We start from the raw sequence: 47,676 nt of genomic DNA on the forward strand, positions 1-47,676 counted from the left end.
AGTAGATGGCATAAGCGTTCTTAATTTAAAGGTTAATGTTGAATTTCTCCCTTTAATATATGAAATCTAGCTTATGCCTATTTTTCAAACATAATACCTTAGTGGTAAAAATTATAACCACAAAGGAGATCACAAAGTAAAAACACCAAGTTCACAAAGAAAAAAAAACACTAAAGGCGAGGGATTTTCCCCCAGAGTGTAACATTAAAAAAAACCATGGCAGAACTACTATTCAGCAAAGAAGAAAAGGAAATCATCGTAGCGGCAATCCAAGCCGCTGAGAAGGAAACTTCCGGGGAAATCCAAGTGCACATCGAAAACCACTGCAAAAATGATGTACTCGATCGTGCTGCTGAAGTGTTTGAAATGCTCAAAATGCATAAAACCCAACATCGCAATGCCGTACTCTTCTACTTGGCTGTAGCAGATCACAAATTTGCGATTTTGGGTGATGCTGGAATCAACCAAGTAGTCCCTGATGATTTCTGGGAAAACATCAAAGAGGAGATGACTGCACATTTCCGTCAGGGAAAATATACCGAAGGTCTTCGAAAAGGTGTAGAAATGTCTGGAATCCAGCTTCAAACCCATTTTCCTTTTGATCAAAAAGGAGACAAAAATGAACTGCCTGACGAAATCTCCTTTGGCTAAAAGGGGAAAATCCAAGACTCCCAACAATCAAAACCATATAAGGAATGAATTGCGAAAGTACCAGTCCTTATGAAAATAGAATACTCCAAAAACACCATGAATAAAAAACAGCTATTTCCCTTCATTTTTATGTTTTTCGTGGGATGCTTTGCTTGGGCACAGAATGACTTTCCAGAAATACCCAATCCTCCAAAACTGGTCAATGACTTTAGCAAGACGCTTTCTGATTCCCAAGTACAAACCCTAGAAAGTAAACTTGTCGCTTACAATGACAGTACCTCTTCCCAAGTCACGATCGTTTTGGTCAATTCCATTGGTCCTTATGACATCAGTGATTACGCTTTTCAGCTGGGGGATCAGTGGGGAATAGGCAGAAAAGACAAAGACAATGGCGTCCTTATCTTGGCTGCGATGAAAGACAGAAAAGTTTTTATCGCTACTGGATATGGTATGGAAGGTGTGATTCCCGATGCTTTAGCCAAGAGAATAGTGGACCAACTGATCGTCCCAAACTTCAGGACGGAAAATTACTATGCAGGCTTGGACAAAGCCACAGATATGATCTTCAAGCTCGCCTCAGGTGAATATGATGCCGACAAGGTTACGTCCTCAGGAAACGGAGGAGGGGCAGTTGTGATGCTGTTGTTCTTCATCTTTGTTTTTGTCATCATTCCATTGATCCGAAACAGGAAAGACAACAACAACCATATGGGGGGCAAAGGCGGTGGCGTCGACATATTCACCAGTATCTTGCTTGCCAATATGCTCAGAGGCAGTGGTAGGGGTAAGTTTGGAGACTTCTCTTCCGGAAGAGGCGGATTTGGAGGCGGTGGTGGCTTCGGTGGATTTGGAGGCGGATCCTTCGGTGGTGGCGGTGCCGGTGGTAGTTGGTAACCTGAGTTCGACTATTCTCTCTTTGTCAACCTGCCTGCCGGCAGGCAGGAACGGTTTTAAATGGTGAGAACTACGAAAAGAAGGTGCGAACTTTTTTATGAAGTAATATTGGGATATTGCGGATTGAAAAAGTGAAGTAGGTTGCCGTTTAAAACCGAATAGTCGGCTCAGTCAATAAAAACACCCATTTACTGCGTTAATTTTTTTTACGGAAAACATATAGAGCACAAATAGTCCGTACACGGTCGTTTTTGTTCGAAAATGACAATCCCATGGTCTAAGAAATAGGTTTTCAAGACTATATTGACCATATTTTTTAGGCATGGAACTGGTATTTGAATTGGCACAGATATCCAGCTATGTCGAAAAGATATTTTACACCCGTGCACAGAAATCCCATAAAAAAGAAAATTGCCCCATATGTCAGAATTTTGGGACAGGGAATAATTATGCACTACTTCACCCTTGTTTTTCCAATTTTCGAAGGTTTCTCCGCCGACAGTTATTCACACAAATCAACATGCCATGTTTAAGAATTATTTCAAGATAGCCATTCGCAACCTTTCCAAGAACAAGCTGCATACCGGCATCAACCTGATAGGCTTATCTCTCGGACTAGGGATCAGTATTCTCATATTCTTTTTTATACAGTTTGAGCAGGGTTTTGATAAATTCCATTCTCAAGCTGAGCGCATTTTTCGACTTGAAAGACATGAGAAAGATCAGAATGGCATGAATGTGAGCTATTCTACTCCCGTTATTACTGCGCCTACGTTCCTGGATGAATTCCCTCAGGTAAACCAGGTAACCAGGATGATAGGCGGAGGTGCCCAGACTTACCTTGATGAATCCACTATCCAATTCCAGCCATTTTTGATAGTAAGTCCTGATTTTCTGGAAATCTTTGATTTCAAACTAATTCAGGGCGATGCCAAGCAAGTATTGCAAGATAAGTTTGGTGCTGTGATTACTGAGAAGACCGCTAAAAAATACTTTGGCGACACCAATCCCATGGGACAATCTATCCGAATGCGTATGGGAGATGATTTTGAGGAATATCAGATAGTAGGCCTATTGGAAGATATACCTGCCAATTCAAGCATCCAGTTTGAAGTTTTGCTCAATGATCAAAATATGGATTATTCTATTGGGAAGAATAGTCAAGAATCTTGGTACAATGTCTATGGTGAGACCTATGTAGTGCTGAATGATCCGCAGTCTAAACATGAGGTCGAAGCAGGGGTAGATGCCATGATGAAAAAAGTGTTGGGGGAGAATTATATTCCTGGGGAATACTATTTTACCTTAGAGCCTATTTCAGAGATGCATTTACTGGACACCCAGAATCCAGGCATGATAGAAAATACCAGGCCTCGGCTTCTTTGGATTTTGGCAGGTATTGCTTTCTTGATTCTGATGATTGCCTGTATCAACTTTACTACCATGGCAATAGGGCGTTCGACTACCAGGGCAAAAGAGGTGGGGGTTAGGAAAACCATGGGAGCGGAGTTTGGCCAGTTGGTATTCCAGTTTCTGACAGAGGCATTATTGACTACCCTGACAGCCTTGGTCCTTGGGTTGATTCTTGCGGAACTCCTCCTTCCAACCTTCAACTCCCTCTTTGAAAAAGAACTTCAATTGGTATATGGGTTTTGGCAATTCCTGATTTTGTTAGGACTGGTCATAGGCATTACCTCGATGGCTGGAGCCTATCCGGCATTTTTTATGTCCAGCCTGAGACCTATCAAGGTATTGAAAGGCAACCTTTCATTCAAGTTTGGAAAACAGGGATTAAGAAAAGGGCTCGTGGCTTTCCAGTTTTTCATTTCTTTCCTATTGGTAGCTTCCACATTGATCATGGTGAACCAGATGAATGCTATCAGAAATTATGATCTTGGATTTGATCAGGATATGGTCATACTGGTAGAAGTCCCAGATGCTCCTTCCACGAGTTTTATAAAATCAATCACCGAGAGCTTTGCCAAAGCAGAGACCTATCGTCTGGCTTTAGCTGGCAGGTCTGAGGTAAGCTCTGCAGGTATCACCATTTCTACCTATGGAGATGAGGCATTTTGGGATGGTGGATTCTCTCTCGAGGACGGGAAGCAGTTCAGTTTTCGGTTGAATTTTGTCGGGGGTGATTATTTGAAAACAATGGGTATGGAGATCCTGGAAGGAAGGGATTTCAACCCAGATGCCAATGCCGATAGCAGTGCATTTATCATCAATGAGACATTTGCCAAAGCAATGAATTGGGATGATCCTTTACGTGAAACCATCCCAAATAACCGATTCAACCCCCATCAAATTGTAGGTGTCGCCAAAGATTTTCACCACAACTCCCTTTATGGCCAAATAGAGCCGGTGATTCTGGCCAAAAGCCCAGCTATCTTGCTAAGTGGGATAAACATGCTTATGATCAGTTCCGGTACCAATCCAAAAATTGTAGTGAAAGGAAATGGGAATGATATCCAGCGGCTTCAGTCGATACTGAAAGAGGAATGGGAGCGGGTTTATCCAATGGATGCTTTTAGTTTCAGCTTTTTGGATGAGACAGTAGCAGAGCAGTACAAAGCAGATGAGCGGCTTGGAAAAATGATATCCCTGGCTGCTGGCATCGCCATCATGATCGCCGCAATGGGGTTATTCGCCATGGCAGCATTGACCATAACCGGGCGTACCAAAGAAATCGGGATCAGAAAAGTGCTTGGCGCTTCAAGTTGGAGTATCTCCTGGATGATCAACAGAGAGTTTTTACTGATAACATTGATGGGGGTTTTTGTCGCTTTGCCACTAAGCTTATACCTCATGCAAGGCTGGATTGATCAATTTGCAGTAAAAAATTGGCCCTCTTGGATCAATTTCTGTCTTTTGGCAATTGGAGGAATCTCTTTCACATCACTGGTCGTATCCAGCCAATCGTATCTGGCAACCCAAATGAACCCAGTCAAAACACTGAAAGATGAGTAAAAACCAATTGCAGGGAAAAAATAAACCCTGAGGAGATTTTCTCAGGGTTTATTCAAAGCTGTTTCAAATTGGCATTTTATCCTTTCTGAAATTACTTGAATCCTATTTCTATCTTTCAAACAAGCGTTTTTGACATGATTTAGGATTGGCACATAAGCTAATTATGTAGGTTTAATCCTTTTTCTCCTCTTCATCAAGGTCTGTCTGGGTTTCGGCTTCGTCCGCCCCTTTCAAGTAAGTAGGTAAGTTAAGTCCTGCCATATTGAACAAGTCATTGAGTGGGGGGACGGTTTTCATCATGCCGGACACAAAATTCGCAGTAGAGGAATTTCCGTTATCCCCTTGGCCATTTCCTGAATCCCAAACAGTTATTTTATCGATTTTGATGTTTTTGACCGCCTCAACCTGTGTTTTTACAAGCTCTGGAAGTTTCTCGATCAACAACAACTGGAAGGCTTTGGTTGGATCTCCACCGGCTGCAGCTACCACTTGCTTATAGCCATCTGCCTGCTTGGTAAGGATTTCATGTAGACCGTTTGCCTCAGCTTCCATTTTTGCGAATATCGCATCAGCCTCCCCTTTTGCATTTTCCCGGATTGTCTCTGCCGCTGCCTGTGCTTCGATGATCGCCCTTTGTTTGGCAATCTCAGCGGGGATCACAATGTTGGCAATTTGCGTGGAGCGTTCTCTTTCCGATCTTGCCAATTCAGCCCTTTGCTCTGCCACATAGGATTCTTCCAAAGCCTTTGCCTCTTGGACCTTTTCGGATGCCAAGGCAATCCTCAGGGCCTCTGCTTCTTTCTCCCTTCTATTTGCTTCCGATTGGGCAATGGAGATTTTTGCTTCATTCTCTCCCTTGATCGCAACGGCATTTGCTTCGGAGGTTTTTACCCTTGTATCTCTTTCTGCTTCAGCCTTACCGATAGTTTCATCCCTCTGTGCGGTAGCTATACTAATTTCCTTGTCTTTTTGGGTGATGGCGATCTTTACATCCCTATCCCTATGTGTTTCCGCTATTTGGGTATCTTTCTCCCTGTCAGCCAAAGCTTTCCCCGTTTCACCGATTTTCTCCTGCTCCGCAACACTTATTTTGGCTTCGTTGATGGCTTTTGCTGCAGCCTCTTTACCCAGAGCCTCAATGTACCCAGACTCATCCTTGATATCTGTTACGTTTACGTTGATCAGTTTCAAGCCGATTTTCTTCAATTCGCTATCCACGTTTTTGGAGATATTGTCGAGGAATTTATCCCTGTCCGAGTTGATCTCCTCAATGGTCATCGTAGCAATCACCAATCTCAGCTGTCCAAAAAGGATATCCTTTGCAAGCTCTTGGATCTGCTCTGATGACAAGCCCAAAAGTCTCTCTGCCGCCGTATTCATGCTATCGGATTCAGTCGATATGGCAATCGTAAATCGACAGGGCACATCGACACGAATATTCTGACGGCTAAGTGCATTTGTCAAATTGGCCTCAATCGATAATGGCTTCAAATCCAAGTATGCAAAGTCTTGGATCACCGGCCAAATAAAAGCGCCGCCACCATGGACACACCTTGCGGAGGTGCCGCCTGTACGGCCGTATATGACCAGGATTTTATCTGAAGGGCATCGCTTGTATCTTGATACTAAAGCCAAAATCGTCACGAACAGGACTACTGCCGCAACCACTACTATTAACAATGGTGAAATCATAAAGGATTTGATTAAAGTGTTTCTACTATTAGGATATTGTTGCTATCTATTTTTACTACTTTGACTACTGCGCCTGTGGGGATACTTTCATTTTCGGTCATTGCATCCAATTCGTGAAATGCCCCATTGACACTGATCAAAATTCTCCCCTTCCCTTTTTTGCTTCCGGGAATCGTCAGGTAAACATCCGCGGTTCTATTCAAGGTATTGGAGAGCTTAAACGAGTTGTTCTCGGCTAATTTCCGTACTTGGTTGATGATCAAAAAGAATAGATAGACAAATAAAGCACCTACGACTATTGCCAATAGGAAAAGGGCGGTTTTGTTGGATATGCTCTCGTAAAATGAGATTCCGGTCCAACTAAATCCCAGCAGAAAATTGATCAGGTTTCTCAGCGAAAAAAGCTGGAACGGCGCACTGGTTTCACCCAAATCCCCATCAAAATCTGCTTCCAAACCATCAGCAGCATCTGCCCCTACAAAAGTCATTACTGTCTGAATGACAAAAATCAAACTTGTGGGTATGGCTACATACCAAAAAGCCCTTAGCAAAGGCTCTAAATTTTCTAATAATTCCATTGAATAATTTTTACAGGTTGTTGGATAGCATAGCTATGCTTTTGGCAATAGGAGATTGTGTAGCTCCACGAAACAGGTAATTCATTTTGCACAAGTTTTTAAACAATTTCTAAAGTCCTTTAGCTGGTTTGGCTAAAATCAATGCCATAAAAATCCTTTTATCCCATCGGTAGAACTGCGGATAATCAGATTAATCTACCTAAATTCTGTATATTTTTAGTTATATCAAAATTTATTCTAATGGAAATTCAAAAAATAATCTTTAATGATTAAAAAAACACGTCAACTATTTCGTTTAAGTTGTTCTAATTCCCAAATCAAAATTCAAATATCATTATCTGGGAAACGATTTTTGACCTTGAATAAAGTTTGTCAAGTTCCTAATAAATAGAAACTTGACAAATATCAACAGTTAATTTTCAGGAATCGTGTAAGTGACGATATCGATTCCAATTCCGTTGGGATCGATAACAGCAAAATGCCTGTCGCCCCAAGGCTCATCCCGGATTTCGACCTCAATAGCAACGCCTTTGTTTTTGATTTGCTCATAAACCTTATCTACATTGTCAACTTCAATGGTCAGGTATACCCCCTTGCCATTAAATGAGGTTTGGAAAACAGGTTTTTGGCTTGGATGATTTGGCAGCAAAAAGCTGATTTCAGCAGATTCGTCTGGTGTATGCATCAGCAAGTAAAACTCATTCTCGAAGCTTACGCCAAAGCCAAGAATACTTGTATAAAACTCCTTGGTTTCTTGTAATTTTTCAGTGATAATTCCAGCATTCATTTTCATTTTGTTCGGTGTTTGTGCATTTGCCAATCCAATCATTAGCGAAAATGCGATTATACTTATCGTTTTCATATTTGATGACTTTTAATAAATCAAAATTAGAAATAAGCGAAAAGGGAAAATTGTAAAAATCGGACAAAATCTACTGAAATGCCTTGGATGGGGTTACTCCGTAAAAGGTCTTGAAATTTTTTATGAAATGGGCTTGGTCAAAAAATCCAACATCAAGATAGAGTTTATTTTCTTTTAGGCTTTGGGTGGAAGGTTTCGCATTCAAAATGTATTGAAAGCGAACGACATTGCTGAATGCTTTGGGTGTAGTGCCGATGTAAAAATCAAAAACCCTACGCAGTTGCCTCGGACTTAAACCCATCATCAAGTCCTTCTCAGTATCCAATAAACCCTTGTTTTGAAAAATCAGCTTTAATGAATTGAAAAATCTTCCGTCAATCTCAAAATCTTTGTTTTGGATGATTTCAGCCAACATATTATCTATTTGGAATGTTACATTATCTAGGGAGTCATCTGTGGATAGATTGGTTTCAATCCATTTTGAAAATTTTGGTAAAACAGCTTTCAGCTCCTGTGATTGATTGCTTAATCTTTTGGCATCGAGCCCAAACAAAAGTGGAAAAGCTGCTGGTAAAAACCGGATCCCGACATAATTAAACTCTTTTCCAATCTGGAATTCGGTATATTTTCGACAAAATCCCATAATATAGTTTTCGTCAAGTTGATGATGGTTGAAAAAAATATCAATGCAACCATCTGACACCACCCGATAAATAAAAGGTTTTTCCAGTGGTTTGACAGCTGTAAGTTGCCAATAACAATATATAAGGTTTTCAACGTCCTTTCCCGGCCGAACTTCTCGATAAACAATATCGCCGTTATCGACTTTAACTGTAGGTTGAATTGGTCTATAATAACCTTTTATGGCTTTTAATTCTTCCATTTTTTGTCAATTATCAGTTCCACTACAATTTCATACGCTTTTCAAAGTGTGCAGAAATCACCAAATTCTCGATTCCAAACACACACAATTTATCCCGATCTTTTCCTGGGAAAATATTGGGCTCTGATTTTTGAAAATTGTCTTTTCTTGGTTTTGTAGATGGTAAACGTGGCTATGATACACCAAATAATATTGGATGCAAATGATGGAAGGGCGTTGTAATAATAACAATTGACGGCAATCATTATACCACCAAACAAATTCAGGTATTTGGCATAGCGGATATATTTTTGGCCTTGAAGAGAAGAAATTGCAAAAGCAATAATCAGTAGCCCCGATCCGAGCCAACCTGATATATCAACCAACAGTTTCATTGGGTAATATTTTTTGAGTAGTTATCCATTCTATCCTTGAAGCCAAGTTCTTTTAAGTTTTCTTCCAATTTTACAAGCTGAATCATCAGCTCCTGGTTATGTTCCAATAGGTCATTTAGTGATTTTTCTCCGGCATCCCAATACTTTTTGAGTTGGGGTAATGTCTCATGCGCTTTTTTGGTAAGTTCCAATTGTTGCTTTCTTAGATCATCGGGATTCCTAATGGATTTTACGTAACCGTTTTTCTTCATTTTATGGGTTAGCTTTATCACTGCAGGATGGGATATTTGGATCGCATCGGCTATTTCCGTTACCGTAAGGCTTCCGTGCTTCTCAAGCAACAGGAAAATCATATGCCAATTGGGCTCAATGTCAACACCCTGTTCCTCATAAAACTGTCTGGTCTGATAGACAAATAGGTCATTCAACCTCTTCAACCTACCTGTCAATCCTGTTACACCCATTTCAATCAAGAAATCATTCATAAGATACGTAATTGGTTACGCAAATATATCAAAAATATGTAACAGGTTACATATTAATCTTTGGATATTTTTTTAAGCTAGATCACATAGCTCTTTTGTTCTTCAAAAGACCGATTTTCATCTTCCGGGTTTAAGGTTTCTTCATCGTGCTTTTCCTCTTTCTTATCGACCAGAAAATGTTTGATACTGCAAGGGCCAAAAAGAAAAGTGGAATATATGGAGGTTTGATTTTAAGTGGCAAAACTGCTGCTGGTACATCTGGATGTAAGTGAACATACACACCTGTCAACATCATCATGATGATTGTAAAAAAGGATATGTTCGTCAGCAAAAAACATGCTTTAACTGGGATTTTTTGTTTGAATATCAGGCACAATAAAAGCGTCAAACCAACAGCAACCTCTCCCAATATGCCCATAGCATAGGATATCTGACCCAGCCCGCTATTAGTAATCTGAACCTCGTACCAACCCTTAAATGGGTCTACGAATTTGAGAACACCGAACATAAACATTGATGTGGCCAAAAACCAATAAATTACATTGTACTTTTTCATTTGTTCAATTGTTTAAAATTTATAGAAAGGGCAAATGATCTTCTAATTTGATTGCATCAGTATCAAGCAGGAAGAAGTCTTCCAAGGGTCGATCCACCCAAAATGTATGGGACTGATTTTATTATATCACATTTAATGTCGTTTAGTTAAGCTGAGGAGACCTGCCAAGTTTGGCCTGGGTATTATTCGCACGTGCGCTATTTGATGGAAAACCTGGCAGTTCTAAACTAAACGACATTGATATCAGATTACTTATGGCTTAAGTCTTTGAAGGGCTTTTAGGCTAACAGCTATTTCCCTGGGCAGACTCCTGTTTTTTTATACTGATATCCTGTCCTTTACATTCTTGATACAAAATTGGACCAAAACAAGAAAAGTGAATTGGCTAAAAAGTCCAAATAATGAAAAATGAGGCTCACAGTTCATTTGAATACCAAGATTTTCGGTATTCGGATGGTGTTAGACAATGCTTCTGTTTGAACAATTTTGTGAAATGGGAAGTATCCCTGAATCCAACTTCATAGCATATTTCACTGATAGTAAAATCCGTTGAGGACAATAGATCTTTTGCCTTCAAGAGTTTTTGCTCTTTCATATAATTCGCCGGAGTGGTGCTGAATTGATTTTCAAAATCCCTTTTAAACGATGATAGGCTACGCCCTGCAAGTATTGCCAACTCACTTATTGTGACTTCCGAAAATAGATGGGCCTGAACGATTTCCCTAAAACTTGCTTGTCTTGGCGTAAAAAGATGGGAAAATAGACCAATAATGCTTTCGGCGCTTTTGGTCTGAAGTAACAATAGTATAAGTTCTTTTAATTTAAGCCTGAGCAATTCATCGCTAACCAATGTTGGGTTATGAAAGTAGAAGTCAAGACTTTCTATGAAATGGACCAAGATGTCTTGCCTTTCAATTTTTTGGGCAAAGTGAGTTTTGCTATTTTGCTTTATAAAATTCGGTACTTCATCTTTATAGAGATCTTTCAATATGTCCTTATGAAGATGAATCGCAAAAATCTCACATGTTTGGTTTTCTGAATTTTGGATAAGATCGGCAAAATAATTGCCGCATTTCAACAATACGCTTTCCGAGATCTCTAGATCCAATTTTTCTGTTGGAGATTTAATAATACTTTTACCGTCTTTGATATATAAAAAACAAGCTTCATTCTGAAAAACTGCGGCATATTTAAAAGGTGTCTTGATGTGCAATTTTTCAATTACGCATTTGTCATTCAGGTCAAAATACTTTCTCTCAAGCAACATTTATTTCTATGTAAGCCAATCCAGATATGATAACGATTTCAAGTAAGAAATAGCTTAGCCCCAAGAGGGTCAATTGCGGATAAAAATAAACAATAAGGGCCAAGGTCAAGCAACAATATGCCAAATTGGCAATTCCAATTGCTTTGAGATAAGGTTTTTTGTTGCCATTTACGAAAAAGAAACAGCTTATTGAAAATATGCAAAACACTGAGGCTATCACCGCAAGAATCATCAGAACACTTTCCGGCATCCCAAAGTATTCGCTCATTGTCCCCATAATTACAAATAAGAGAAATGCAGTGATAAAAGCACCAAGCCCGTCAACAAGAAACAATCTCTTGGAATTTGATGTCAATGCATAGAATACTTTAGAAGTTTTTGATTTCATGTTCAATTAACCATTTTTTTCTTTCAATTCCTCCTCCATAACCTGTCATTTTTCCATCTTTGCCAATAACCCTATGGCATGGAATGATGATCGCAATCCGGTTGCGGCCATTTGCAGAAGCCACAGCCCTAACTGCTTTTGGGTTACTTATCTTTTCTGCTTGATGCAGATAGGTAGTTGTGGTACCGTAGCCGATTTCCTGCAAACTAAACCAAACTGTTTTTTGAAAGTCCGTGCCGGGAGTATCAAGAGACAAGTCAAAGGTTTTTCTTTCTCCATCAAAGTACTCTGTGATTTGCTTTTTTACTTGCTTGATATGTTCATTTTCCCCTGTGATGATTACTGCTTTCAAAAGCCGCTGCAAGTCTTTGAATTCTGTTTCCAACATTCTCCTATCTGTGAATTCCAGTAAACAAACGCCCTTTTCCGTAGCACAAACAAACATGGGACCCAGGGGAGTTGTCAATCGGCTTATCAATATAATGTTACTTCCACTGCTTTTTTGAGGGGAATTTCCCATTACTTTTTTGAATGCATACCCAAAACCACTTAGCGATTCATATCCACTGTCAAATCCCGTATGGGATGCACTTTTGCCAGTCTTCAACTCTAGAAATGCATTATTTATTCTGTACATTCTTTGATAGGTCTGAAAAGTCATACCATAGTTTTTCTTGAACCATCTTCTTACCAATTCCGGGCTTATGTTTTGTCGACGAAGTTGATAATCCATGATTTTTTCCGTGGGATTTTCCTTCACCAACCGAATAGCACGTTCCACTTGTTCAGGAGCTTGGTTGGCATTTTCGGTAGGTTTGCAGATTTTGCAGGGTCTATAGCCATTGTCCAATGCGTCCTTGAATGAAGTATAAAACTCCACATTCTCCTTTTTCGGTTTTCTCGCCCTACATGTTGAGATGCAAAAAACAGAGGTCGTTTTGACCCCAACAAAAAAGATCCCGACAAAGCTCTCTTTCCTTTGTACCAAGGCATCGTAATAGGTCTCTATTTTCTTATCGTCTGTAATTTGCATTTAGAATACCGGTTCAAAAGATTTTTGGGAAAGCACAGTTGCAGTCAATTTCTCAAATTGAGTATACATTTTATTGTATAGAAAATTACCCATACTGATCCTTTTGACACCCAGGGTAAACAATGTTTCAAAATCAGGTAGCAAGGGCATGCACATCACATTGATTGGTAAGTTGGTACAACTCACAATATCCGTTATATCTGATTCATTTTCAATACAAGGTGTAAAAATCCCATTGGCGCCGGCATTTTCATACAATCGAATCCTTCTTATCGTTTCTTCAGTCGCATTAGCTTGTCCCAATAAAAAAGTATCGGTTCTCACATTGATGAAAATGTCGATATGGTCTTTCTGAAGTATTTCGTTGACTGTAGAAAGTGATTCTGCAAACGATTCAGCGGTCAATAATGCCCTTTCTGTTTCTACGATACTATCTTCTATATTGATTCCTACTACGCCAATATCAACCAATCTCTTGATGTTGTCTGCTATTCTACCTGGATTCCGACTGTAACCGGCTTCCAAATCGACAGAAAGTGGAAGGTCTGTGTGCCGAAGAATTCGTGCAACAATAGCTGCCAATTCCAAGAAATCCAATTTTTCCCCATCTTCATATCCTAATTGGCTTGCGATAGCAGAACTGGATGTCCCAATGGCTTGTATGTTTAGTTTTTCTGCGATTTTGGCACTTGGCACATCCCATACATTTGCCATCAACAATGGTTTGTCCTGATTGTGTAAGTCTTTAAATTTCATCTTTGATATACTTTGCTTTGAAATACTTTATGCAAAGTACCAGTGATCAAATCTATCCGGCAACCGAAAAATGGACAAGTATTTTTTTTGTCTACATGCAACCCTAATATGTGATTGTGTTATTTGGCAAGTATCTGTTTCAAAGGATTTACAATTTGGATAACCGCATTTTACAATTTGTATTTTCCTATATATGGAATCACATCACCTCCTATATACAAGAATCCCTCATGTTCCTTTACAGCGCCAGCTTCGGGAAAATCCCCGCCCTTAGGGTCAAACAATGCATCTATAATAGTCCCATCAGTAGAAATATTCAAAACCATCCCAAATTCATCCGCTTTGGGTTGTAGAAAATCAGGGAGTCCATACACCAACTTTTTCATCCCCGGCTTGGGATGGATCTTGTCCAATGCGTCGTTGCGTTTTGTAGTGAATCCCAACCAAAACGTGCCGTTTTCCCTTATTGAAATTCCATTTGGAAAGCCAGGTAGGTTATCCATAAATGTCTCTACACTTCCTTGTTTGTCACCCTTTAGCCAATATTTCAGAATCCGGTATTTTGTCGTTTCCACCATCAGTAGATAGCTTTCGTCTTTGGATAGCACTACACCGTTGCCGAAATATGTGCCATTGATCAATGTTTCTATCGATTCGCTACCTGGATCATAACAATACAAAGCCCCACGGGGAACCATTTCCAAGATTAATTTTCTGCCATATTTTATAGTATAGGCAGAGATCTCGGATGTATTCGAAAAGTATATTTTGCCATCAGAAGCAATATCCAGTCCATTGGGAATATAAAACCGATTCCCATTTTCGTCTTGATCGGTCAAAATACTGACTGTTTTTTCTGGGGAAATGCTTATCAAACCTTCCTTATGGCTGAGGGCAATCAGGTTGTTGTTTTTGTCAAAATGCAAACCAGACACCCAAGATCCAGAGTGATAAAACTCCTCTATGTTACCAGCTTCATCAATTTTTAAAATCCTACCATCAGTGAAATCATCGTTGTGGACACCGCAATAGAGATTTCCCTCGTGATCAAAAACAATATCTTCCGGTCCCAGCCATCCATTCAGGTCAATTTTTGAGGCAATGGCCAGTTTTTCGTTCAGCTTGGTTTTGCCTTCAAAAGCCTGAACTTTTTCAGGTTGCCAAGCTTCCGGATGAATTGCACAGGATTCCAACAATACGATGCTGCCCAATAACGCAACCACAAATTTCATCTTTCTCTTCATAAAATACCTTAGTAAACAGTGCAAAAGAGCAAAGTAAAAACCACCAAAGCATTTACCTATGTAAAGAAATATCCAAGATTACTTTTTTGTGGCAAATTGATGCCGTATCCGGCTTAATTGCGTAGCTGAAATCCCCAAATAAGATGCTATGTGATACTGGGCGACAAGCTGTTCCAAGCCGGGAAATTCATCTTTGAAGATGATGTATCTTTGCTTAGCATCCAGAAGCACGATTTCGATTTCCTTTTTCTCCTTCTCAATGAAATAGAATTCTGCAATTTTTCTTGCCAACCTTTCGAGATCCGGATATGCATCAAAACGTGAAACCAAATCAGCATGGTCACAGGTATAGACGATGCAGTCCGTCAAAGCCTGTTGTGCCACTAAATTTGGCTCACCAGTCAACAAAGACGAATATGCGCCAACTATGCTTTGGTTTACAAAAAACTGCTTGTTGTATTCTTTTCCCTGGCTATTCAGAAAAAATGCCCTTACGACCCCTGTTTCCAAAAAACCTATTTTACGGGCAACTTCATTTTGCTTTATGAAATACTCGTTTTTAGCTATTCTTTCCTGCCTAAAAAGTGGTAAAATCTCATCCCAAGTCTGCCCTGACAGTGGTGAAATTTCATTGAAATATAATTGGAGTTGATCCATTTGAATATTTTGGTTCGGTTAATTTGAGGGCTATCCACTTAAGCCCGTATTATGCCAGCGGTCAGAACGACTAGTGCGCTGCGGTATAGAAAGTCTAATCCATATCTTAGGTTTTTGTTCTTTCTATCTGCTTATTGTTCCTACTCCATTCACTCCATGAGCCAATATAGAGTTTTGGAACTTCCAAATCAGCATATGCCATTGCCAATAAGGTGTGGCAAGCTGTGACACCTGAACCACAGTGGACTATTATACTCCCAGGGTTTGTTCCACCAAATTCCTTTTTGTATTTCTCTCTTAATTCATTCGGTTTCAAGTACAATCCTTCCCCATCCAAATTCTCAGTATATGGGATATTTATAGCACCCGGTATGTGTCCTGCAATCAAATCTATCGGTTCAATTTTTCCATCATAGCGGTCTTTTTCCCTGACGTCAACTATGGTATAGCGCTTGTCAAATGAAGCATTTTCCACATCCTTGATCTCTGCCATGGGTAATGTCCACTTGTCAACCCGATAGGATTCTGATGATCTCACCGGCATTTCTACCTTAGAACCCAATGGGAAATTTCTCTTTTTTGCTTCAATGAATCCACCATTAAGCACTTGTACGTTTTGGTGCCCGACAGATTTCAACATCCACCAAAATCTGGCAGCGGCATTTGAAGCACTTTTATCATCATACACCACAACATGGCTGTCGTTAGAAATCCCCAAATTGGTTAATGTTTTCGCAAAAGCTTCGATCTCAGGCAGTGGATGCCTCCCGCCATTCGCCAGATCATCTTTAATGTCGGATAGTTGGGAATTCAAGTCAACAAAAATTGCCCCTTCCAAATGTTCCCTTTCATAATTTGTTTTTGCATGTTTATGATTGCTTACGTCACATATCAAAACACCATCGTTTTTATACAGCTTCAAAAGCTCTGCTGTTTCTATAATTGGTGAAATTTTCATTTTACTATTTCTATCACAACATTACCGGTTTTTTGTCCGGATTCAACATACCTATAAGCTTCTACTATTTGATCCAATTTGTATATTCTGTCAATTACAGGCTTGAATTCCCCTTTTTCTGCAAGCTCTTTTAAAAATACCACGTCATTCTGTGTGATTGAGGGAATGGGAAACAGAAGTCTCTTGCCACCCCAAATCGGCGTAGTAAGCGCCAAGAGAATGTTTTCCCCATTTTTTCCCAATTCGGTGGAAATGTAAACCCCTTTATTGGTGAGCAAAGGCTTGCATTGTCCAAAGGAGCTTTTGCCTACTGCGTCAAATATAAATTCAAATTTCTGCGCTGTCTTTGTAAAATCCTGTGTTTGGTAATCAATGATCCTATCGGCACTAAGTGATTTGATCAGCTCGATATTTTTGGTATTGCAAACCGCTGTTACTATTGCCCCAAAATGTTTTAACAATTGAACAGCGGCAGAGCCAATCGCACCTGTTGCTCCGTAGACAAGAACGTTTTGTCCGGATTTCACTTTCGCTGCCTTGATATCCACCAAGGCATAGTGCGCCCCTTCTGTCATGGCTGCTGCTTCGGTAAAGCTAAATCCATGGGGAATAATTGTAATGGCATCAGACTCTGAAATAGTCAAATACTCACCATGCCCCCCAAAAGATATGTCATTGTACCCAAAAACTTTGTCTCCTTTCTTGAAAACCGTGACACGCTGTCCTACATCTTCAATTGTACCTGCAAATTCAGAACCCAATATTTGGTATTTGGGGCGTAACAGTCCAGACCAAAACCGTGAAATAAAATATTCGGCACTCCGGAATCCCGCATCCGTCCGATTTACGGTAGTTGCATGGACTTTGACCAATACTTCATTGTCTTTTGGCAATGGCTTAGGAACTTCCGTTAATTTGGCTACCTCGGGAGGTCCATAATTTGTATGTACTATTGCTCTCATTTCTATCTATTCTATTGACAACAAACAACCCCCAAATGATTGGCAAGTTACCTAAATTTGTTTTTCCCCCAAGCCATGACTTTTACTCCCTTGGAGTAATGTGTTCTGTCTGGTTTGCCTTTGATCAGTTTGTCAAACTTTGGATAGTCAATATCCAGTTTATTTAGCTTCATTTCATTTATAGGCCATTCCAAATGGTGTATTTCGAATTGATTGACCGAATTTTTGGTATCTTGAAAAAGGGCATATCTTTCCGTCAACCATTTGTCCAAAGCTGATTTATCAGTCAGCTCTTTTTCAATTGAAAATCCAATTTCCAAACTATCATTCCGTGCGGTGTTTTGGGATTTATACTGGTTTTCAGCCCGTTCAATTTTGGAATATCGGTAGGGAAGTTCTGATATCGCCTTGGCAATTTTGCAGGATAAATATGCCCCTCCCTCTATGCTCAGAAAGTACACTCCGGTTTTGTCCTTTGATTTTACATAAGTCCGAACATTGATTTCGTCAAAATCCGAAATTGGCGGAAAAGATGGGAGGTGTCTTGGTCTTATTTTCTCCATCGTAAAAGCCACAACCGAAACCCAAGGCTTTCCTCCATATAGATCGATTTCCAGTTCTTTGGGAACGAATTTTTTTAGTTCCTCCAATTCCACTTGCCAATGAAGGAATATCGCTTTGTTCCATTCCTGATAAAAACTCCAGCTTCCAGTTGGCATTTCCCAAGGTCTATGCTTGTTGGTATTTAGTATTTCTTGGATTGTCATTCGTGAAGTTGGGATTTTTTCTTGAACTTTTTATTCCAAATTATAATCAATGGAATGTATAAATTGTAGATGACGCCACCAATTACCGAAGCCCAAATGAAAGAAAATTCATTGATAATCAGGGTGATAATTATTGAAAGCAGTGGCATCGAAAGCATGATCAAAAGCCTGCTTTTTTGCTGCTTTGTATAGAACTCTTCAAATGTATTCAAATTTAGTTCCTGTTTGGTTTTGTCAGCTCTCTGGTAGAAAAGATATAAGACGAAATAGAGGGCAAAAGCGACAAATCCAAAGTAAACCATTAAATAGGGAACTTGATCTCCATTGATACTGACATCTATGTCGGTATTGAAGAAATTGTTGGTTAGAAACAAGGTCAAAAATCTAAGAGGGTAAACAAAGAAGATCACCAATGCGATAAAAATGGTATTGAGGATTGTTAACCAGGTGTCATTCATGCTGTATATTTCCGAGAAAGCCAAATGCTCATTCCATATCAATACAAGGAATGAAATACTGATCAAAAATGCAGGCAGTGTTTTGGTAAAAGTCAATAAATCGGCAAAAGAATTAGGGTTGGTCAAATTGAAAATAAGCAAAGTGATAGCTATTCCAAAAACTGCATCCGTCAGGTTGTCAAGTCTTGTCGCATTTTCTCCCCGATATGTGATTCGAGGATCATGATTTCTGTTTTTTAGTAATTCATTTCTCATTCGTTGTCTATCTCAAATTATACTTACTAAGATAAGAAAATCCCTCAAGTTTAAGTGATGCCAAGGGTTTGTAAGAACCTTGTTGTTGATCACATTGTAATTTTAACTTTGAAGGTTTTCCGCGAAAGCATTCCCTACTTATGGTGTCAGGAATTTCATGAAATGAAATTTTCCGAACCAGGTTGGATTTTGGCATTTTGCTGATATTTAGTGAAGTTTAACTCAGGAAGGACTATCTTGACTTCAATCTTCTTTTCATCATCTGTCCAATATACTATAAAATTAACTTTGGCCCCATTTGGCACAAATCCCTTTTGCTTCATCTCGGTTATTCTCTCAAGAAATCGCCTTGAGAATTTCAATACCAATTCACCTTTTTCATTTTTGCATCCTTCATCCGAAATGCTCAATGCATCCCCACTTGTCAATCCACTTACTCGCCTCTGAACATATTCAAAATATCCCAAGTTCAGATCCTTGTGCGAAAGGTGTAAAACCAGGCCACTTGGAGGCAAAAATGTATTGCTGTTTTCGATCCTCTCCAAACCTGCTGTCATAAGATTGTCGAGATAATTGCCGTTCAGGTGAATGGTGAGATTCTGTTTTGCCCTTGTCATGGCTACATACAGCTGCCGCTTCTTCTTTAGTAAGTTTGTTTTCCATGCTGAAATTTAAAACTCTTCCAACTATTACATCATTTTCAACTTTTGGACAGTGTCAATCATCGAAAGGGATATTCCATTTTTCAATGGATTCTGAGTTGATCCAATGCTGTCATACTACATCTACCGGTTTCATTACTAAAATCGTTGAAATTAACATATTGATCATGTTTGTGGTGACAAAATTAGGAAAATCCAGTGTTCACTTAATGCACTAAGTTAATGATTCTTCGCAGCAGAGGAAATAAAGGTAGAACAGGAGGGCAAGTCTGTACACGGATTGGTATGTTTATCATGTATACTATTCTTATAAAGTAGTTGATCTTCGAAAGAATGCCAAAGAATTTATCCGTTAACATATGCATCCATTTTGTTTTTCTTAATTTTATGACAAATCCGGACTAGGCAAAATCAACCCGTTAGTCGAAATCTTTGATTATTATGAAACAGGTACTCTTGGACCACATAGCAAGGTTTATAACTATTGACGAACAGGAAAAAGGGCTTATAGACTTATTATTCCAATTCAAAAATTGGAGCCGGGGAGAATATTTTTTGGCGCAGGGAGATGTGTGTAAAGAAATTGGATTTTTAACTAAAGGGCTAGTGGTGTACTTTATACAGGAAGACGAGTCTCATGCATATAATTTTGGTAAGGAAAGTGACTTCGTCTGCAATTATGAAAGTTTTCTAACGAAAACACCTTCCTCTAAATCCATTAAATGTATTGAAAATGTAGAAATGTTATGTATTAACTATGACAAGCTGCAGCAGTTGTATAGCAAAATTGAGCAAGGCGAAAAAATGGGAAGATTGATATCGGAGCAATTGTTTCTAGAGTCAATAGCGAATATAACTTCATTCTACGTTGATACGCCCGAACAAAGATATTTGAAATTTTTAGAACACTATCCCGATTTAAATCAACGGATTCCCCAATATCTAATCGCTTCTTACATTCAAGTAAAACCCCAGTCATTAAGCCGGATACGTAAAAGAATGCTAAAAAAGTGATTTGTTAACCTGAGTGAATGAAATTCAAGATAGCCATTCCTAAGTTTGCATCAATAAAATAGAAATAAGATGAACTTAGAAGAAAGAATTTTCACTAAATTATTTATGAACCAGGGAACGGTAATTGGGAAAAGACAAATTGCAGAAAAAATATACCATTTCACACTAGAGGTAAATGTCCATTTCACAAAACTAGTTCCCGGACAGCATCTAAGATTATTACTGTTTCCAAATGAAAAAGGAAAACTACGAGACCGTGTACGAACATACTCCATTTGGCGTTATCAGCAAGATGGAAAGAAAGGCTATATAGATATTGCTGTGTGTGCACATACTGATGGACCAGGTAGTCAATGGGCGAAAATTACCAAAATCGGCAGTCAAGTCCTCATTTCCAATCCGCTAGGTAAATTTACATTAGATACCTCTATGCGCAAACACCTATTTATAGGAGATATTACCGCCTTATCGCATTTCTATTGTTTTACACATAATCTACTGTCACAAGAATCGATAAAAGGAATCATTTATGGAAAAGATGAAAACCAATTGTTTAATGATTTTGACGTAACACCTGGGTTTACTTTCCAAAAAACAGCAAATGGAACCGAAACAAGCTTAATTGCGTATTGTAGGGCTTTGGAAATAGACCCCGATACGATGATTTATATTGGAGGCGACGGTCTTATGTGTATAACACTGAACAATCTGTTTATTAAAGAATTAGGTGTTCCCCGTAAACAATTGAAGGTAAAACCATTTTGGATGTTAGGCAAAACTGGTTTGGAGTAGTTATTACGTTTTATGATTTACATAAACATGAAATTATAGGATTGGTTTTTAGGTCTAATCTATTTTTTTGAATATTAGCAACTTCTTATCTGGATTTGAAAGTGTTAAACGGTTGTTTTCAATTTTATATCCGGTAGTACTTTGCAATGCCTTCAAAAATTCCGACTCTATATCGAAAGCATCACACATCATTTCTGTGGTCGCAATGTCTGTAAAACGAATCAGTTCTTTTTCAGAGAACAATGAACCATTTATACGGTTACAGCCTGCAAATCCTACAAATTTGTTGGTTGTACTATTGATTTCCAACATAGGAAATTCTTTGCTTATGTCTTCTTCTCTTATATCCTTGCCATTCATTTTTTCCAGAACCCAAATATCGTGCAGTCGATAATCGGTTATGTAGTCACCACACCCCAGCAATGTCGTTAACTTTTCATCGATGTTCTCCCTGTAGTCAATGGTAACTTTATAAGGTGATATCTTGCCTGACATTGCATTGGCACATTCGGACTGCACAATTTGAACAGTCATTCCAAGGGACTCAGTCTGGATCTTGTACATTTTAACATTGGCATCCATAGCATGGATAGGATGGGTATGTGGTGTAATTATAGAATCTCCAATTGTGGTCAGCTTTATTGTGTTTTCTGATATTTCCATTCCCCAAAAGGGTTCAGTACCTGTAGCCCTAAAATAGATTTTATCCTCAACATGGTTATTGCCTTCAAGTTTTTTGCCTGTTTCTGCATTTACGGAATCCTTTAAGTCATCACTCTTTTTATTGATTCCATTACTACACGACAGAAGTATAATAGAAAGGATGAGCAATATTAGTATTGATGGTGAATGATTCATTTTTGGTTCGATTTTTTAAAACGCATCATTGGAATGTCATCAATCAGCAGATTTAAATTGCCTTCGTCATCTATGCTGTATCTATTGACCTTTTTTATGGTATTCAAGAAAATCGGTTCTCCTTCACCGCAATACATCATTGTCGTCGGACCAGGTTCGCCAAAAGAAATTTCGTCCCCATCCAAGGTGAAATCAGCAGCATACCCGTTACAGCTGTTGGTCCCTTCCACTTTGTTGGTGCTTTCGTTGAAGGTGATTTTTGGTTTTTTTTCAGGATACAGTTCACTAAATTCAACTTGGATTCCCGAAATGTATTCAAGTTCCCATGTGTTATTGAACAGGGCTCCGTTGTCCATGTTTTTTGTGGATGAGCAGGCTGCTATGATCATGGTAAAAGCCAGCAGCGAAAGGATGTTTGTAGTTTTCATAATTGGAAGCTTAATATGGTTCTGTTTTCTGTGATCTATTTAAAACGATTACCTAAAACCCACAGCACATTTCTTTGATCAAAGAATCTACATCACTCAATAGCAGTGGAGTTTCAACAAAACCAGAAAGGCTTGCTGATTTTAGGGATTACTAAAATAGTCATAAAAAATAGGACTATATCGATTTTGTATTAAAATTTCTTATGGAAGCTATGCGCTATAATAGGTACCTATCTATCAAAAGCCTGCTTTAATTCATTTGCAAGAGCTGATGGGCTTACTTGTGTTAGTTTTATTGAATGGCATCTGTTAAAAACAGCAAACCGCTCTACTGCCTGAACGAAAGGTTCCAGCCAGGAAGCTACTTCCAAATGTTTGTTTTCAATGTGTAAATGAATAAGCTCAAATTGTCCCTCTTTACGGTGTGCTTTGCAATCGACACGTCCGATAAATACGTCTCCAAACAAAATGGGCAAACAGAAATAGCCATATTGCCTTTTTTCTTTGGGTATGTAACATTCTAGGCGGAAGGCAAAATCAAAAAGTTGTTCTACACGCTCACGGTGAATAACTGAGTTATCAAAAGGAGATAGCAGTCTAATATTGGGAGATGGCTTTTTAATCGTATTATCAAGCAATGCTTGGAGTACAAAAATTGGCGGCATCCCATCAATGTTTACTTGCTGCACTTTTTTGGCTTCAAGCATAGTCTGCAAAACAAATTCAACATCTTTTCTTAATGATTTACCTGTTTTTAGGTGTATTATCTGTTTAACAGTAGTAGCCCCATAAGCACGCAAATGCGTCTCTACCAGGTATTCAGCAAATTCCAATGGACTAGGTTCAGTCGTATTGACTGTACTGGGCAATACCCTTTCGGTTAGGTCGTAGATTTTTTCCATACCGCTACGCCCAGATACCATTAAATCACCCTGCATAAAGAGTTTTTCAAGGGCTACTTTTGTAGGTTTCCAATCCCACCAACTTCCCGGTTTTTTGCCTGTGGATATAAAATCCCTTGCCTTTTGTGGGCCGTCCAAGCGGATTCTATCTTTTACATAGCTAAGGGATTTCGGATCAACATTGTTGAAATAGCGTGCCTCTCCTCGTTTGAAGAGAAGCATTTGGGGTAGGGCGTATCGGAAATCCCTTATTGGCAAATAAGATGCTGCGTGAAACCAATATTCAAAGACCTTACGCTCTTCAGCCAACTGGTCCAAATATCCAATTTGATAATCCGGTATCCTAGTCCAAAAAGTATGGTGATGTGCTCGTTCAACGATTGACAATGTGTCAATTTGAATATAGCCAAGGTGTTCCAATGCAGCTAGCACAGCCTGTTTGCCCTTTCCAAATGAATGTGTTTTGCTTAATCCCTGACTTTGTAATGTCACACGCTGAAGCTGTTTTAAGATCGATCTTTGGGTCATATCATTTTTCTACTGAAATATTAGGTTTCTACTTCGGGATTATCGCCATCGTAGTACTTCTTACCATAAGCTGTAACATCAGCACGATATGCTCTAAGCAAAGTTTTGTTTTGCCAGATTTCTGTCCATGTTTTAACTACTGCTTCGGGCATTTTACCTTTAGAAACAAATTTTTGGGATTGATTAACCGTTACCATATTTTTATCGAACTCAGATAAGTCCAGACTATAAAAAGGAATTGTAAAGGAATTCTGAACCATAAATAAGATATTCCATTTCCGTCAAATGTTGCTTTTTGGTAATTCACATTATTTAAAGATGCGTAAATATTGGCAGGTAACATTAGAAGAAGAAAAACAATAAGTCCCCAACCAGATATTCCTTTTAGTTTTGGTATAAGGAGACCGATTGCAAGTGCGATTTCAAAAATTCCTGTCAGATAAACAAAACTTTCTTTATAAGGAATAAATTTAGGTATCATCATTGACATTCCCTTTGTAAAGACAAAATGTCCAACTGCTGTAAATGCAAGCATGATTGACATGGCGATTCTTGCCGACAAAGCTAAATCATATTCTTTGTAGATAATTTTAACTACAAAAATAGAGATAGCAAAACTTAATAAAAGCACAATTAATGGTTTCATTTTTTTCTGAGATTATTGAGATACAAAGGTCAGCAAAAACTAAAGTAAGTTCAATGAACCCTAGTTCAGAAATTCGAAGCATTCATGAAGTCGTTGAAAACTATTTAAGGGTTGCTGAAAAATTTAGAGATAGACTATTTATAATAATTTTACAGGTCGCTCCTATGGAGCTTTTTTACACTATTCTATTAATTTCTACAAACAGTTAGTCCCGATGGGACTTTTCAATCTGTGAGGGCTTCATTTTTGCTAAAAACATTTCGCCTCGATAGGACTATCGCTCCGTAGGAGCTTACTGTTTGTAGCTAAAGAATCAATGAAGCTCCTTAGGAGCGATCTGTTTTTTCAATAAATCCAATCAGAATCATCCATTGGATGAAATATTATTTATGTATTCCCTGATTTCGTCCATTTACGTTTTTTTAGCTTATGTTAATTGTATGCCTAAAAGCGCAAAAGCGGTTCCAAGCTTCCATATTTTCAATTTGGAACTAACCATAGATTTATATATTACTTATTCATTTAATCTCCTAAATCCCAATTGTCTACACCAATATCACTGATTCATTTGTCCCAGTTTTTCAACTTTTTTCAACCATTTTGCCCTGAACTCTTCTTTAGAGAGCCTTATGGGTCCTATGGAGGTTATCCGCACTTTTCTCACCCCAATATAATTCATTGTTACTTTTTTCATGGCATTGTGGCTGGGGTTTCCATAATACAACTTGTAATACCAGGCTGGTTGGTCCAATGTACAGATTATCCTTGCTGTTTTTCCGGTAAAAAGCTTATCCCACCACAATGACTTTTCCCTTTTCTGAAAAGCAAAGCCCGGAAGCAAGGTTCTATCCAAAAAGCCCTTCAGCATGGCTGGGACTGATCCCCACCAAACAGGGTATACCCAAACCAAATGGTCTGCCCATTTCAATTTGTCTTGTGCTTCCAATAAATCCGGCTCCAGTTCCGTTCGCTTCCTATATCCAAACTGGAGGTTTGGGTTGAAGTCCAATTCCCTGATATTGATTTCCTTGATTTCAGCACCCGATTGTGCTGCACCCTTCTTATAGGCATCCGATAGTGCGTAGTTGAAACTTTCCCCGTCAGGGTGACCATTAATAATCAGTATTTTTCTCATGTCCTTTAAAATATAGTTTTCATTTTCTCCTCAAATGGGGTCCCAGTCAAATTTTCTGTTTTGAAGAATTTATAGAGGACAAAACAAGCAGGCACGGTTAAAAAGATCGTACAAATGGCGAAAGTGGCGACACTACAAAAAACATCCAAAACCTGGACGCCAATCTTTCCAATATACGATGCGATGGCATCTTGCTGACCTATAAAATAATGATGGACAGATTGCCCATAATCATAAAAACGAATGGACGTTTCGTAGAGCAACCATGCTGGATAAAACCATTTTCTGATGGGTACCCACCATTTGCCCCAAATTGATCTCTGTTGTTTGTTATATTCTTCCATTTTTTATTCTTTTGACAAAGGTCATTCTAATGGAAGAATTATCATTTGATCTATATCAAGTCCGATTTTTGGGGCTTCTTATTCTACTCAAAGTCTCCAGTGTTATTCCCAAATAGGATGCAATATGGGTCAGGGGAATTCTGTTGGTTATATCAGGATGAATACTGATCAAATGCTTGAACCTTTCCTCGGCTTTATTGAACTGGATTGTATAGAGCCTTTCACATAGGCCTAACATGGTTTGGGTCACTACTTTGCTGATAAAGCGTTCAAAATCATGATACTTATGGGTGAGGTCAACAAATGTATCCTTGGTGAATTCGACAACGATTGAATCTTCTACAAATTCAATATAATGGGGACTCGGTTTTTCACTAAAAAAGCTGACAATAGAGGCCATAAACTCATTTTCAAAAGCGAACCAGTCAGAAATATCCTTTCCATCTTTCAGATAATATGCCCTAGCACAACCTTGTACGATCAAATACGCTTTTTCCGAGAATTGCCCCTCACGAACTACAATCTCACCTCTTTTGAATGTGCTGATTTTTGAGTTGGCAACAAGATCTTGTCGACACTCGATGGATAATGGAGCGTAAAGCTCCCCTATTTCATTTATTGTTTTTTCAGTATTCATTTAATAGCTATAATAGATGTACTCCCAAAAGCATCCGGGATGATTTAAACACATGCCTATTTTGCCAAAAGCCCGTTAGCTGTCCATTTTATCCTAAATTATAAATTCTTCATCAATGATCATTTCTATTCTCGGCCCGTCTTGTGGATAAAGCCCAAATCCACCTTTATGTCCTAACCCGACATTGTTTTTGGTCATTGCTTCTTCTATTCTATCCTCAAAATTTATGGTGTTCACAAATTGTTTATGGGCAAGATTCAGCCCTTGCCGACCATTGGTGAAGAATATCATTAGGTTGGTTTCGTCATCAAAATCTTTATCGTAGTAAAATAGAACATGTATATTTTCTTCTTCTGATATCGCTTTCAGATCCCCCAAAAAATTGATTTTATCTTTTAATTTTAAATTACAGTCTAATCTGAATTTTGAGTTTTCCGCATTGTATTTTTTCAATCCTGACCCAACAAGTTGCAAGAAATTCTTTTTAGGATAAATGGCTTTGTTTGTGGGGTTGTCGTTACGAAGCTTCAATAATATTGGATTTTCCAGCTTCTGGTCTGAATTCAGTTTTATTTTCCCCTTCTTTAATATCTTTTCTACTTCACAAACCAGTAAAAAATCATAGTCGAATAGCTGATATCCACCTGTGCCAATTCTCAATTTATAACCGTCTTGGTAGATAAACAGAAAGCCCTCGTTATAAGTCGAAATCAAGAGCTTTAGATCTGAAATCAATTTTCCAGGACATTCCGTTTTGATATTCGTAATCAATTCTGCAGGAGCATCTGAGTGTCCTCCATGGCCTTTTCTGAACTCAAAATAGTCAAACTTGTATAAGTCTGTCGGAAAATCAAAATACCAATATGTTCCTAATATCATTCCTTCAGTATAGTATTAAAATGACAGCTATCGGTTCTCAACTAAGGATAATATTCTTATTAACTTATTCATCCCGTTTTTACCTTATTTAGTTGGGTTTACTTTCAAAACTTTCACATTATTTCTTTGCAACATACCCAATGTACAGACCGATACCAAAACACGATTGCAAGTCTTGAAGAAATGGTCTTCAATGACAATCCCATCAGGATCATGGAAGTCTTCCATAATAGCACGAATCCACTGCTTTTTGCAAAATTGCTGTTTTGGGGTCAGGTTTCTATTATATTTTGTTTATCAGTTTAAGTGTTTTCAGATCGAAAACATGAATTTCGTTTTTATCTGTCTTGTCGTATTTGTGGTTGTTGTTCGAATCGTAATATCCGGTAACTACGATTCTTCCAGTTGTCTTGTTGACTGTCCAATTTCTTACAAAAAATTTATTGTCTGTCAATTGAGTTTTTGATTTTCCGTCTGTCGATAATATTATGATTTGTGTTGGGTCATCCCAGTCAATTCCATTTTTTCCGTCTAAGTCAACTGTCCTTGCAGCAACAATAATTACATTAAGGTTCAAACTGTCAAGTTTAACTTGTTCAAGATTTCCAATCCAAGCATCATTTGGGAACTCAACCTGATTTTTTTCACCAGTATTGGTATTGATGAATAACAAGTATCTACTTTTTGCATCTTGCATTTTAACCCTGTTCTCAATTGAGGCAATTACGTATTCTGTCCCAACTACTTCTGTCAGTTTGTTAAAGTGAACGTAATTATACTTATCCTGTCCGTAAGTGGTAAAGGTCAAACTTGTCAGAATGATGAATAATAATTTTTTCATTGTCAGTCGGATTTAATGTTGTTGCTATTTCTTTTAAGCTGTACTCTATGGGGTACCGCTTATGTTATGTCTTGAGGTTGGGCGAATTATTTTCTTTCAATACGAGAAGTTCAACCCCATTGGGACTGTTGGGGTCATGTTTATTTTTCATTCATCAATGACTTCAAACGAGTTGAAGAATTGGTCGGCCATCCTTTTATAAATTTCTTCATTTTCTATTACTATTGGATATCTAAATCTTAGCCAATAGGAAGTGTTTTTTCCTAGAAGGAATTTGTCTAAAACTATTGCTGTACCCAAAGTGTCTTTGCTGTAAGATTCAAAAATAGCTTTTTCATTGGGCAAGTCTGCATTTACTATAATATCAGACTGGCCTTCTGCGAAGAGGATATTTACCAAATAATTTTCAATAAATAGAGTATCACCACTGATAAAATCCATATCAACAATCCAAAACCCTACATCAAACCTTTCAAGCAAATATCCTTTAAAATTCTCATCATCAATGGAAAGTACAAACTCCCTAGGTTTATCTGGAAAGTATACTTTAACATTTTTTGTCTCTTCAAATATTCGGAAATCATTAGATTTATTCAACATCGAATCAATCTTGTATTCCCAATAATTCTGCTGAGCTCTTAACTGGCTGTGATTTGTTTCCCTATCATACAATTTTTGATACTGCCTGCCTCTTTGGATTCTGTCAAGCAAAAATTGGTTGGCCTCTTGAAAAGTTAGATTTTTTTCTTTGATAGACTGGTTGATTTCCTTTGAAAAAAAATGAGCAAGTTTTAGATGGTATGCTTCATGCCTAACCAAATATTCGCTTACATGCCTTTTATGTATAAATGAATTAAAACGATCAATAACTATTGCAACTTTTATCTCAGGATTATCATATATTCTGTACATGTAAGATATCCGTGCGGATGCCTCACCCTCATAAAATGGTGGTCTGCGCAAAAAATCACTCACCTGCAAAGTTGATTCTTCATTCCAAACTTTATACTGTTCATGTCTATTTGTCTGGTTAAAACGTTCCATGAAATAACAACTCAACAGTATTGCCAAAAAAACAAATATGCCAGCTAATCTATAAACCCTTACCATAAAGAAACTTTAAAAATTCTAGGTAAAATTAGATTAATAAGCGAAAGGGCAAGTTCTGCATATGAAACTATAAAGACGGATAAAATTATGAGGTTTGAATAACTCCCTATTTGGTAAAACTTATCAACTAAATTCAAACTGAATCCTATCAAAATAAAAATAAAAAAAGCAGTAATTAGATTGTGAATCAGCCTTCCCATTATTCGGTTTCTCCTTTTGTGTTCCAATAGGTAAAACCGATGTTTAAGAAGAATTGGACTAATGAGTACAAAACTTCCTACAACATTCATAGAATCAAACAAATCCAGAATCCTGGACAAAAAAACAATTGACACCACCATTAAAGCTGCAAACAGAGAAGAAAGGATTTCTCTATATGAAAATGACCTTAAAAACTCTTTCATTTGTACCTGACCAATTGCTGGTTGATTGATTTATTCTGCCATATCAATTTACAACTACCTGCAGACAGGGAATTTGACCACTGGCCTTCCAGCTAAGTACCGGTCTCCAGATTTAGCACTTTCCTTTCCTGAGAAGCACGAAACCTCTGCTTGTGGTGAGTTCCTCTGATGGGGTCTATTCTCACTATCCCCTAAGTTTATTACCAAACCCTCACATCCATCTGGAAAATCCGTTCCCAATGTCCATCAAACTCATCCCCTTGCAGTTTCCAATAGGAATGGATAAAAGGAGTTAATGCTTTGCAAGGTTTTATTGTCTAAGTTCCATTTCATCTGTGGCGCATACCGCTGGTTCTGCGTGGTAGATTCATGTTATAGTCCTCTATTCTTTAATTCACTCGGTAAAATACAATTATACACAAATTTATTAACCGGTGTATCAATCCCATATTTTTCTCCAAGCCTGACAACTGTGCCATTTTGATATTCAATCTCCGATGGTTTTTTGTCCCACACATCTCTGGTCAATGAAGATGTTGAATCATACGGAAAGGAGTCTATAAAAGAAAGGGTCTTGTCTACTAAATCAGTTTCAATATTCACCCCGATTTTTTGGGACAACAAAAATATTTCATTGAGCAATTCAATCATTAGTTGACGTGTTTCTTTTATTTCCCTTAATTCTCCATAGGTTGTATTGGAAACTGCCAACAATCCACTTACGCAAATGGCCGTGAACTTTCTCCATAAATCCGCTTCTATATCATCGGAAATTTTTGATTCAATGCCTGCGTTTTCAAATATCTTATGGATTTCGTCAATCCGTGCTGTTTTTGATTTATCAAGCTCACCAAATACAATAGTAGGTATAACTCCAATATGGTGAATCACTCCGGGAGAATCAATTTTGCTGATTATCTTGCATAACCCTCCTAGGATATGCTTTTTATCAATACTTTCCGACAATTCCTCTGATGCCAACACTCCGTTCTGCAATGGAAGAATCACCGTGTCGCTTTTTAAAATCAGCTTGATATCATCCCGGATCTCTTTTATTTGCCAAGCTTTAACACCAATAACAATCAGATCAGGCTTATCAATTTGCGTGATTTTGTCCGTCGCTTTTATGTTATCAACTTTAAAATCACCAAGAAAACTTTTAACAAGCAGCCCACTATTTTGAATTGATTTCAAATGCTTTCCCCTTGCTATAAAAGTGACATCATATCCAGCTCTAGCTAGTTTTGCGCCAAAATACCCTCCAATTCCTCCAGTACCTATAATTGCTATTTTCATCTTAATGTATCGTGTTTGTTCGTGATTCCTTGTATTACGCAAAACGGTTCTTGGCTAAGATAAGAATAGATGCCAAAATTGTTAGGAGAAATAAAATAAATTGAAAGGCTCCTGTTTTCATGAGCTTTATTTTATCCAACTTATGGTTTTCAACTTGGCGAAGCGAGTGGGGTTTTAGCACTAAATTTTATTGGAAGCATGTCTTCCCCCTTTTACCAAATCGGCATTCTTGCCAATCGTATTGGTCTCAAATTGTTTACAAATTTCTTTTACTCCTTTCAATCGCAATGAACTCAGGCAAATAATCAGGAGTACAGCCTTTTGAAACCATTACACCTTTGTACAATCCCGTTTTTTCACCAAGTGCTATGCAACGATATGGGTGCTTTTTTTATTTCTTTGGCAATGGTTCCTAAGTAGTCAAGTTTGGTGTTCTTGGGTAATTTGTGTCATTATATTTTCTGCTTTCGTCGAAAGTCTCATTTCACTGGCATTTACTTATTCCAGTTCCACAATCCGAAATTAACGGACTTATCGATTTTAAAACCATTCCTTGTTACAATTGTCATAATCTGTCCACGATGATGTGATTCATGAGCAATCATTTGGGCAAAAAAAGCTGTTGGGTGAGGTTTGTAACCTGCTATGCTTTCCTGTTCAAATAATTGCCGTAGAACTTCGCTCATTTTTTGTGATGACCTATCAAGTGCTTTGGTAAGTTCCTGAATATCGTTGGTGTATTTTTTATCTAACTTCAGATCAACTTTTTCTCCCACTTTATTTATCCAAAAGGATCGAATATTATTGATATGGATGAATTGTTCTCCTATGCTTCTTCCTTGTCCATTGATTTTTGCCGATAACCAACCTGTTTCTATATTTTCAAGCAAAAATAAGGTGACTTTGTTATTGCAGTCCCATGTCTGGATGATATCTTCTTTAATATTCATTTTGACTCACTAACTTTCTTTGAAGAAACTTGAAACTGCTTTTAATTTGCCATCCGAATAAAACGCAAAGTCCGAACCATTCCCTACGACCTCCTTGTCAGAATTTACCATATCCCAATGGGCAAGACTTCTGTCATGATGGATCATAAAGTCTGTAATAGTGAAAGTACAATCCGGAAAGTCTTTTTGAAATTGAGCCATGTAATCGGATAACTTTTGGGAACCGTCCAAATCAATGTTTGGGTCGTAAAACTCAAAATCTTCAGCAATTATTTGGTTCAGTTTATTTTCGCGACCAGCTGTATTCGCTTCGCTCCAACAAGCTCTGTATGTTTCCCATATTTCTTTAATTTTTGTTTCTACCATTGTTTTTGTTTTTAAGTAAACTCAAAAAATCCGTTATAATATTTGAGTGCAAGGTTTTAGTGCTTTTTGATCTTGTCAATATCCCGAAGAATGTGGTATGGATTATTTCCGTCATCAATTTCGAGTTTAATGAGCTGTCTAACTCACCATTTTGTTGAGCTTGCAACACTGTTGGTTCAATAATATTCACAAACTTTTCAAATTGTGCAGAGGCAATCTCTGCGACAGCAGGATTCAGCGCGCCCATTTCGGACATCATATTATTCACCAGACAACCTCTGTACTCACTTTCAGGTTGAACGAGGAGCATGTCTGTATAAAGGTTATAAAGTCTATCAATAGGTGGCACGCTGGGGTCTGAAAGCTGTTTTTGTAAATGGTTCGATATAAGATTGCCATATGCTTCAATAACTGCCAACAAAAAGTTTTCCTTGCCTTTAAACGAGTTGTAAAAGGCTCCTTTTGTCATCCCTGTTTCCTTGCAAATTTTGTCGATGCCCAGATTATGATACCCATGATGCCAAAAAAGATTCATCCCTTTGTTGATCACAGTTTCTTTGTCATGTTTATAATTCATGACATAAAGATATATAAACAGACCGTTCGGTACAAATTAATCTGCATTTTTTGCTTCACAAATAGCTTCCTACACCTAAGGGGTATTGCATGTTTGTTTTCATTCTCAAAAAAATCCTTTGAAGATAACAATGTCTTTAAGTCATCAATTGTCAAGCCCCAAGTAAAATTACTATTCTTTATTTCAATGTTTTCTAATAGCATATTATTTTGATAATCTGCTCATTACCTGTTCTGCTCCATTTAATCTCGCATAACTTTGGGAATTAGGATTGTGGCAGACTTAGATGCACAAAACTGCCAACCTACACAAAAACACAATAGAAGTACTGCACTTGACTCAATCTCTTCACCCACCATCGAGCCAAACTTCTGTTAGTGGCTGATTTTTTCTATTTCCTTTTCTACTGCTTTCAAGTATGGGTCTCTTCCATTAATCAAATCATCGATAGTATATTCAATCCAAATTCCTGGTATTTGAACGACACCATTATCTCTTTTAGGTCTTTCTATATAAGTAGTGGCTATTGATATTTTGGCTTTTGTTTTTGGTAATTCCATTGGGGTGTAAGTAGTTGCACCAATAGGATTGTTTCCTACACTTGTGCCGATTACTGTGCCAATTCCATTGTCTTGAAATAAAGTGGTAAGCATTGCAGCAGCGCTACCTGTTCTATAATTTGATAGGACATAAACATTACCTTTAAAGATTGGGCGATTATCTTGAATGAAATATTTCGAGCTTTTATCTGTAATTTCACTAAATAGATTTTCACCCGAATTAGTCTGCACCAAATCTCTTTGAGGTACGCCTTGGGGATATTTTTTCTTTAAATCTTGATAATCTTTCTTGAAGTATTTTTTATAAATATCTGATGTGAAAGCGTATTCAGTAAAGTCTTTCAGATTCTCTTTTTCAGTAAGGAAATACATAAGCTGTATCCCAAGCGTAAGATTTCCTCCCGGATTATTCCTTATGTCAATAATTAGATTATCTACCTTGTTGGTGTTTAAACTATCGATAAGCTCCCATACAAAATCCTTAAAAACAGGATATTTAGGATTGTAAATATTTGCAATCCGTTTTGAAGGTTTCTCTTTTTTAAATTGCCTTTTTACGTATCCTCTTGCAATGGGTTGAAGCCAAGGTTTTACGTAGCTTTCAATTCCTTCCAATATGTCTATTTTATCGTAGGATCTATTAAATTGTAAATAACCAAAATTTTGCTCTTTGGTGATGGTATACAAGTAGGTTTCATTTTGATATTTTGTAATGGCATTCTCTTTAAATGGAATCTCAAATACATCAACTTTACTTTCGGTAGATATTGGCGACAATTCAATTTCAGAGTGGTCTTCAAACTTCAGCTTTAATAGCTCAAAATTTTCTTTGATGACACCAATTTGTTTTAAGTATTGTGGCTTATTATAAAATTGTAAGTCAAGGATCTCAAATTGTTGGTTAATTTTATTCTCAGCAAAGGTATAATCTATCAATTGTCCTTCTACCTCTTTTGTAGTTAGTCCGTTTATCGCAATAATTTTTTTGCCTATTTGTAAACTATCGTATTGTCTGGAAATATTAAGCAAATACCATTCATCTGATGATATATGTATTACATAAGGGTAAACCAAATCAAATTCATGACTTAAAGATATGTTGGTATGTTGGTTTTTTAGATTGGAAAGATAACTTCTTGCCTGAACAACAAAGTCAGCGTTATTATCTACGATTCGTAATGTTGATAAAATTTGTTCGGCTTGCTTTTGACGTTCATCCTTTGGATAAATGCTGTCTAATTGAGGAAAGCCTTCTTCCACCAATTTGGTCAAATAAAGAAAATCATACTCATATTTATTAAGGCCTTTTTGCGAAATTTTCTCTTTTGGGGTGTAGTTTTTTACTCCTGTCTTCTGCAAAAAGGCTCCGCAAGAGGAAAACAGTAAACTAATTAAAAGCAAGAAAAATAGTTTATTCATCCGGTGTTTGTCTATATAATTTTGCCACTTACGATTCTCTTCACCCCAATATGTCGTGAATCTCACCATTACCAAACATACCCATTCCCATCCAAACAAAAAATACCAAGCACACATAAGCCAGTCGCATCTTTTGGGAGATTCCCTAAAAAACAAACTCGATATCCCTAAAAAACACTGATGGATACACAGATCAATCAGGGCTTGCCGATAGGAATCGGTATCACGGGCTTTTCTCTAGATGGCTAAATGTTGGCGGTTCCAATAATCTACTTTTTGTCATCACCCATACTTTTTGTTTAAGTTTTTTTCAGTTTTGTTTGTTCAATATCGTTTTACAGTTTTGAACAATACGGAATTAATTATTTGACATCCAATATATTACAAATCAGTCTGTTTTTCATTTATTGCTTCCCAAAATTCCCAAACTATAGCTTACGAGATCAACATTTTCAAAGTTGGGGGAATATTGCACAATAGTTTGGGCGCAGTGGCGATTTAGAAGTCCCGAAAGTACGGGATCAACCAAGCACGATTTGTGGCGGGTCATTGGGAATACTTGATTTATCCACAGAACGGTCACTTTTGGATAGGTACTATCAACTAAAATAGCTACTCATCAATGACTTTAAAATAGCTTCCACTTTTTATCAGAACTCCTTTTTTACTAATAAGAGGATGTTTTGTTCCCCACCAATTGAATTGAAAATAATAGGCTTCACGTTCTCTAGGCAAAGAAATCTCAAACTCCACTAAACTTCCATTTTCTGCCCAGCTTAAGTTGTTATCAGTTCGGTTTAGCTTAATAAATTCTCTTAGATTTTTTCCGTCTTGTAAAATCGTTGTTATTGTGTCTGTTTTTATCATCGGCTCTGAAAATGAAATTATAATTTTCGTTTCTTCCGAAAAAATAGTTGATATAGAATCCTTTGGTGAGATTATTTTTGGTTTTGACAAGTCTTTCTGTGTTTCAGAAGTCCACTCCAACATTTTAGGATATAAGTCCTTTATTGTTTCATCATTTTTTTTATGATTGTACAGAGTCAAAAGTTTTTGCGTAAATAGCTGCGAATATTCAAATCCTCTACTATCGTTTTGAAAACTCCAATTTAGCCCGACTTCATCTGCCAAATTGGGAAAATGCCGTTTCAAGAAAATATCATAAACCGCCCAAGTCATATATTCGTTAAATACTCCAAATTCATCATTTTCATTGTACCCACTTTTATTGTCCCATAAGTTGGCATTGAAACTTTTGCTAACTAATTCTTTATATTGATTTGTAGTTGGGTTTACATATCCGTGGTTCATTTCCGTAAAAAGATTGTGAATTGAAGTAGCAATGTCTTTTTCATTAGTTGAAACTGTATCGGATAAAACGTAGTCTGGAATTGTTATGAAGTCAGCCACAGTCGTTGAATCGATATCCCTATGACAATTCATTCGATATACAAAAGGGGATAGAACTACGATATATTTCACATCATTTGAATATTGTTCTCCGAATTCGGCTATAAGGAACTCACGCATTTCATCTAAGTATTGTGTTTTTTTGTACTTACTAGATATTGTGTTATAATATTCTTTGTTTTTTAAAAAAAAATCCCTGAATCTTGATTTTTGTACAAAATCATTTATTAACTCTAAATAGTCATCAAAAGGATGAAGTCCTTCATTTGCATAGAAATTAATCTTTCTTACTAATTGGTTGTTTTTATCAAATTCAAACGCATAAGAATCTGTTCTAAAACTTAAATACTCTTCCCACCTTTCTCTAGAATAATTTACAGAATCTAATAAGGGATGTCCATTCATTGATTTAAAATATTCTTGGACTTCGTTATAATATTCAAAATTTTGTCTAACCTCCCATTTGTCAGTTTTCCCGTATTCGGTTAGAGCTAAAATTATATTGGCCAATTCGTAAGTTTCAGGGTATTGAACTTCGATAATATCATTCGATTCAATCTTTGTTGATTTTGTCCCTAAACAGGAAAAAGTCATAATTATCATGGCTATTGTCAAAATGATAATTGTAGTTTGTAGATTATATTTCATCTTTGTTTTTATATCCTTACTAGCACAATATTAATTACCTAACATTCAGAATCTTACAAATCAGTCCATTTTTCATTTTTTGCTTCCCCAAAATCCCAAACTATAGCTTACGAGATCAACATTTTCAAAGTTGGGGGAATGACTACAAAGGTTTTCGCGCTTTGCAAAGTCAAGTATCTTCAGCACTAAACTAAAATAGGTGTACAACTTGTCCGTAACCGGGAAAGTTTGGATTTAATACTTCACTGTCAAACAAGCACAAAAGCCCTGTTTGCGTGTAAGTGAAGCTATCCCAGTTTTTTTCGCCCGTCATAGTAACTGTTTCAAGATTCTATTTAGTTCGTCCGCTTTATTTAGTGTCATTAAGTGTCCGCCGTTTTTAACTATAAAGTTACATTTTACAAAATTCAAAGGCAGAATTTTGTCATTTGTTCCGTGAATGTGAAATATATTTTTGGTCTGCGTTTGGTTAGTCCACCGTGCAACTCTGTCTATTGCCCACTTCAAAAAAGTCGGGTCGGTGTCAATAAGAATTTGTTTTAAAAGTTGTTTGTCAAATGCTGAATTTGTCCCGAAAAACCAATTTGTAACAATGTTTGAGCTTTTTAACATGCCTGTCGGCAAAAGTTTGTGAAGTCTTAGCTGTCCAGCGAAACGATAGTAAAAAGGCACTTCATTTTTTGTCTTAGCAGAAGCAATTAAAATAACTTTTTCGGTATCAATTTGCTTAGCCACTTCAACCGCAATAAGTCCACCGAATGAAAGTCCTACTAGTATTGGTTTTGTTGTCGCAATTTGGTCAAGGAGTCGTGTTGCGTAATGTTCAATTGTTTCTTTGTTTTGTGGAACAATCCATTTTATATAAGTTGTCGATAAACCAGAAAAATCAAGTCGTTGGAAAACTCTTTCGTCCGCTCCAAGTCCGCTGAATATGTAAAGTTCTTTTGTCAAAGTTTGTAAACTAATTTTAATGTATAGTTAATCCTATCTGTCAAGAATATTTATCTTTTATCCTAACGAGGCTTTCTTTATTTAACTTTTCTAATGATTCTTCAATTATTACCTCACGAGCACCTAGTATCGTCCCAAAATCATTGTATATCATTTTTTCAACAGGGCTTACGTCATCAAATCCCACTTCTAAAGGATGAATAATCATAAAAACTGGACTAAGTTTTAAATCTCTTCCACAAATTTTATTCATTATTTGCTTTCCTAGATTTTCTGCAACCATATTATTGGCTATCAATAATCTGTTTGTAGAAAAAGGCACTTCAGATCTTAGTTTGATCGTTTGCCCTGTCTTCAAATTATGCATCTCCAACTGGTTGCGGGAAATAACTACATAAATAATAAGTTTAGACCTAAATAATCTAACCATAAAGTAAAACAACGCCTTTATATCTTCTAGTCTTGAATTCATTTCAATGCCCAATTAAAATAAGAATTTTTTACCATGTGGCACAACGTGATTCAGCCTGCCTTCCGTCAAGCAGGCCGTATCCAAGGGTATATTATGTAGTCGGCTTTTTTTCTGTTTACTTCCAATTGTGTCTTTTTTTTGTTTCGGTTATATGAGCAAGGTGATGATGGCAATGCCAAGCATAAACACCTATATTTTCGTCAACTCTAAATTTCATCCCCTGTTCTGGATGAATGAAAACTCGTTTGTAATTTTCGTCCGTTAAGTTCTTTAACAAAGCCGTCCATCTTTCGTGTACACCCTCTAGTATTTTCAATGATGATTGGATAGGCATATTTTTAGTGTCAACGAGTTCTGCCCATCTTTCTTCAAAATATGGCTTAATTGTAGGTTCGTCCTCCGTGAGCGCAAGTTTTAGTCGAGTTAAGCTATTCATATGGCTGTCTGCACAGTGATGTATAACCTGTCTAATTGTCCAGCCATTGGGTCTGTATTCTGTGTCAAGTTGTTCGTCGGTTAGGTTAATAACTTCCCCGGTTAGCCTCGCAGGAAATGTCGAAATATCATCAATCCATTGTTCTACAATATTCTTGGTTATAGTTGTTGGTTTGTCAAATTTCCCAATCGGGAATTTTAGTTTTTCTATTTCCATTTCTGTTATTTCTTTATTTTCGTGATGAGTGCTATTAGCCTGAGCAAATGTGATTCAGCCTGCCAGTGGCAGACAGCAGATATTTGGAGCCGTTCTCTTCCAGCCCAACCTAACTTCTTAAAGATACTGAATTTTCATAATTACTCGTTACCGCCCACTGCCTGACGGAAGACTGGCTGGATCCAAGGTGATGTTATGGGTTGTTATTGTTCTTCATTTCCAGTAATAGGTCAATGTAATTCGAAAGGTTTGGTCCCCAAAGAAAAGAATTAGCTTTGATTTGATTTGTTCATCCTCCCAAACTGCTTCTTTTGAGTATACTTCTACTTCATTTTGATTTATTCTTTTTACTAATTCTTTATCTTCAATTTGAGGTAAGGAAAGCTCTGTAATTAGAGCTTCTTTTATTTTTTCATAGGCTGAATCATATTGCGTTAGTTTATTAATTTCTAACTTCCATCGGTCATGTTTTGCTTGGTAACTGCCAAACCGTTCGTGTTCCCAATTATAGCTTATATATTGAAGCATAGAATCTTCACTCGTAAAATAGTACTCCGCATACAATGGGGCAAAGCCTTCTTCTCGTTTTACAATCAATGGGAAATCGATGTCTATTTCATCCACTTTTGGAAATACACTTGAAGACAGGAAAACTTTTTGTTCTAGAATTTGAATGTTTTTATTAAGTGATTTTTCAAACTTTAGAACTTCCCCTATTTTTGATTGATGCATCCAGAAATCACTACTTCTTGGTTTAACATTACAACCAACAGTGGAAACAAAAATTATTGTTAAAATTAATTTAAGTGCTGTCTGCATTTTTTCTTATTGGCTGTAACAAGTCTCTTCATGCTATCATGACGGATATATAAACCTACCAATTCCCTTTCAAACAAAAAATACCCTTCCGCAATGAGCGGGTGAGGTTCACAACTTGTCTCGAAGATCGGAATATGGTTTCCCAGTCTGACGAGAGAGGTTTAGGGGTGTGATTCCCATTTGCGACAATTTGCAATGGCACTTAAATCTCACTGAGCTTTAATGTAAGGATATGCCCAAAACAGAAAAATCAAATGTAAAAACATCCTAATTAGATAATCACCGAAAACCCAAGTATCATCCTAATAATCCAACTAGAGAACTCTTCACCCTACGGCTGTAAGTCAATCTGCCACTAACGAGAAGCCCTGATAGATATATGATCAATCAGGGCATTTTTTATGGATATTTCTCTAGAAGGCTAAATGTTATGCGGTCGGATTTCATTTTCTCTTCTTTCTCGTTAATTTATCAAGCAAAGTCAATAAATTTGCTGTTGTATAATTTATAACAATATCTCTATGTTTTGTCTTTGCAGACTGTGGACTTCTATCTAAGTGATAGACAGTCCTGAATAAATTCCAATCAAACTTTAGGTCAAGACAATCAGTCTATGCTTTGTGTGTGCTGTCATTTTTTTTGATAGCATTGCTTTGTCGTAGTTGCTCTGTCGGGTAATACTGTCTATTCACTTCTCTACGATTTGAATTCAAGTATTCACCTGTAAGAAGTAAGTAATGACAAAAAAGAAATTGCCCGTTCGTTTGACGGGTCAGCACTTTACTATTGATAAAGTGCTCATAGAAGATGCCATAAAACAATCAAATATAAATAGTCAGGACACGGTTTTGGATATTGGCGCAGGCAAGGGTTTTCTCACTGTTCATTTATTCAAAACTGCCAACAATGTCGTTGCTATTGAGAATGATACAGCTTTAGTTGAACATTTACTCAAGTTATTTTCTAATGCCCGTAATGTTAAAATTTTCGGTTGTGATTTCAGAAATTTTGAGATTCCCAAAACACCCTTTAAAGTGGTATCCAATATTCCTTATGGCATTACTTCCGATATTTTCAAAATCCTGATGTTTGAAAGTCTTGAAAATTTCTTGGGAGGTTCTATCGTCCTTCAGTTGGAGCCTGCGCAAAAGTTGTTTTTGGGAAAGCTCTACAATCCCTATACAGTTTTATATCATACATTCTTTGATTTAAAACTTCTTTATGAGGTAGGCCATGAAAGTTTCTTGCCCCCACCAACTGTAAAGTCAGCTCTGTTAAGCATTAAAAGAAAACAGTCGTCTTTTGATTATGATCTTAAAGTTAAATACTTATCGTTTATTTCCTGTCTTTTACAAAAGCCTGATTTATCTGTCAGAACAGCTTTGAAGTCAATTTTCAGAAAAAGTCAGGTCAGGTTAATTTCAGAAAAGTTTGGAATAAACCTTAACTCCCAAATTGTTTGTCTGTCGCCAAGTCAATGGAAAAACTGTTTTTTGGAAATGCTAAAAGTCGTCCCTGAAAGGTGTCACCCATCATAATTCAAAGTTGCTTTGTCAGGATTAGTCTAAAATAGCCGACTACCTGACTGCATACTTAAAACCTTCCGCAATGAGCAGGTGAGGTTCACAACTTGTCCCGAAGATCGGAATATGGTTTTCCAGTCTGACGAGCTAGGTAATAAAAAGGTTTAGGGGAGTCCCACCCCTAAACCTTGGCTAGCAGGATGTTTATTTTGCATAATCGTAATAGAAAACATTATTATACAATATTCCTCCTGTTCTCTTAATCTTTTCATTCTTTAAACTCCTATCAATCACAAACGAATCGGAAACAGCGCCACTTTCTTCTATCATGCCTATAACTTTATGCTCTAGGCTATCTAGAGAAGACCAATAAATTGGCTTTAAATAAACTGTTGAACGGGGCGGGACTTCAAAGCTGATACTATTTTCACCTCGTTCTATCTTTATTTCCTTATCTGTCTTTAAATGGGTTTGCCTGTTTACCCTTAAAATTTGGTTTTTGCTTAGTACTACATCTGAGTCCCTAAAGCAGTTGTTAGCATTTTCACACTTTAGAAGCACCCTGATAGGATTATTGGAAAAATTCCTGATAAAAGATTGAAATACAAAAGTACAACTGTTGCATCCCAGGCAGATTACAACAAAGACTATAAATTGTATGGTTCGTATGTTTTTCATTTCTATTATTCCACTAACACTCAAGTACAAACATAATCCGGGTTTTCGGAGCAATTCTCTTTCTGCCTACCGCAAAGTTCCTAAGAAGCAAAAAAGTCAATATTGAGCACTTCAACCCGCACTACGCTTATTATAATGTTGTGGGTAGAATATCGTTCGGGTTTACTTCAGTTATTTTCCCATCTCTCAATACAATCATCGGACTATTCAACTTTATCAAAATGGAAACCATAATACGTTACCATGGAGCTTGCATTACTTTCGCTATCATTTTTAAATGTGACTTCTATTCCCCCATCCATTTCTGTGAATTCAAGTTCTTTGGTTTGCGCCAGCGTCCAATTGAAAAAACCATTCGTGTCCATCAGTCTCAATTTCCCGTTGTCCAATAAAACCTCAACCAAAAAATCCCCTTCTATATCGGGAACGGGCCCAAATGCTCCATTATATTTATATATGCCGGTCAGCTTTTTCAATTGGTCAGGCTCAGATCGATAGGGGTCAAGTATGGTAGTTTCCGCAATCCCCCAGTCATAGTATGTAGAAAGAGACTGCAAAATTTCATTGATCAAAGGACGTCCTTTATCGGCATTTGTCATTATGATTACACCATCCCCTTTATAGGCAAAGGCCAGCATTTCATTGGTAAAACCTTCATTTTTGCCCCCATGACGGAATATCAACGAATCACCAGCCCATTGTAGCGCAGGTCCCATCCCCCATCCTTCCATTTCTTTTGTCAACATCAGTTCAATGGTTTCTTTGGATAAAATCCCATTATCCTTTCCCGCTAAGATCTCCTGCACTTCAATACAATATTTGGCCAAATCTGTCGGTGTAGTCCACAGACCTGCAGCAGCTTTTTCAGAATAATTATGCCACAGGCCATCGATTGCCTCACCTCTTCTATTATTGGCAATACTGGCCGAAGCTTCCAAACCTATCGGCAAAGGTTGCTCAAAGGTGCTGTTAGTCATTGTCAAGGGCTGTAGGATTTTAGCAGCCATAACCGTTTCAAAACCCATTCCGGCTACATCTTCCACCACTTTTTCCATAAGGGTATAGCCACCTCCTGAATACCTCCAAATACTGCCAGGAATGGTATCCAAAATTACCCGGGGTGTATTTCCCTCACCATTCAGTACCTGGATTAAGGTAGGCATTGGTTCATCGACAGCGTATCCCGGAAAGCCATGTACTGTTAATCCGGAAGTATGGTAAAGTATTTTCCTCAGGGTTACTTTTTGCTCTTTGGTGTACTCACTATCAGGGATTTTCCAATTCTTCAGATAGGTATTAACATTCTCATTAAGATCCAGCACTCCTTCTTCAACCAGTTTTAGGACTGACAATGCAGCTATAGGCTTGCTAATAGAGCCTGCTTGAAACAATGTGTTGGGGGTAACCTCCACCTTTTCATTGTCGATTATATTGGCTATGCCATAGCCTTTGGCCCAGTGGAGTTTCCCTGCTCTGATCACAGCTATACTTAAGCCCGGCACCTTGTAATGCTCCATCCGCTCTGTGATTGTATATTTTATAGAAGGATCGCCATCTACCTGGATAGACGTGATAAGACTGCTTTCGATCTCTTCTATTTCTGCATCTAGCAGACTGCTGGTCTCACTGGCGCAAGAGGCAAAAAAAAAGATGGCAGGTAAAAATGCTGTAAAGATTGTTTTCATTATTTTTCTTGGATTCTAACTAATATAAATTTAGTTGTTTAAAATTCAAAATACAAATCAGTCTATTTTTTTATCTATTACCGCATCAAAATCCAAACGTTAGCTTACGAAATCAACTTTTCCAATGTAGGGGGAATGCTGTACAACGTTTTGGGCATTGCCGAAGGCGGGGAATTTCAAGCTGAAAGTTGAAATTCAGCGCGAGGCAAACCAAAACGAATTATATTCGTTTTGGCGGTGAATGATACACAAATATTGAACTGAGCACTTTAGCTCCGCTTTTGGCAATACCTTGTTGAACTGACGTACTTTATTCCATCTATTATCGCAGTTTAAGTTCTAAAATTTCACCAGGCAAGCCATCAAAATCTTTGAATTCTTTTGACTCAAATCCATTGTTAATTAAAATTTTTCTTGAAGGAATATTTTTTGGGTCAATAATAGCAAAAAGTCGTTCTATTCCACTTTGCTTTTTTGCCGATTCTATTAATGTTTTACCGACATTGCCAGCAATACCTTTTCCCCAATATTTTGGTATAATGATATATCCAAGTTCAGCTTCTTTGTCAAGTTTAGTTTTAATTTCAAGTTTAGCCAATCCGATGAACTCCTTGTTTTTATTGTTGATGATTTTAAAGTTTCCAAAATTTTCTTTTAACTCATTGTTTTGGATGAGCTTTTCAAAGTCTTTTATGGCTTCTTCTTTTTCTAGAGCTCTTTCTGTAATCATTTCCATTACTTTTTCATTATTCACTAACTCGAAATAATGTGCAAAGTCGCTTTTCGTAAATTTTTCAAGTTTGATATTTATCTCTTCCAAATTTTTTGTTTATGCAGATGCTTAGTCAAAGTATGTCAGCCCTCTTAGATATACCCGATACAAACTTTCGCTTATTCTCCCTAAACTGGAGGGATTGACGAATATTTTATGCGGTTATCTCCCCGTTCCCAAACATAAACATTCCGTCCTTAACTTGAAACACCAACTACAGGGTATTTTTCACTGAAAAAACCTCTTATTCTCAACTCTAACCGCCTGATGTGGGCGGGATGACGGAGATCCGGACCTGCCTCCCTTTTCGGGATACCGCCGCGGCGGATCAATACACCATCCCGATAGCTCGGGATTGATGCGGGGTAGAACCCTCCCGGCAGACGGGTGTTCAATTAACCACGTCACCCGCCATTGAGCCAAACGCCTGTTATGGGGCGTTTTTATTTCTGCCCACCAAGCCATATGTCTCCACGTTTTAATGAATAAGATTCTATTATGTCCCCAATAGGTTCTTTAAACTTGTTCGTCCGATGTGGCTTTTTTAAAAGTTTCGTAAACCATTTTTTTGTGTCTTCATAGTCTTGTCTTGAAGCGTAAATATCGGGTTCTCCAACTTCTGTGTTATCATAATGGTCTTCGTCCAGTCGATATTCCCAAGTGAAGTTTTCAAGTCTATTTTTAAGTTGCCCGTAATTGTTTGGCTTCAATTTTTTACTCTCACCTGGTTTAAAGAAAACATTTTCATAATAGTCTATATTTTCACCAATTCCACAAACAACCTGCGATTTTGAAAAACGTGGTTCATACAGCCAAATCTTAAAATAGTATGGTTGTCCTAATTGATCTAATTGCTTTTTCCAAGATTCATATATATCAATCAAGCCACTCAACATTAGTTCTTTAGTCTTTGCTTTTGGTTCTGGTATTTTGCTATTTATAATTGAAATGTCACACCAAGGATGAACAACAATGTCAATGTGGTCGCCATTGTATTTTTCGATTAAATCAAATCTTAAATCGAGATTTTCCAATCTCCATTCTTCTATATGTCGATGTCTTCTTTTATGCCCTCTTATTTTTTGTCGTCTCACGGTCGTCATTTAAAATGCCCTATAACGAGTCTCCTCACGCAACTATTGCGCTATGTATGCCATATAGCATGCTCTCAGCATAAGAGTTGCTGATATAGCATAATTACCAAACATAACCATTCCGATCTTAACTTGAAATACCAACTACAAGGTATTTTTCACTGAAAAAACTTTTTATTTTAAAGACTAACCGCCTGATGCGGGCGGGACGACGGAGATCCGGGCTTGCCTCCCTATTACCGGGCGGCCTGCCTCCTAAGAAGCGGGAAGGCTTGTCTCACTTTATGGGAGGATTTCCTCCTTTTTTGGGAGGCCAGCGGTGGCGTTGTGGGCGGATATGCTTGTTCCGATCCAATCGGAAGCAAAAAAATAAAACTGTTCTATTCCACCTAGTACCCCCTTTACCTTACGGATATACGCCAAGTTGCACAAGTTAGTCAATCCGCCTTCCGGAGTGCAGGCAGCCACTATTCCATGCAAAAAAGTTGTCTTGACACCTATAGTTTAGCTAACTATATGCTTCCTAGGGTTTTTCAAGATTTGCAATTTTGAAGCGGTCTACAACCGTTGATTTTACTACTATTTCGCCTATTTTGTATATACATTGTTACCGCCTGGCATTTCTTTTAGTTCATAATTTGTGCTTCGTCCACCACTTGCTTCTTTTTGTAAGATATCCTTCTTTATCAAATCTTGAATATCTCGAAGAGCAGTATCTTGTGAGCACTTATTAATTTTTCCCCATTTCGAGGTTGTTAACTTTCCGTCAAATCCATCAAGTAGTCTGTTTATTATTTTTTGTTGCCTATCATTGAGAATTGTGGTGGAATGTATTTTCCAAAATTCTGCTTTATGAAGTATTTTCGATAAAGTCCCCTCTGTGGAATCAATAGCATTTATTAAACATTGCAAAAACCATAAAATCCATTCTGTTATATTTGAATTTCCTTTTTGTGTTTTTTCAAGTTTTTCATAATACTGTTTCCTTTCGACTCTAATTTGCGCTGACATACTGTAGAATCGCCTGATGCTTTTGTCAGAACGTGCCAATGTCATATCTGTAATTGCTCTTGTAATTCGTCCGTTTCCATCGTCAAATGGATGAATTGTCACGAACCATAAATGAGCAATAGCTGCTTTAAGAACCAAATCTATTTCGTTCTCGTTTTCAAACCAGTCTAAGAATCTTAACATTTCTGACTCTATCCTGTCTGAATTTGGAGCTTGATAGTGAACTTTTTCTTTTCCCATAGGTCCAGATACGACTTGCATTGGACCAGTCGTGTCTTTTCTCCAGTCTGCAACTGTGATTTTATAAAGATTACTCCAACCTGATGGGAACAACGCTGCATGCCAACCAAACAATCTGTCTTTAGTCAAAGGTAAATCATTTCTTTGTGTAGCATCAAGCATCATTTCAACTATTCCGTCAACATGGCGTTCCGATTCTACTGATCCGGCTATATCAATTCCTAGTCTTCGAGCGATTGAAGAACGTACTTGTTCAATTTCTAAAAATTCACCTTCAATTTCAGATGATTTTATAACATCTAAAGTAAGGGTGTTCAATACTGCTTCATTTTGCAAATCAAAACCAAGCGATTCCATTTTCCCAAGAAGTCTGCCCTGCTGGTTTCTAGCTTCACCAAGTTTTATCATCACCTTTCTATTGTCCCAAGTGAAGTCAGTCCAGTTTTCCTTTTCGTGTATATAGATTTTCATTCTCCGCAATTTATGCGACAAATATACCTCTTATTCTCCGCAAATAAAACTTTCTCCGCAAAATATGCTCAGATTAATGCTATTAATCTCCGCACTGTCATTTTTTCTGCTTCTGACTAACGTAAACAAAATCCCTCAATTTGAGCTGATTTCGAGGCCTAAATCCTCATTAGTCAGACCGAATTTATCGATTTGTTTTTTTATTCTCTTAA

The 47,676-nt window shown here is 37.5% G+C and carries 49 protein-coding genes; 6 read left to right on the plus strand and 43 right to left on the minus strand.

All coding sequences use genetic code 11. The features are described 5' to 3' along the window. Positions 1 to 216: 216 nt before the first annotated feature. The 3 genes from ACFSKL_RS02090 (at position 217) to ACFSKL_RS02100 (ending at position 4,515) form a co-directional block, all read left to right on the plus strand. Complete coding sequence (locus ACFSKL_RS02090) at positions 217 to 651, plus strand: TPM domain-containing protein (RefSeq protein ID WP_376883072.1); 435 nt, start codon at positions 217 to 219, stop codon at positions 649 to 651. A 96-nt stretch (positions 652 to 747) separates the two neighbouring features. Further along, entirely contained in the window at positions 748 to 1,545 is a 798-nt protein-coding gene (locus tag ACFSKL_RS02095) for a TPM domain-containing protein (protein WP_376883169.1), read from the plus strand. 525 nt (positions 1,546 to 2,070) lie between these two features. Then, entirely contained in the window at positions 2,071 to 4,515 is a 2,445-nt protein-coding gene (locus ACFSKL_RS02100; RefSeq protein ID WP_376883074.1) for an ABC transporter permease, read from the plus strand. Between the two features lie 171 nt (positions 4,516 to 4,686). Here the strand turns inward: ACFSKL_RS02100 and ACFSKL_RS02105 are convergent, their stop codons facing one another. From ACFSKL_RS02105 to ACFSKL_RS02190, 18 genes are all read right to left on the minus strand, one after another. Beyond that, positions 4,687 to 6,207 carry a flotillin family protein gene (locus ACFSKL_RS02105; RefSeq protein WP_376883076.1) on the minus strand — a complete coding sequence of 507 codons (1,521 nt, stop codon included), beginning with the start codon at positions 6,205 to 6,207 and terminating at the stop codon, positions 4,687 to 4,689. Positions 6,208 to 6,218: 11 nt separating this feature from the next. Next, positions 6,219 to 6,785, minus strand: coding sequence for a serine protease (locus tag ACFSKL_RS02110; RefSeq protein WP_376883078.1), 567 nt, complete (start codon positions 6,783 to 6,785; stop codon positions 6,219 to 6,221). 412 nt (positions 6,786 to 7,197) lie between these two features. Next, complete coding sequence (locus tag ACFSKL_RS02115) at positions 7,198 to 7,647, minus strand: VOC family protein (protein WP_376883080.1); 450 nt, start codon at positions 7,645 to 7,647, stop codon at positions 7,198 to 7,200. Positions 7,648 to 7,717: 70 nt separating this feature from the next. Next, positions 7,718 to 8,530 (minus strand): AraC family transcriptional regulator, encoded by an 813-nt coding sequence (locus tag ACFSKL_RS02120; protein ID WP_376883082.1) that lies wholly within the window; start codon positions 8,528 to 8,530, stop codon positions 7,718 to 7,720. Positions 8,531 to 8,619: 89 nt separating this feature from the next. Next, entirely contained in the window at positions 8,620 to 8,904 is a 285-nt protein-coding gene (locus tag ACFSKL_RS02125; RefSeq protein WP_376883084.1) for a hypothetical protein, read from the minus strand. Then, the gene (locus ACFSKL_RS02130) at positions 8,901 to 9,389 is read right to left on the minus strand and encodes a MarR family winged helix-turn-helix transcriptional regulator (protein ID WP_376883086.1); all 489 of its coding nucleotides are present in this window, start codon (positions 9,387 to 9,389) and stop codon (positions 8,901 to 8,903) included. Before ACFSKL_RS02130 ends, ACFSKL_RS02125 begins: the two co-directional genes overlap by 4 nt. 130 nt (positions 9,390 to 9,519) lie before the next feature. Next, positions 9,520 to 9,945: a hypothetical protein gene (locus tag ACFSKL_RS02135; protein ID WP_376883088.1), complete on the minus strand. Its 426-nt coding sequence runs from the start codon at positions 9,943 to 9,945 to the stop codon at positions 9,520 to 9,522. 415 nt (positions 9,946 to 10,360) lie between these two features. Continuing rightward, on the minus strand, positions 10,361 to 11,212 hold the full coding sequence (locus ACFSKL_RS02140) for a helix-turn-helix domain-containing protein (protein ID WP_376883090.1): 852 nt from the start codon (positions 11,210 to 11,212) through the stop codon (positions 10,361 to 10,363). Further along, on the minus strand, positions 11,202 to 11,600 hold the full coding sequence (locus ACFSKL_RS02145; protein WP_376883092.1) for a hypothetical protein: 399 nt from the start codon (positions 11,598 to 11,600) through the stop codon (positions 11,202 to 11,204). The genes ACFSKL_RS02140 and ACFSKL_RS02145 overlap by 11 nt, the downstream gene beginning before the upstream one ends. Further along, positions 11,581 to 12,633 (minus strand): bifunctional transcriptional activator/DNA repair enzyme AdaA, encoded by a 1,053-nt coding sequence (locus tag ACFSKL_RS02150; RefSeq protein ID WP_376883094.1) that lies wholly within the window; start codon positions 12,631 to 12,633, stop codon positions 11,581 to 11,583. Before ACFSKL_RS02150 ends, ACFSKL_RS02145 begins: the two co-directional genes overlap by 20 nt. Continuing rightward, positions 12,634 to 13,389, minus strand: a complete 756-nt coding sequence (locus tag ACFSKL_RS02155; RefSeq protein ID WP_376883096.1) for an isocitrate lyase/PEP mutase family protein — start codon at positions 13,387 to 13,389, stop codon at positions 12,634 to 12,636. 170 nt (positions 13,390 to 13,559) lie between these two features. Next, positions 13,560 to 14,633, minus strand: a complete 1,074-nt coding sequence (locus ACFSKL_RS02160; RefSeq protein WP_376883098.1) for an SMP-30/gluconolactonase/LRE family protein — start codon at positions 14,631 to 14,633, stop codon at positions 13,560 to 13,562. A 78-nt stretch (positions 14,634 to 14,711) separates the two neighbouring features. Further along, positions 14,712 to 15,290, minus strand: coding sequence for a Crp/Fnr family transcriptional regulator (locus ACFSKL_RS02165; RefSeq protein WP_376883100.1), 579 nt, complete (start codon positions 15,288 to 15,290; stop codon positions 14,712 to 14,714). Positions 15,291 to 15,396: 106 nt separating this feature from the next. Continuing rightward, positions 15,397 to 16,248, minus strand: a complete 852-nt coding sequence (locus tag ACFSKL_RS02170; RefSeq protein ID WP_376883102.1) for a sulfurtransferase — start codon at positions 16,246 to 16,248, stop codon at positions 15,397 to 15,399. After that, positions 16,245 to 17,210 (minus strand): NAD(P)-dependent alcohol dehydrogenase, encoded by a 966-nt coding sequence (locus ACFSKL_RS02175; protein WP_376883104.1) that lies wholly within the window; start codon positions 17,208 to 17,210, stop codon positions 16,245 to 16,247. The genes ACFSKL_RS02170 and ACFSKL_RS02175 overlap by 4 nt, the downstream gene beginning before the upstream one ends. A gap of 47 nt (positions 17,211 to 17,257) precedes the next feature. After that, positions 17,258 to 17,977 (minus strand): YqjF family protein, encoded by a 720-nt coding sequence (locus ACFSKL_RS02180; protein WP_376883106.1) that lies wholly within the window; start codon positions 17,975 to 17,977, stop codon positions 17,258 to 17,260. Then, positions 17,974 to 18,690 carry a TMEM175 family protein gene (locus ACFSKL_RS02185; protein WP_376883108.1) on the minus strand — a complete coding sequence of 239 codons (717 nt, stop codon included), beginning with the start codon at positions 18,688 to 18,690 and terminating at the stop codon, positions 17,974 to 17,976. Before ACFSKL_RS02185 ends, ACFSKL_RS02180 begins: the two co-directional genes overlap by 4 nt. A gap of 155 nt (positions 18,691 to 18,845) precedes the next feature. Then, positions 18,846 to 19,307 (minus strand): hypothetical protein, encoded by a 462-nt coding sequence (locus ACFSKL_RS02190; protein ID WP_376883110.1) that lies wholly within the window; start codon positions 19,305 to 19,307, stop codon positions 18,846 to 18,848. Positions 19,308 to 19,793: 486 nt separating this feature from the next. On the opposite strand from ACFSKL_RS02190, the gene ACFSKL_RS02195 reads away from it, so the two are divergent. Beyond that, on the plus strand, positions 19,794 to 20,366 hold the full coding sequence (locus ACFSKL_RS02195) for a Crp/Fnr family transcriptional regulator (protein WP_376883112.1): 573 nt from the start codon (positions 19,794 to 19,796) through the stop codon (positions 20,364 to 20,366). A 69-nt stretch (positions 20,367 to 20,435) separates the two neighbouring features. After that, positions 20,436 to 21,158, plus strand: coding sequence for a siderophore-interacting protein (locus ACFSKL_RS02200; RefSeq protein ID WP_376883114.1), 723 nt, complete (start codon positions 20,436 to 20,438; stop codon positions 21,156 to 21,158). 54 nt (positions 21,159 to 21,212) lie between these two features. On the opposite strand, the gene ACFSKL_RS02205 is transcribed toward ACFSKL_RS02200, so the two are convergent. From ACFSKL_RS02205 to ACFSKL_RS02305, 21 genes are all read right to left on the minus strand, one after another. Further along, complete coding sequence (locus ACFSKL_RS02205; RefSeq protein WP_376883116.1) at positions 21,213 to 22,016, minus strand: META domain-containing protein; 804 nt, start codon at positions 22,014 to 22,016, stop codon at positions 21,213 to 21,215. Then, positions 22,013 to 22,444, minus strand: coding sequence for an META domain-containing protein (locus tag ACFSKL_RS02210; protein WP_376883118.1), 432 nt, complete (start codon positions 22,442 to 22,444; stop codon positions 22,013 to 22,015). Before ACFSKL_RS02210 ends, ACFSKL_RS02205 begins: the two co-directional genes overlap by 4 nt. A 230-nt stretch (positions 22,445 to 22,674) precedes the next feature. After that, the gene (locus ACFSKL_RS02215; protein ID WP_376883120.1) at positions 22,675 to 23,874 is read right to left on the minus strand and encodes a winged helix-turn-helix domain-containing protein; all 1,200 of its coding nucleotides are present in this window, start codon (positions 23,872 to 23,874) and stop codon (positions 22,675 to 22,677) included. A 20-nt stretch (positions 23,875 to 23,894) separates the two neighbouring features. After that, on the minus strand, positions 23,895 to 24,071 hold the full coding sequence (locus tag ACFSKL_RS02220) for a hypothetical protein (RefSeq protein ID WP_376883122.1): 177 nt from the start codon (positions 24,069 to 24,071) through the stop codon (positions 23,895 to 23,897). Further along, positions 24,065 to 24,520 carry a DoxX family protein gene (locus ACFSKL_RS02225; protein WP_376883124.1) on the minus strand — a complete coding sequence of 152 codons (456 nt, stop codon included), beginning with the start codon at positions 24,518 to 24,520 and terminating at the stop codon, positions 24,065 to 24,067. The genes ACFSKL_RS02220 and ACFSKL_RS02225 overlap by 7 nt, the downstream gene beginning before the upstream one ends. A 556-nt stretch (positions 24,521 to 25,076) precedes the next feature. After that, positions 25,077 to 25,655, minus strand: coding sequence for an NAD(P)H-dependent oxidoreductase (locus ACFSKL_RS02230; RefSeq protein ID WP_376883126.1), 579 nt, complete (start codon positions 25,653 to 25,655; stop codon positions 25,077 to 25,079). Between the two features lie 5 nt (positions 25,656 to 25,660). Continuing rightward, positions 25,661 to 25,999, minus strand: a complete 339-nt coding sequence (locus ACFSKL_RS02235) for a hypothetical protein (protein ID WP_376883128.1) — start codon at positions 25,997 to 25,999, stop codon at positions 25,661 to 25,663. A 55-nt stretch (positions 26,000 to 26,054) separates the two neighbouring features. Next, positions 26,055 to 26,636 (minus strand): Crp/Fnr family transcriptional regulator, encoded by a 582-nt coding sequence (locus tag ACFSKL_RS02240; protein WP_376883131.1) that lies wholly within the window; start codon positions 26,634 to 26,636, stop codon positions 26,055 to 26,057. Between the two features lie 93 nt (positions 26,637 to 26,729). Next, positions 26,730 to 27,515: a hypothetical protein gene (locus ACFSKL_RS02245; RefSeq protein WP_376883133.1), complete on the minus strand. Its 786-nt coding sequence runs from the start codon at positions 27,513 to 27,515 to the stop codon at positions 26,730 to 26,732. A gap of 283 nt (positions 27,516 to 27,798) precedes the next feature. Then, complete coding sequence (locus tag ACFSKL_RS02250; protein ID WP_376883135.1) at positions 27,799 to 28,356, minus strand: hypothetical protein; 558 nt, start codon at positions 28,354 to 28,356, stop codon at positions 27,799 to 27,801. Positions 28,357 to 28,503: 147 nt separating this feature from the next. Continuing rightward, on the minus strand, positions 28,504 to 29,400 hold the full coding sequence (locus ACFSKL_RS02255; RefSeq protein ID WP_376883137.1) for a hypothetical protein: 897 nt from the start codon (positions 29,398 to 29,400) through the stop codon (positions 28,504 to 28,506). A gap of 842 nt (positions 29,401 to 30,242) precedes the next feature. Beyond that, positions 30,243 to 31,166: a ketopantoate reductase family protein gene (locus tag ACFSKL_RS02260; protein WP_376883139.1), complete on the minus strand. Its 924-nt coding sequence runs from the start codon at positions 31,164 to 31,166 to the stop codon at positions 30,243 to 30,245. A gap of 494 nt (positions 31,167 to 31,660) precedes the next feature. After that, the gene (locus tag ACFSKL_RS02265) at positions 31,661 to 32,116 is read right to left on the minus strand and encodes a DinB family protein (protein WP_376883141.1); all 456 of its coding nucleotides are present in this window, start codon (positions 32,114 to 32,116) and stop codon (positions 31,661 to 31,663) included. Positions 32,117 to 32,125: 9 nt separating this feature from the next. Continuing rightward, on the minus strand, positions 32,126 to 32,482 hold the full coding sequence (locus ACFSKL_RS02270; RefSeq protein WP_376883143.1) for a nuclear transport factor 2 family protein: 357 nt from the start codon (positions 32,480 to 32,482) through the stop codon (positions 32,126 to 32,128). Further along, the gene (locus tag ACFSKL_RS02275) at positions 32,463 to 33,059 is read right to left on the minus strand and encodes a TetR/AcrR family transcriptional regulator (protein WP_376883145.1); all 597 of its coding nucleotides are present in this window, start codon (positions 33,057 to 33,059) and stop codon (positions 32,463 to 32,465) included. Before ACFSKL_RS02275 ends, ACFSKL_RS02270 begins: the two co-directional genes overlap by 20 nt. A gap of 374 nt (positions 33,060 to 33,433) precedes the next feature. Then, positions 33,434 to 35,038 (minus strand): S41 family peptidase, encoded by a 1,605-nt coding sequence (locus tag ACFSKL_RS02280; RefSeq protein ID WP_376883147.1) that lies wholly within the window; start codon positions 35,036 to 35,038, stop codon positions 33,434 to 33,436. A 612-nt stretch (positions 35,039 to 35,650) separates the two neighbouring features. Then, positions 35,651 to 37,096 carry a DUF4932 domain-containing protein gene (locus tag ACFSKL_RS02285; protein WP_376883149.1) on the minus strand — a complete coding sequence of 482 codons (1,446 nt, stop codon included), beginning with the start codon at positions 37,094 to 37,096 and terminating at the stop codon, positions 35,651 to 35,653. 309 nt (positions 37,097 to 37,405) lie between these two features. Next, positions 37,406 to 38,047 (minus strand): alpha/beta fold hydrolase, encoded by a 642-nt coding sequence (locus tag ACFSKL_RS02290; protein WP_376883151.1) that lies wholly within the window; start codon positions 38,045 to 38,047, stop codon positions 37,406 to 37,408. A gap of 40 nt (positions 38,048 to 38,087) precedes the next feature. After that, positions 38,088 to 38,519: a hypothetical protein gene (locus tag ACFSKL_RS02295; protein ID WP_376883153.1), complete on the minus strand. Its 432-nt coding sequence runs from the start codon at positions 38,517 to 38,519 to the stop codon at positions 38,088 to 38,090. Positions 38,520 to 38,634: 115 nt separating this feature from the next. Further along, the gene (locus ACFSKL_RS02300; RefSeq protein WP_376883155.1) at positions 38,635 to 39,171 is read right to left on the minus strand and encodes a YfiT family bacillithiol transferase; all 537 of its coding nucleotides are present in this window, start codon (positions 39,169 to 39,171) and stop codon (positions 38,635 to 38,637) included. A 213-nt stretch (positions 39,172 to 39,384) separates the two neighbouring features. Then, positions 39,385 to 39,990 (minus strand): hypothetical protein, encoded by a 606-nt coding sequence (locus tag ACFSKL_RS02305; RefSeq protein ID WP_376883157.1) that lies wholly within the window; start codon positions 39,988 to 39,990, stop codon positions 39,385 to 39,387. A 737-nt stretch (positions 39,991 to 40,727) separates the two neighbouring features. On the opposite strand from ACFSKL_RS02305, the gene erm reads away from it, so the two are divergent. Then, the gene (erm, locus tag ACFSKL_RS02310; RefSeq protein WP_376883159.1) at positions 40,728 to 41,528 is read left to right on the plus strand and encodes a 23S ribosomal RNA methyltransferase Erm; all 801 of its coding nucleotides are present in this window, start codon (positions 40,728 to 40,730) and stop codon (positions 41,526 to 41,528) included. 866 nt (positions 41,529 to 42,394) lie between these two features. Here the strand turns inward: erm and ACFSKL_RS02315 are convergent. From ACFSKL_RS02315 to ACFSKL_RS02330, 4 genes are all read right to left on the minus strand, one after another. Continuing rightward, complete coding sequence (locus ACFSKL_RS02315; protein ID WP_376883161.1) at positions 42,395 to 43,876, minus strand: serine hydrolase domain-containing protein; 1,482 nt, start codon at positions 43,874 to 43,876, stop codon at positions 42,395 to 42,397. Between the two features lie 322 nt (positions 43,877 to 44,198). Next, a complete protein-coding gene (locus ACFSKL_RS02320; RefSeq protein ID WP_376883163.1) occupies positions 44,199 to 44,696 on the minus strand; it encodes a GNAT family N-acetyltransferase in 498 nt (165 codons plus the stop codon). A 395-nt stretch (positions 44,697 to 45,091) separates the two neighbouring features. Beyond that, entirely contained in the window at positions 45,092 to 45,742 is a 651-nt protein-coding gene (locus ACFSKL_RS02325; protein ID WP_376883165.1) for a hypothetical protein, read from the minus strand. Between the two features lie 588 nt (positions 45,743 to 46,330). After that, entirely contained in the window at positions 46,331 to 47,464 is a 1,134-nt protein-coding gene (locus ACFSKL_RS02330) for a Fic family protein (protein ID WP_376883167.1), read from the minus strand. Positions 47,465 to 47,676: the final 212 nt, after the last annotated feature.

Source organism: Belliella marina (assembly GCF_042682445.1).
GTDB classification, from domain to species: Bacteria; Bacteroidota; Bacteroidia; order Cytophagales; family Cyclobacteriaceae; genus Belliella; species Belliella marina.

What these genes read in the sequence shown, in the direction of transcription:
- ACFSKL_RS02270 (WP_376883143.1), bottom strand. Translation starts at nt 32,482, where the DNA reads ATGGTAGAAACAAAAATTAAAGAAATATGGGAAACATACAGAGCTTGT.
- ACFSKL_RS02275 (WP_376883145.1), bottom strand. Translation starts at nt 33,059, where the DNA reads ATGAATTATAAACATGACAAAGAAACTGTGATCAACAAAGGGATGAAT.
- ACFSKL_RS02130 (WP_376883086.1), bottom strand. Translation starts at nt 9,389, where the DNA reads ATGAATGATTTCTTGATTGAAATGGGTGTAACAGGATTGACAGGTAGG.
- ACFSKL_RS02110 (WP_376883078.1), bottom strand. Translation starts at nt 6,785, where the DNA reads ATGGAATTATTAGAAAATTTAGAGCCTTTGCTAAGGGCTTTTTGGTAT.
- ACFSKL_RS02185 (WP_376883108.1), bottom strand. Translation starts at nt 18,690, where the DNA reads ATGAGAAATGAATTACTAAAAAACAGAAATCATGATCCTCGAATCACA.
- ACFSKL_RS02220 (WP_376883122.1), bottom strand. Translation starts at nt 24,071, where the DNA reads ATGGTAACGGTTAATCAATCCCAAAAATTTGTTTCTAAAGGTAAAATG.
- ACFSKL_RS02240 (WP_376883131.1), bottom strand. Translation starts at nt 26,636, where the DNA reads ATGAATACTGAAAAAACAATAAATGAAATAGGGGAGCTTTACGCTCCA.
- ACFSKL_RS02170 (WP_376883102.1), bottom strand. Translation starts at nt 16,248, where the DNA reads ATGAAAATTTCACCAATTATAGAAACAGCAGAGCTTTTGAAGCTGTAT.
- ACFSKL_RS02295 (WP_376883153.1), bottom strand. Translation starts at nt 38,519, where the DNA reads ATGAATTCAAGACTAGAAGATATAAAGGCGTTGTTTTACTTTATGGTT.
- ACFSKL_RS02300 (WP_376883155.1), bottom strand. Translation starts at nt 39,171, where the DNA reads ATGGAAATAGAAAAACTAAAATTCCCGATTGGGAAATTTGACAAACCA.
- ACFSKL_RS02280 (WP_376883147.1), bottom strand. Translation starts at nt 35,038, where the DNA reads ATGAATAAACTATTTTTCTTGCTTTTAATTAGTTTACTGTTTTCCTCT.
- ACFSKL_RS02150 (WP_376883094.1), bottom strand. Translation starts at nt 12,633, where the DNA reads ATGCAAATTACAGACGATAAGAAAATAGAGACCTATTACGATGCCTTG.
- ACFSKL_RS02210 (WP_376883118.1), bottom strand. Translation starts at nt 22,444, where the DNA reads ATGAAAACTACAAACATCCTTTCGCTGCTGGCTTTTACCATGATCATA.
- ACFSKL_RS02115 (WP_376883080.1), bottom strand. Translation starts at nt 7,647, where the DNA reads ATGAAAACGATAAGTATAATCGCATTTTCGCTAATGATTGGATTGGCA.
- ACFSKL_RS02140 (WP_376883090.1), bottom strand. Translation starts at nt 11,212, where the DNA reads ATGTTGCTTGAGAGAAAGTATTTTGACCTGAATGACAAATGCGTAATT.
- ACFSKL_RS02180 (WP_376883106.1), bottom strand. Translation starts at nt 17,977, where the DNA reads ATGACAATCCAAGAAATACTAAATACCAACAAGCATAGACCTTGGGAA.
- ACFSKL_RS02230 (WP_376883126.1), bottom strand. Translation starts at nt 25,655, where the DNA reads ATGAGAAAAATACTGATTATTAATGGTCACCCTGACGGGGAAAGTTTC.
- ACFSKL_RS02165 (WP_376883100.1), bottom strand. Translation starts at nt 15,290, where the DNA reads ATGGATCAACTCCAATTATATTTCAATGAAATTTCACCACTGTCAGGG.
- ACFSKL_RS02175 (WP_376883104.1), bottom strand. Translation starts at nt 17,210, where the DNA reads ATGAGAGCAATAGTACATACAAATTATGGACCTCCCGAGGTAGCCAAA.
- ACFSKL_RS02260 (WP_376883139.1), bottom strand. Translation starts at nt 31,166, where the DNA reads ATGAAAATAGCAATTATAGGTACTGGAGGAATTGGAGGGTATTTTGGC.
- ACFSKL_RS02160 (WP_376883098.1), bottom strand. Translation starts at nt 14,633, where the DNA reads ATGAAGAGAAAGATGAAATTTGTGGTTGCGTTATTGGGCAGCATCGTA.
- ACFSKL_RS02145 (WP_376883092.1), bottom strand. Translation starts at nt 11,600, where the DNA reads ATGAAATCAAAAACTTCTAAAGTATTCTATGCATTGACATCAAATTCC.
- ACFSKL_RS02190 (WP_376883110.1), bottom strand. Translation starts at nt 19,307, where the DNA reads ATGACAAGGGCAAAACAGAATCTCACCATTCACCTGAACGGCAATTAT.
- ACFSKL_RS02105 (WP_376883076.1), bottom strand. Translation starts at nt 6,207, where the DNA reads ATGATTTCACCATTGTTAATAGTAGTGGTTGCGGCAGTAGTCCTGTTC.
- erm (WP_376883159.1), top strand. Translation starts at nt 40,728, where the DNA reads ATGACAAAAAAGAAATTGCCCGTTCGTTTGACGGGTCAGCACTTTACT.
- ACFSKL_RS02315 (WP_376883161.1), bottom strand. Translation starts at nt 43,876, where the DNA reads ATGAAAACAATCTTTACAGCATTTTTACCTGCCATCTTTTTTTTTGCC.
- ACFSKL_RS02090 (WP_376883072.1), top strand. Translation starts at nt 217, where the DNA reads ATGGCAGAACTACTATTCAGCAAAGAAGAAAAGGAAATCATCGTAGCG.
- ACFSKL_RS02120 (WP_376883082.1), bottom strand. Translation starts at nt 8,530, where the DNA reads ATGGAAGAATTAAAAGCCATAAAAGGTTATTATAGACCAATTCAACCT.
- ACFSKL_RS02225 (WP_376883124.1), bottom strand. Translation starts at nt 24,520, where the DNA reads ATGAAACCATTAATTGTGCTTTTATTAAGTTTTGCTATCTCTATTTTT.
- ACFSKL_RS02265 (WP_376883141.1), bottom strand. Translation starts at nt 32,116, where the DNA reads ATGAATATTAAAGAAGATATCATCCAGACATGGGACTGCAATAACAAA.
- ACFSKL_RS02205 (WP_376883116.1), bottom strand. Translation starts at nt 22,016, where the DNA reads ATGAATCATTCACCATCAATACTAATATTGCTCATCCTTTCTATTATA.
- ACFSKL_RS02235 (WP_376883128.1), bottom strand. Translation starts at nt 25,999, where the DNA reads ATGGAAGAATATAACAAACAACAGAGATCAATTTGGGGCAAATGGTGG.
- ACFSKL_RS02135 (WP_376883088.1), bottom strand. Translation starts at nt 9,945, where the DNA reads ATGAAAAAGTACAATGTAATTTATTGGTTTTTGGCCACATCAATGTTT.
- ACFSKL_RS02285 (WP_376883149.1), bottom strand. Translation starts at nt 37,096, where the DNA reads ATGAAATATAATCTACAAACTACAATTATCATTTTGACAATAGCCATG.
- ACFSKL_RS02155 (WP_376883096.1), bottom strand. Translation starts at nt 13,389, where the DNA reads ATGAAATTTAAAGACTTACACAATCAGGACAAACCATTGTTGATGGCA.
- ACFSKL_RS02330 (WP_376883167.1), bottom strand. Translation starts at nt 47,464, where the DNA reads ATGAAAATCTATATACACGAAAAGGAAAACTGGACTGACTTCACTTGG.
- ACFSKL_RS02215 (WP_376883120.1), bottom strand. Translation starts at nt 23,874, where the DNA reads ATGACCCAAAGATCGATCTTAAAACAGCTTCAGCGTGTGACATTACAA.
- ACFSKL_RS02245 (WP_376883133.1), bottom strand. Translation starts at nt 27,515, where the DNA reads ATGATATTAGGAACATATTGGTATTTTGATTTTCCGACAGACTTATAC.
- ACFSKL_RS02195 (WP_376883112.1), top strand. Translation starts at nt 19,794, where the DNA reads ATGAAACAGGTACTCTTGGACCACATAGCAAGGTTTATAACTATTGAC.
- ACFSKL_RS02305 (WP_376883157.1), bottom strand. Translation starts at nt 39,990, where the DNA reads ATGCAGACAGCACTTAAATTAATTTTAACAATAATTTTTGTTTCCACT.
- ACFSKL_RS02200 (WP_376883114.1), top strand. Translation starts at nt 20,436, where the DNA reads ATGAACTTAGAAGAAAGAATTTTCACTAAATTATTTATGAACCAGGGA.
- ACFSKL_RS02100 (WP_376883074.1), top strand. Translation starts at nt 2,071, where the DNA reads ATGTTTAAGAATTATTTCAAGATAGCCATTCGCAACCTTTCCAAGAAC.
- ACFSKL_RS02095 (WP_376883169.1), top strand. Translation starts at nt 748, where the DNA reads ATGAATAAAAAACAGCTATTTCCCTTCATTTTTATGTTTTTCGTGGGA.
- ACFSKL_RS02125 (WP_376883084.1), bottom strand. Translation starts at nt 8,904, where the DNA reads ATGAAACTGTTGGTTGATATATCAGGTTGGCTCGGATCGGGGCTACTG.
- ACFSKL_RS02250 (WP_376883135.1), bottom strand. Translation starts at nt 28,356, where the DNA reads ATGAAAAAATTATTATTCATCATTCTGACAAGTTTGACCTTTACCACT.
- ACFSKL_RS02255 (WP_376883137.1), bottom strand. Translation starts at nt 29,400, where the DNA reads ATGGAACGTTTTAACCAGACAAATAGACATGAACAGTATAAAGTTTGG.